Genomic DNA, 57,671 nt, shown 5'->3' with positions numbered 1-57,671 from the left:
TTTTCGCTCCCCTCTCCCGCAGCGGGGAGAGGAGAGGGATCGGCGCGGGGCGTCCGCGCCGGCGCTGCCTTACTGCACGTCCTTCAGCACCTGCCGCACCGTGTCGAACAGCTCGGCGATCTGCGCCTCGGTGACGATCAGCGGCGGCGAGAAGGCCAGGATGTCGCCGGTGTACCGCACCAGCACGCCGCGCTCCAGGCACTTGAGGAAGACCTCGTAGCCGCGCGCGCCCGGCTGTCCCGGCCGCGGCTCGAGCTCGATGCCGGCCACCAGGCCCAGGTTGCGGATGTCCTTGACGTGCGGAGCGCCGCGCACGCCGTGCGCGGCCTCCTCGAACAGCGGCGCCAGCTTCGCGGCGCGCCCGAACAGGTCCTCGCTGCGATACAGGTCCAGCGTGGCGATCGCCGCGGCGGCCGCCAGCGGGTGGCCCGAATAGGTATAGCCGTGCGGCAGCTCGATCGCGCCGGCGGCGGCGGCGTCGATCACCGTGTCGTGGACCTCGCGCCGGACCGCCACCGCGCCCATCGGCACGGCCGCGTTGTTGATCGCCTTGGCCATCGTGATCAGGTCCGGCGTGACCTTGAAGCGCTCGGCCGCGGTGGCCGCGCCCAGCCGGCCGAAGGCGGTGATCACCTCGTCGAAGATCAGCAGGATGCCGTGCTTGCTGGTGATCTCGCGCAGCCGCTCCAGGTAGCCGACCGGCGGCACCAGCACGCCGGCCGAGCCCGCCAGCGGCTCGACGATGACGGCGGCGACGTTGGACGGATCGTGCAGCGCGATGATCCGCTCGAGATCGTCGGCCAGATGCGCGCCCCAGGTCGGCTGGCCCTTGGAGAAGGCCGCCTCGGCGATATTGAGCGTGGCCGGCAGATGGTCGGTGCCCGGCATCAGGTTGGCCGAGAAGGCCTTGCGGTTCGGGCCGATGCCGCCGACCGCCATGCCGCCGAAGCCGACGCCGTGATAGCCGCGCTCGCGGCCGATGAAGCGGGTGCGCTGCCCCTCGCCGCGGGCGCGGTGATAGGCCAGCGCGATCTTCAGCGCGGTATCGACCGATTCGGAGCCGGAGTTGGTGAAGAAGATGCGGTCCAGGCCCGAGGGCATGATCGCCGCGACCTTGCTGGCCGCCTCGAACGACAGCGGATGGCCCATCTGGAACGGCGGCGCATAGTCCAGCGTCTGCACCTGGTGCGCGATCGCGTCGGCGATCTCCTTGCGGCAGTGCCCGGCCGCCACGCACCACAGGCCGGCGCAGCCGTCGAGGATCTTGCGGCCGTCGTGGGTCGTGTAATACATGCCGCTGGCCGAGGCCAGCAGCCGCGGCGCCGCCTTGTACTGGCGGTTCGCGGTGAACGGCATCCACAGCGCATCGAGATCGGGAATCACGGTCTTGGCGGCGTCCATTACTTCCTCCTTGGGTTCGTCCTGGCTTGGTCGGGCTGGGTCCGGGGCCTTGTGCAGGGCCTGGTCCGGTCGGTTCGGGATGTCGCGCCGCCGGGCAACAGCGGCCGATGGCGCGGGATAGCGATCCGGCCACTGTAGCGAGCCCGGCGCTCCCTAAAAATATACGGTTGCGAAATGCTCGCCTTACCGTACTGATTTTGCGGCTCGAACCGTACAGGTCAATCCCAGTCCCGGCGCCGCGGCATCATCGCGATGCGCCCGTATCCGCCGAGAGCATGCGGCATCGCGGCATGGCCGGGGTGGCCGGCAGCGCCCCTCGCCGCGCTTGAACTGTACAGGCATCCCCCGCACAATGCGGTCGCATGATCCAGCTCGAATTGACCCGCAGCCGCCGCGGCGGCGACACGCTGACCGAACAGATCGTCGCCGGCATCGCGGCGCTGGTCGACCGGCGCGCCCTGCGCCCCGGCATCGCGGTGCCCTCGGTGCGGCGTTTCGCCGCCCAGCATGGCGTCAGCACCTTTACGGTGGCCGAAGCCTACGGCCGGCTGACCGCTCTCGGCTACCTGGCCGCGCGCGCGGGCTCGGGCTATACGGTCGCGCATCGCCAGGCCAGCACCGAGCAGGCGCCGAGCCCACGCTGGGAGACCCCTGCCCTGAACGCCGCGTGGCTGCTGTCGGACGTGTTCGCCGACCATTCGGTGCCGATCAAGGCCGGCGCCGGCTGGCTGCCCGGCGACTGGCTCAACGAGGAAGGGCTGCACCAGGCCATCCGCGCCGCCGCCCGCGTGCCGGCCGGCCAGGTGTCGGGCTACGGCCATCCCTACGGCTTCGCCGCGCTGCGCGAGCACATCGCCACGCGGCTCGCGCAATACGGCATGCCGATGCAGGCGCAGCAGGTGGTGCTGACGCAGGGCGCGACCCAGGCGCTGGACCTGGTGGTGCGCACGCTGCTGCGCGCCGGCGATACGGTGCTGGTCGAGGACCCGTGCTACTGCAATCTGCTGCAGATCCTGCGGCTGGCCGGGCTGAAGGTGGTGGGCGTACCGCGTGGCGCGGCGGGGCTGGATACCGACGCGCTCGACGCGGCCATCCGCCGGCACGGGCCGCGCGCGCTGTTCGTCAACACGGTGCTGCAGAACCCGACCGGCGGCACGCTGACCAGCATGAACGCGCACCGCGTGCTGCAGCTGGCCGAGCAGCACCGGCTGCTGGTGGTCGAGGACGATATCTATCGCGAGCTGGCTCCCGCCGGCGCGCCGATGCTGGCGGCGATGGACGGGCTGTCGCATGTGGTCTACGTCAACGGCTTCTCGAAGACCATCACGCCGTCGCTGCGGGTCGGCTATCTGGCGGCCAGCCCGGAACTGGCCAAGGCCTTCGCCCGCACCAAGATGGCGGTGGGGCTCACTTCCTCGGAGGTCACCGAGCGGCTGGTCTATGCGGTGCTGACCGGCGGCCACTACGCGCGCCACGTCGACGCGCTGGCCGCGCGGCTGCGCGCGCAGCAGGACCGCGTCACCGAGAAGATGGAGGCGCACGGCCTCGAAGTGCTGCTGCGCCCGGAAGGCGGCATGTTCGCCTGGGCACGGGTACGTGGGGCGCCCGACGGCGCGGCCGCGGCCGCGCAGGGGCTGTCCGGCGGCCAGCTGGCGACGCGCGCGCTGTCGCACGGCGTATGGCTGGCGCCCGGCAGCTATTTCGCGCCGGACGAGACCGATTCGCCGTGGATCCGCTTCAATGTCGCGACCAGCGATGCGCCGGCGCTGTGGGAGTTCTTCGATGGCGTGCGCGGCGGCAGCTAGCCGCGCACGCTTTGGCGCCCGGCAGGCCCGGAGCGGCCCCGAAGCGGGTCTCCAAGCAAGCCCCAGGCAGTGGGCCCGGGAGAGGCCGGGACCGGCCGAGTCCGGCCGGGAATGGGCCCGCGGAGAGGTCGGGGCCCGGACGCGGGCGCCCGGAGGCAGCGCTCAGAAGCGGTAACGCACGTAACCGGTGTAGAAGTTGGTACCCGGATTCGGCCGCTTGATGCTGGCATTCGAGATGTGCTGGAAGCGGAAACCGGCCTCGGCACGCTTCTGCGGACCGAAGGCCACGCCCACGCCGACCATGTCCGAGAACTGGAAGGCGGTGCTGTAGTCGTGCGAGTCCGAGGTCGAGGTGGCGCTCATCAGGCGCAGGCCCACCGACAGCTCGGCGAACGGCACCACGCTCCAGCCGTGCTTCTCGACGCGCAGGATCGGCGAGAAGCCGAGTTCGGTCACGTCGCGGCGGTTGTTGCCGCTGCGCGCGTTCCAGCGCGCCAGTTCGACTTCCCATTGCAGCTTGGCCAGCCAGCCCTGCGGATTGCCGTAGGCGAAGCCCGAATCCCAGTTCAGGCCCACCTCGTACTTGTTCAGGCCGTGGCCGGGGTCGCGGCCGTAGGCCACATGGACGGCGGGGTCGGCCTGGGCGGGCGCCGCGGCGATCAGCGCTGCTGCGGCGCAGCAAAGGGCGGCCGAGCGGCGCAGCGAACGCGCCGTGCGTTCTTGTTGTTGTGTCATGGTCGAGGGGAGAGGAGGAGTTGAAAGATGCCGGCGAAGGCACTGGCACAGTCCGTGCCAGGCAGGAGACGCCACCCGCATCGGCGCCGCGCGAACGGGCTGGAGGTCAGGCCCAGAGCCGTTCGATCAGCCAACCGGCGGTGGCGCACAAGCCGAGCCACGCCGCCATGCAACCGGCAATGAATCGATAAGTCATCGTACTTTTGGCAAGCAAAGAGCGAAATTACGCAAAATCGTGATCGCGATGATACATGCATTCATGAATGTATGTTAAGCGGCGACAAATCCATTTTGCGTCTGGGGGTAAACGATCGGCCATCCGGGAAACTTGAGGGCGCCGGCTGCTGGCGGTTCCAACCGCGGGTGCCGCCCCAAGCCGCGGCGGCGAGGCCCGACTGCGAGTCCTGACCGGGTCCCGACTGCCACTGCCGACCGGGAGTCGGCGCACTTGCAGCAGGGATTTGCGCCTGCCCACGCATGCATGCTGCTACCCTTGCGGCCATCGAAAAGAGGCCAAGCCATGCATACCCACGATCTCTCCCCCTGGACCCACTCGCATGTCTTCGACCGCGGCAACGCCGCCGGCGAACGCGGTACGCGCCTGGTGCTGCTGCTGACGGCCGCGGCGATGGTGGCGGAGATCGCCGCCGGCTGGTGGTTCGGCTCGATGGCGCTGCTGGCCGACGGCTGGCACATGAGTTCGCACGCGCTGGCGATCGGCCTGTCGGTGTTCGCGTATGCGGCCGCCCGCCGCTTCGCCAACGACCGCCGCTTCGCCTTCGGCACCTGGAAGATCGAGGTGCTGGCCGGCTTCGCCAGCGCGGTCTTCCTGATGGGGGTGGCCGCGCTGATGGGCTTCGCCTCGATCGAGCGGCTGTTCGCCCCGGCGGCGATCCGCTATCCGGAAGCGATGGCGGTCACCTGCCTGGGCCTGCTGGTCAACCTGGCGAGCGCCTGGCTGCTGGGCGGCGCGCACCACCATCACCACGGGCACGGGCACGATCACCACCACCATCACCACGACGATCATCATCACGGCCACTACCACGGGCACGGCCATGACCACGCGCATGGCCACGCGCATGGCCACGACCTGAACCTGCGTTCGGCCTACCTGCACGTGCTGGCCGACGCCGCCACCTCGGTGCTGGCGCTGCTGGCGCTCGCGGGCGGCTGGTGGCTCGGCTGGAACTGGCTCGATCCGGTGATGGGCATCGTCGGCGCGGTGCTGGTCGGACACTGGGCGCTCGGCCTGATCCGCCAGACCTCCGCGGTGCTGCTCGATCGCGAGATGGACCATCCGGTGGTCGACGAGGTGCGCGAGGTGCTGGCCGGCTTCGACCAGGGCCGCGATGGCACCCGCGTGACCGACCTGCATGTCTGGCGGGTCGGCAAGGACAAGTTCGCCTGCATCGTCGCGCTGGTCACGCACGACCCGACGCTGACGCCGGCGCGCGTGCGTACCGCCCTCGGCGTGCACGAGGAACTGGCGCATGTGACGGTGGAAATCGCGCGCTGCGACGATGGCGCGATGAAGAAGGCCGGCTGAACCACGCCGCTCGCGCCGATTGCATTGGCGCGGGCAGGAAACCTGGAGGCGGGGGAACGGAATCGAACCGTCGTACACGGCTTTGCAGGCCGTGGCATGCCACTCTGCCACCCCGCCGCTGTCTTGAAGCGGTGCGCTGCGGACAGCGCGGGCCGAAGTGTAGCCCGATTCGCCCGATCGTGCAGAAGGCCGCCGCATCGCGGCCGAGCCCGGCCCGAGCCCGGCCCGAGCCCGCCCCGAGCCGATCGGAGCCTGAACCTGAGCCTGAGCCTGAGCCTGAGCCTGAGCCTGAGCCTGAGCCTGAGCCTGAGCCTGAGCCTGAGCCTGAGCCTGAGCCTGAGCCTGAGCCTGAGCCTGAGCCTGAGCCTGAGCCGAGCCCGAGCCCGAGCGTGAGCCCGGGCCCGAGCCCGAGCCAACGTGCGGCCGAGCCGGCCCCCCACCGATCTCTGCTATCGTCTCGGCCAACGTTGAAAGGCCCTCCCCCAGCATGCGACTGCTGCACACCTCGGACTGGCATCTCGGCCAGACCCTGCATCACTACGACCGTACCCACGAACATCAGCACTTCCTCGACTGGCTGCTCGATACGCTGGACGCCGAGGCCACCGACCTGCTGCTGGTCGCCGGCGACATCTTCGACACCGCCAACCCGTCGGCCGCGGCGCAGCGCCAGCTGTACCGCTTCCTGACCGAGGCACGGCGCCGGCGCCCCCATCTGGCGATCGTGATGATCGCCGGCAACCACGACTCGCCGGCGCGGCTGGAGGCCCCGGCGCCCTTCCTCGACTGGTTCGGCGCGGCCTGCGTCGGCCAGGTCCATCGCTTGCCCGACGGCACCATCGACGTGGAGAAGCTGGTGGTGCCCGTGCGCGATGCGGGCGGCCGGATCGCGGCGTGGTGCCTGGCCATCCCGTTCCTGCGCCCCAGCGACGTGCCGCGGGTCGAGGCCGCGCGGGACAACGCGGATACCGGCATCCATACCGGCATCGATACCGAGACCGGCACCGGCACCGACCCCTACCAGGCCGGCGTCGCCGCGCTCTATCGCAGCGCGCTCGAACTGGCGCTGTCCCGCCGGCAACCCGGCCAGCCCATCGTCGCGCTGGGCCACTGCCATATGCGCGACGGCGAGGTCTCGGAGGACTCGGAACGGCGCATCGTGATCGGCGGCGCCGAGGCGCTGCCGGCCGGCATCTTCGACCCGGCCATCGCCTATGTCGCGCTGGGGCATCTGCATCGGCCGCAGAAGGTCGGCCGCCACGAGCACATCCGCTACAGCGGCAGTCCGCTGCCGATGTCGTTCTCCGAGATCCACTATCCGCACCAGGTCGTCAGCGCGCGGCTCGAGGGCGAGGCCCTGGCCGAGTGGCGCGCGATTCCGGTGCCCAGACCCGTCGACCTGATGCGCGTGCCCCTGACGCCCCGGCCGCTCGAACAGGCGCTGGACGCGCTGCGCGCGCTCGAGCTGCCGCCGTTGCCCGACGCGCTGCAGCCGTATCTGCAGGTGCGCGTCGCGCTGGACGGCCCCGAGCCGACGCTGCGCGCCAAGGTGGAAGCCGCGCTCGACGGCAAGCCGGTGCGCCTCGCGCGCATCGAGGTCAGCACCGCCGCCGCGGCCGGCGAGGCGCCCGCGCCGATGCTGTCGCTCGACGACCTGAACCGGCTCGACCCGGCCGCGGTGTTCGCCTCGCTGTATCGCGAGCGGCATGGCGCCGAGGCGCCCGCCACGCTGGCGGCCGCGCTGGCCGAACTGCTGCACGCGCCGGACGAGGTGGCAGCGCCATGAAGATCCTCGCCATTCGCGGCCGCAACCTGGCCTCGCTGTCGGGCGAGTTCGCCATCGACTTCACCGCCGAACCGCTGGCCTCGGCCGGCCTGTTCGCGATCTGCGGCCCCACCGGCGCGGGCAAGAGCACGCTGCTCGATGCCCTGTGCCTCGCGCTGTACGACGAGACCCCGCGCGTCGCCCGCGTCGGTGGCCGCGCCACGGTGCTGCCCGATGTCGCGGGCGAGACCATCGGCGCGCACGACACGCGCACGCTGCTGCGCCGCGGCGCCGCCGAGGGCCACGCCGAGGTGGACTTCGTCGGCGGCGACGGGCAGGCCTACCGCGCCCGCTGGAGCGTGCGCCGCGCGCGCTCCAAGGCCGGCGGCAAGCTGCAGCAGACGCAGATGTCGCTGGCGCGGCTGCCCGGCGAGGAGCCGGTCGGCGGCGGGCTGAAGACCGAGGTCCAGGCCGCGATCGTCGAGCGCGTCGGGCTGACCTTCGAGCAGTTCACGCGCGCGGTGCTGCTGGCGCAGAACGAGTTCTTCGCCTTCCTGAAGGCCGGCGACGACGAACGCGCGGCGCTGCTGCAGGCGCTGACCGGCACCGGCCGCTTCGAGGCGATCTCGCGGCGCGCGTTCGAACGCAACAAGGCCGAGCAGGAAGCGCTGCGCCAGCTGCGCGAGCAGGCCGCGCAGCACCAGCCGCTGGACGCCGAGACGCGCGTGCAGTGCGAGCTGCAACGGCGCCAGCAGCAGGACGCGGTGACGGCGCTGGACGAACGGCTGCGGCAACACGAGGCCCAATTGCGCTGGCACGCCGACGCGGCGGAACTCGCCAAGCTCGAACAGCAGGCGATTGAGCAGCATCGGGCGGCCGTCGCCGCGCACGATGCCGCCGCACCGCGGCGCGCCCGGCTGGCGGACGCACACGCGGCCCAGGTCGCGCGGCCGCTGGTGGCCGAGATCGACCGCCTGGCCGCTCAGCGCGAGGCGCAGCGCCAGGAACTCGCGCGCGCCGCCGAGGCGCAGGCGGCGGCCGAACGCGCGGCACAGCACGCACAGGCCGAACGGCAGCGCGCTGCCACCGACCTGGAGGCGGCGCGCCACGCCGAGGCCGAGATGGCACCGCGCCTGGCGCAGGCGCGCGAGTTCGACGCCGTGATCGCAACGCTGACGCCGGACCGCGAGCGCGCGGCGCAGGCGCATCGGCAAGCCGCGCAGGCACTGGACGAGGCACGCCGCGAACAGGCCCGACTGCGGACGGAGCGCGACTCCGCGGGCGCGGCGCTGGCCGCCGCCGAAGACTGGCTCGCGCGGCATGCCGGCCGCGAGGCGCTCGGCGCGCAATGGCCGCGCTGGGAGGCGCTGTTCGCGCAGGCCGACGATTGGCACGGCCGGCACGTCGCCGCCACGCAGGAGGTCGCGCTATTGGCCGAGCGGCTGGCCACGGCCCGGCGCGACCAGTCCGAGGCACAGGCGCGGCTCGCCTCCGCCGCCGAGTCGCTGCAAGGCGCACAGCGGCAGGTCGCGACGGCGCAGCAGGCGCTGGCCGGCCATGATCGCGATGCCATCGCGGCGCGCGCCGTCGAATTGCAGCGGCATCGCGACGCGCTGCAGCAGGCCGCGGCGCGCTGGCGCGAACGGCTTGCGGCCGAAGCGCGGATGGCCGAGCTGATCCAGCAGCGCGACACGCTGCAGGCGCAACGGCAGCAGTGCCAGCAAGACATCGATGCGGCCCGCGCCGCGCGGCCTGCCGCGCAGCAGGCCGCCACGCAGGCGGAACGCTCCTGGCAACGCGCGCTCGCGGCGTGCCAGCAGAGCGTCGAGCAATTGCGCGAGACGCTGGAGCCGGGCGAACCCTGCCCGGTGTGCGGCGCCAGCGAACACCCGTACGCGCATGACGACTCGCCGCTGCGCGCGGCGCTGCAGGCCACGCTGGGCGCGCTGGAGGACGAGTACCGCCGTTGCCAGCAGGCGCTGGCCCGGATCGACGCCGACGAACGCAGCGCCGCCACGCTGGCGCACAGCCACGACGAAGCGCTGGCGCAGCTCGACACGCGCCTGGCCGCCGCACGGCAGCAGCGCGACCGCGCCGAACGCGAGTGGCAGGCCGATGCGCTGGCCGCGCAGCTCCCGCAGCGCGTGGACGTGGGGCAGGTGCCGCGGACCGGGCAAGCCGTGCAGGCCGGGCAAGTCGCGCAGGCCGTGCAGGCCGTGCAGGCCGTGCAGGCCGTGCAGGCCGTGCAGGCCGTGCAGGCCGTGCAGGCCGGGCAGGCCGGGCAGGCCGTGCAAGCCTGGCGGGCCCAGGCCGTGCAGGCCGGGCACACTGCGCAGGTCGAGACCGTCGATGCCGACCAGCGCGCCGACTGGTTCGCGCAGCAATTGGCCGACGCCGACGCGCAGCTGCGCAGCGCGGCCGAACTCGACGCCGACCTGCGCGCGCTCGACAAGCAGCTGCAGGCCGCGCGCGTCCGCCTGGACGCCGCGCAGGCCGAGCAGATGGCGGCCGACAGCGCGCTGCAACGCGCGCAGGCCGCGGCCGCCGAACTCGCGCTGCGTCACGGCGCGGCGGTCGAGTCGGCCGCGGCAACGGCGGCGCAGCGCGACCAGGCCCTGCGCGAACTGGACGCGGGCGCGCTGGAGCGCGCCGCGGGCCTCGACTGGCGCCGGCAGTGGCACGACGATCCGGCGGCATTCCGTGCGCGCTGCGAGGCTGACGCCGGCGCATGGACGCGGCATCGCGACCAACGCGACGCGCAGCGCCAGCGCATCGTGCAGCTCGATGGCGTACTGGCCGCCGCCACGCAGGCGCACGAGCATGCCGTCGAAGCGCATCGCAAGGCCGCCGAGTCGCTGGCGTTCGCCGACGCGCGCCTGTCCCAGCAAAGCGCCCGCCGCGATGCGCTGTTTGCCGGCACGCCCGATGCGGGCCTGGCGGTCGAGGCCATCGCCGCCCGTCTGGCGCAAGCCGGGGCGGAGGCCACGGCGCGCGTCGACGCGGCGCAGCGGGCGAGCCAGGCTGCCAGCGAGCAGCTGGCGCGGCAGACCGCGCGCGCCGAACAGGCGCAGGCCCAAGCCCAGGCGCTGGAGCAGCAGGCGCGCGACGCCGCGACGCGGCTCGATGCGTGGTTGCAGGCCTGGGGCGACGGGCACGTCGGACACGATGGGCACGTCGGACACGATGGGCACGACGGGCACGACTGCCGCGACAGGCGCGATGGACGCGACGGACACGACGGGCATGACGGCCTCGACGCAGACGTCCGACACATCGGCCCCGCCGCCACCGCGCCGTTCGACGAAGCCGCCCTGCGCGCGCTGCTGGCGCTCGATGCCGACTGGCTGGCGCGCGAGGAAGAGGCGCTGCACGCGCTGCAACGCGAGGTCGATGAAGCCCGCGCCGTGGTGCAGACGCGCCGCGCCGAACGCGAACGCCATCTGGCACGCCGGCTCGGCGAAGGCGACGCGGCCACCGTCCAGGCCGCGCTGACGGCGGCCCGCGCCGAACTCGAACGCGCCAAGCAGGCGCTGGCCGAGGCCGATTTCACGCTGCGCCGCGACGACGAGCGGCGCGCGCAGGCCAGCGACCTGATCGCGCGCATCGACCGGCAGCAGGCCGCCGCGCACACCTGGCAGGTGCTCAACGAACTGATCGGCTCGGCCGACGGCAAGAAATTCCGCAACCATGCCCAGCAAATGACGCTGGACATCCTGCTCGGCTACGCCAACCGGCACCTGGCCACGCTGTCGCGCCGCTACCGGCTCGAACGCGTGCGCCAGAGCCTGGCGCTGCTGGTGATCGACCAGGACATGGCCGACGAGGCCCGCTCGGTGCATTCGCTGTCCGGCGGCGAGTCGTTCCTGGTGTCGCTCGCGCTCGCGCTGGGGCTGGCATCGCTGTCCTCGCATCGCGTGCGGGTCGAATCGCTGTTCATCGACGAGGGCTTCGGCAGCCTCGACGCGGACACGCTGCGCGTCGCCATGGACGCGCTCGACAGCCTGCAGGCCCAGGGCCGCAAGGTCGGCGTGATCTCGCACGTGCACGAGATGACCGAGCGCATCGGCACGCGCATCGAGGTGCGCAGGCTCTCGGGCGGACAGAGCCGGGTCATGGTGGGCTCGTAGCGGTGTAGCGGGGCCCTGCCCTTTACCCTCTCCCCCGGCCCTCTCCCGCGCGCGGGAGAAGGCCGGGGGAGAGGGCCAGCGCCCGCCCTTGCGCAGACGCTCCACCAGACACTGTGTTCGCGATCCCGAACAATCGCGCGCCATCCCGCGCCATGCCTGGGCTCGCCATCGCCCCTTTCCGACGGCCGCACCGCCGTGCCGTGCAGGATCACGCCCTAGGGGTTACCCTTATACCGCCCTGCCGTCCGCCCGTCAGCTCCCTGGCCGCGGGCGGCCTCTGTTGCAGCGGCGGTGCCCCGCCGCGCGCTTCGCCCGACGCCGGCGCACGCGTGTCCACGCCTGAGCGCCGGCGTCCTACTCAGCGATCTCCCATGACAGAACTGACCAGCACCACCATTCCGGCCGGCAAGACGGACCATGACCGGGAACATGACAGCCGCCGCCGCGTGTTCGCGATCGTCGCCGCGTCGTCCGGCAATCTCGTCGAATGGTTCGACTTCTATATCTACGCGTTCTGCGCGATCTATTTCGCGCACTCCTTCTTCCCGCAGTCCGATCCCACCGTGCAGCTGCTCAATACCGCGGGCGTATTCGCCGCGGGCTTTCTGATGCGGCCGATCGGCGGCTGGGTGTTCGGCCGCATCGCCGACCGCCACGGGCGCAAGAGTTCGCTGCTGATCTCGGTGGTGATGATGTGCACCGGCTCGCTGATGATCGCCTGCCTGCCGACCTACGACAGCATCGGCATGTGGGCGCCCGCCCTGCTGCTGCTGGCGCGCCTGCTGCAGGGCCTGTCGGTCGGCGGGGAATACGGCACCACCGCCACCTACATGAGCGAGGTCGCGCTCAAGGGCCGGCGCGGCTTCTTCTCGTCGTTTCAGTACGTGACGCTGATCGGCGGCCAGTTGCTGGCGGTGCTGGTGGTCGTCGTGCTGCAGCAGCTGTACACCGAGCAGGAGCTCAGGACCTGGGCCTGGCGCATTCCCTTCGTGATCGGCGCGATCACCGCGGTGGTGGCGCTGCTGCTGCGCCGGACGCTGCATGAAACGTCCAGCGCCGACACGCGCAACACCCAGGACGCCGGCAGCGTGGTCGCGCTGCTGCGCGACCACAAGGCGGCCTTCTTCACGGTGCTTGGCTATACCGCCGGCGGCTCGCTGATCTTCTATACGTTCACCACCTACATGCAGAAGTACCTGGTGAACACCGCCGGCATGCCGATCAAGACCGCCAGCTACGTGATGACGGGCGCGCTGTTCGTCTACATGTGCATGCAGCCCGTGTTCGGCGCGCTGTCGGACCGCATCGGCCGGCGTACCAACATGATGCTGTTCGGCGCGCTCGGCGCGCTGATCACGGTGCCGGTGCTGACCGCTCTACATACCATCACCAATCCGGCGGTCGCCTTCGTGCTGATCACGCTGTCGATGGCGGTGGTCAGCCTCTATACGTCAATCAGCGGCATCGTCAAGGCCGAGATGTTCCCGCCCGAAGTGCGCGCGCTCGGCGTCGGCCTGGCCTATGCGATCGCCAACGCGATCTTCGGCGGCTCGGCGGAATACGTCGCGCTCGGCCTGAAGTCGGTCGGCCACGAGTCCGCCTTCTACTGGTACGTGACCGCGATGATGGTGGTGGCCTTCCTGGTCAGCCTGCGGCTGCCGCGCCAGGCCAAGTACCTGCATCACGAACACTGAGCAGGCCGTCGCCCCGGCGGCACGGCGGCGACCACGCGGCCTGCCGGGCCGCTGGGGTGCCCGCGCGGGAACGGCGTCGCGCTGCCTGCGCGCCGCCGCTTCAGAAGCGATATTGCAGCCCGGCGTAGATGGCCCGCCCGCTGCCCGGGTAGAACACCGCGGTGTTCGCGCTGCGCGCGTCGGCCACCGTGCCGAAGTCGCTGACATAGCGCTTGTCGCCCAGATTGCGGGCATCGACGAACAGCGTCACGCCGCCGCCGAAGCGGTAGGACGCCTGCAGGCCGAACAGCGCGTAGCCCGGCGCGCGCATCGTATTGGCATAGTCGACCCAGGCGCCGCTCGGCACCCAGTCGAGCGTGCCGGCAATGCGCCAGCGCTCGCCCACGCCGTACGTCAGCGTGGTACGCAGGACATGCTCCGGCACGCCGGCGATGCGGTTGTTGCCGTAGCGCCGGTCGTGGTCGAAGCGGAAATCGCTGTAGTTCCACAGCTGCGCCACGTTGAGGCGATCGCCCGGGGTCAGCACGCCGCGCAGCAGGTCGGCATCGACGCCCAGCTCCACGCCCTGCAGCGTGGTGCGGCCGGCGTTGAACGTCGAGGCCGGGATGTCCGGGCCGGTGGCGAACTGCAGCATCTGCTCGCGCACCAGCGCGCGGTAGGCGGCGACATCCCAGCCGAAGCGCTCGCGCCGCCCCCGCGTGCCGATCTCCAGCGTCCAGCCGCGCTGCACCGCCAGCGGCACGAAGCGCTGGGCGCTGCCGATGGTCTGCAGCAGATCCGAAAAGTCCGGCACGTCGGCGCTGCGCGTGATATCGACGAAGGCCTGCACCTCGGGGGCCGGTTCCCACAGCACGCCGATCTTGGGGTTGATGCCGCTGAAGGTATCGCGGTCGGACTTGGCCACCGGATTGGCCGCCAGGCCACCGTGGTCGGTATAGCGCCGCTCGGCGCGATAGGCCTTGGCCCCGGCCATCAGCGCCACCTTGGGCAGCAGATAGAGCCGGTTTTCCAGATACGCCTCGTAGTTGGCCGCCTGCTGGCGTGCGTTCAGCGTCTGCGCGCCCCGGCTTCCGCCCTGGTTCAGGTAGTGGCGGGAATCGCCGGTGCCGCCGAAGAAACGGCCGCCGACGATCAGCTCGTTGCGCATGCCGCCGACGCTGCCGCGCCCGGTATAGCGCGGCGCGAAGCCATAGGTCCAGCTGTCCTGGTCGATCACCTGGAAGATCGGGTGATGCAGGTCCTTGTGGATCACCCAGCTGCGCAGGTCCAGCTGCTGCCCTTCCCCCAGCCGGATGGTCGTCACGTTGGCCAGGCGCTCGGTGCGCGTGTCGCGGGCCTGATCGAGCGCCAGCGCGCCGGCCGAGGCGCGGCGAGGCTGGTTCAGGGCGTCGGCCAGCGACAGCGTGCCCGGCAGGTCCTGGTCGACCACATAGACGCCGAGATAGAAGCGCGTCTCGACATCCGGGCTGAGGCGATAGCCGAAGTTGGCATTGAACTGCTGGTACTGGCCGCGCTGGTGCTCGCGATAGCCGTCGGCGCGATTGACGCTCAGGTTGGCGAGGAAATCGAAGGCGCCGAACTGGCGCGACACCTGCGCGCTGGCGCGGGCGGTGCCGAAGCTGCCGCCCTCGAGCCGCAGCTGGTTCGGCGCCGGCGCGGTCAGCGCGGTGGGCGTGGTGAAATTGATCGCGCCGCCCAGCGTGGTGCTGCCATAGGCCAGGCCGTTGCCGCCCTTGTACACCTCGGTGGCCTGCAGCGCGAGCGGATCGATCTGATAGAAGTCGCCGCTGCCGTCGGCGAAGTTGGTCGGCACGCCGTCCTGCAGCACGTCGATGCCGCGGACGTGATAGCCACGCGCGATGCCCGAGCCGCGAATCGACAGCCGCAGCTCCTGGCCATAGCGCTCCTGCACGTAGACGCCCGGCGTGTCCTTCAGGACATCGCGCACATTGCTGGCATAGCTGTCCGCATGGGACTGCGCATCGACGAAGCCGACCGAGCCGACGGTGCCGAACAGCGTGGCGCGCTGCCGGACCACCGCCGGCACCGTCGGCGAGCCGGGAGCGGCCGCCGTGACGGTCGCGGTGGGCAGCGTGACGGTGCCGTCGGGCGCCCCCTCAGTGGCGCGGCCGGTGGCGCCGCCGGTGGCGCTGTCGGCGGCACCGTCAGTGGCCCGGTCGGCCGTCTGCGCCAGCAGCGGGAATGTCCACGCCAGCGACGCTGCCGTCAGCGCCGCGGAAACGGCATGGGATGCGCGGTAGCGCGAGGTCGGTCCAGGGCAAGGCGGAGCGGCGCGGGGCATGAGGTTCTGACGGAATGGCGAGTCGCGGACGCGAAACCGGTGCGCGACGATATACCGCCACGCGCCGGTGCACTATGTGACACAGTGCCGCATCATGGGTGACATCGGCCATCGCTCCACTCCCTGGCGGCAGGTTCCGCCGGCCCTGCAAGGTCCCGCAGCCCCGCAAACCGCAAACCGCAAACGGCAAGCCGCCGTCACGCCGCCATCTGCCGGCACGCCTGCGCGCAATCGCGGCAGGCCTGTGCGCATTGCTGGCAATGCTGGGCCTGATGGCGCGCGCACTCCTCGGCGCAGCGCTCGCAGATCTGCGCGCACAGCGTACATAGCTGGCGCGAATGCTCGCTGCCGCGCGACATATAGGCCACCGAAAGTTCGCAAATGCCGGCACAGTCCAGGTCCAGCCGGATGCACTCGGTCATCTTCTGCACATCGTGTTCCTGCAGGCAGGACGCCGCACAGTGACGGCAGGCCTGAGCGCAGCGCGTGCAGGCATCGATACAGGCTTGATATTGCTCGTGAGGCATGACATCCCTCCTCGGTCGGTCGACGCCGGATCGGCGCCAGCCGACATGCAGCAAGGCGCGGACCACGGCGGCGGGGCGTTGTCGACCCCGCCGGTCGCGATCCGTGCCTTGTCCCGGCCCGGAACGGTCTTACATGCCTTGCAACTTCTGCCTCCCTTCCAGCGGACGCTGCCCGCTAGCGGCACGTGAAATTGGCCGCATCGTCGGTGCTGCCGCTGCCCTGATAGACCGCCTTGCGCGGATACGGGCACAGGGGCCGGGTGCGCGTCACCGCGCCGCCGCTGACCGCGGAAGCGACGATGCGCTCCGGCGCCGTCCCGCGCGTGACCCAGGCATCGAGCGCCTCCAGGATGTCATGCTGCGCATCGACCACCGGCGCCGGCGTATCGCCGTTGCCGAACTGCGTGGTACCCGGCCCGCCCGAGCAGTGCCCCATGCCGGGCACCATGAAGAGCCGGAAGAACGCGTCGGTGGCGGCTTGCGAGCCTTGCGCCGCCTTGACGCGATCGTAGTAGGCGATGGTATCGACCGCGTTGACCACCGGGTCCTGCCAGCCGTTGTAGACCAGCAGCTTGCCGCCGCCGGCCTTGAAGGCCGACAGATCGGCGTTGGTCTGATCGACCATCGTGCCGACCTTGGCGTCGGCATAGGCCAGGTCGCGATCGAAATCGAAGGTCCACCAGTTCCATTGCGGATTGTCGAAGACCCAGTAGCGCCAGAAATCGGCGCGCGTGGGCTCGGTCGTGCCCCAGTAGGTGTTCCAGCCTACCGGTGCGCCGGCCACCGTGAACAGCGCCTCGCTGGTCTTTGGCCAGCCGGGATAGACCTGCTCCCCGGTGCGCGGATTGCGCGGCCCTGCGTACATGGCCTTCAGCGCCGACACCTGTTCGGCGGTCAGGCAATTGTCCGCATCGGCGCCGCTGCATTGCAGCGTTGCCGGATCGAAGCCGCATTGCCGCGGATCGTCGACCACGCCGTCGGTGACGCCATCGTCGGCATCGCAGGCCGCCACCGCGGCGCGCGTCACCATCGTCAGCTTGGCCGCCGGGATGATTGGCGACAGATTGTCGTTGGGACGGTGGTTGGCGAGGAATTGCCACAGGAAGCCGGCATTGAGCCGCACCCGGTTGTTGCCCGGCGCGCCGGCGATGATGCCGTCGAAATCGTCCGGATAGCGCTGCGCCTCGGCATAGCCCTGGTGGCCGCCGGTCGAGCAGCCGTAGAAGTACGCGCGCTCGATGCCGCGCGCGTGCATGTCGGCGACCAGCCGTTTGCTCGGCACCGTGATGGCATGGATCGAGCGCGTGCCCCAGTCGACGATCTTCTCCGGATGGTTGACGCCGAACAGCATGTCGTTCGGATTGGCCGACTGGTGGCCGGTATCGCCGCCGACGGTGGCGTAGCCGCGCGCGAGCCCCATCGCCATCGCACGGTAGCCCAGCGCCGGGCTGTAGCCGCCATTGCCGGTCACCAGCAGCTTGCCGTTCCATTGCGCGGCGGCCGGAATCCACACTTCGAAGCGGATCTCCGAATCGCTGCTGGGCCGCGCCACCGCCTGCACGCGGCAGAAGGCGGGCACGGTCAGCGTGGTGCCGGCATTGGGCGAGAAGCTGCCGGCGGCGACCTCGGTGGCCGACTGCACGGCGGCGCCGTCGAGCACCGCTGCCGCCATCTGCGCGCACGATCTGGGCTGCGGATTGCCGGCCAGCGGCGGCTCAGGCGGCTCAGGCGGCGGATCGTCGCCCCCGCCGCAGGCAGCCAGCGTCACGGCCGCCGCGGCTGCCGCGGCCAGCGCGGCCGCATGGACACGCCAGGGTCCTGGCTTGGTCATGATGTCTCTCCTTCCGTTGCGCCGGTGCCGCTTCACGGCAGCACCGGATTGGCCTGGGCGCGCGCGATCGCGCGCTGTGCGTCGGCGGGCAGCAGGAAGCGCTGCGACACCAGCGCGTCGGCGGCCGTGCGCAGCTTCGCCAGATAGCCGGCCTGGTCGCCATACAGCGCCTCCAGCGAGGGCCGCTGGTCGCCGGCCGCGGTGCGCGCGGCCTCGGTCTTGTGGAAGGGGATGTAGCTGCCGCCCAGATTGACGAGATCGACGATGCCGGGCGTGGCCACGTAGTTGAACTCGAGGCTGGTGCCGACCGGCACCTGCACGTCGAGCGCGCGGATGCCCGCCTTCGCCAGGCCGGTGGAGGGATCGAGTTGCGGCACCAGGATCGCGTAGTCGCGGCCCAGATAGGCGGGCGGCAGTACGGAAGCGATGCCGGACTCGTCCTGCGGCCGGTACTGCGGGCCGTAGTCGAGCAGCGGGAAGCCGTTGTAGCGGCCGAGGTACTGGAAGTCGGGGATCGGCACCGTTCCGCTCGGGCCGGCGAAACCGACGCCCTTGATCACCGGCACCTGCAACTGGTCGGGCCGCACCAGCGTGCCGTCGGCGATGCGCGGCACCTGGCTGTCCGGCGGCGCGATGTCGCGCGCGACCCAGTCCTCCAGCGCGATGAACAGCGCGCGGAAGGTATCGGCGAAGTCGATCATCGAGCCGGCGGGATAGACCGTCTGCGCGGGGTTGTAGTTGATCTGCGCGGAGCGGCCGCCGTGCTGCGTGCTGGCGTAGTAGTAGATGCGCGCATTGTCCGGCTGCTTCAGATCGGTGAAGCCGTAGGCGTCGGTCAGCACCGGCGAGCCCTGCAGTTGCCAGAACTCGGTGCCCGACAGGCCGAGGAAGAAGCGCGGGCAGGTCCGCGTCTCGCTGCAGCGCTTCATCACGCCGCCGGTGCGGCCCGCGACCGCGTCCACGTAGTCGGCCGCCAGCCCGCGCGGCGCGGTCTGGCCGAAGGCGCGATGGTCGGTGCGCAGGCCACCGCCGCCGCCCGGCACCGCGAAGCGCGTGTTGATATTGGTCTGGCGCGCGGCCACATGCGCGAAGATGCCGTCGAACACCTTGCCGCCGTCCAGCGCCGCGTTGAAGCCCAGATGCAGGAAGGTCTTCATCGCATTGCCCGACTGCGAGGTGCCCTGCCCGATCGCGTAGCGGATCGCGCCGGCGATCGGATTGGGCGTGCCGGCCGCGTCGGCGCTGCGATGGCGGAAGAAGGTCACGGTGTCGCGCAGCGCCGCCAGGCCCACGCCCATCACCTTCGGATCCTTGGCCACGTAGGTGATCTCGTACAGATAGCCCGGCTGGAAGCCGTCCTTCAGGCAGACCTTGCTGCCGTCGGGCTTGCCGGGAAACGGCGCGCCGCCGGGGCCGCAGTCGGCGAACTTCCATTCCGACGGCGCGATCGGCACGCGCGGATCGGTCTCGTTGACGCGGCGCGTCAGCGTGTAGCCGGGCTGGGTGTTGTCGAGGCTGGCCGGCGCGTAGGGAATCATCGAGCCGTTGAAGACGCCGCCGGGCAGGCTCATGGTCGAGGTCGCCACGCTGGGCACCAGCTCCGCGGCGTATGGGCCGGTGATGCTGCTGCCGTCCTTGTTGCGCGCCACCGGCACGCTAAGCGTCAGCCGCGCCGGCGAGCTCTTGGGCACGTCGCCCTGCCACGCGGCGTACAGGAACACATAGCCGCGCTCGAAATAGACCGCATCGCCCGGCACCGCGGCCGGGTTCGGCATGGTCAGGATATTGCCGCGATTGGGGGCGTCATAGCGCAGCACGCCGCCGGCCTTGCCGATGTCCTTCGGCTTGAGCATCACGAACTCGGTGGTGTACTCGACCATGCCGCGCGCATTGACCGGCGCGAGCTCGAGGTCCTGGATCACCGCGTTGCGCGGGTCCTTCGGATCGACCTCGCCGTGCAGCGAGCCGGTCAGCTTCTCGTAGGCGCCGACGCTGCCGAAGCTGCCGGGAAAGTCCTCGCGCGCGGAAATCGTCAGCGTGATCGCCGGGGTCGCCGCCTGCCCGCCGCCTCCGGGCGGGCCGCCGGTCGACGGACCATCATCGTCGTCGCCGCCGCAACCGGCCAGCAGCGTTGCCGCGGCGACCGCGGTCACCGCAGCCAATCGCCATCCCATCGCCCGCGCCGTGCCGACGCGGCGAGCGTGCCTGATCTCCATGTCTTCTCCTGCCCTGGTGGTTCTTCTTCGGGTCGCTTGTCTTCACGCCCACTGACGGAGCGTTGGCGCCAAGTCTAGGAAGCGAATTGATTCAGGAGAAATGGATAATCTCGATGGATTCAGCGGGGTTTTGGCTTAATGGGCTCCAGCAGCGCGGCGATCCGCTCCGGCGCGACGCCGGCCTCGCGCAACACCTCCTCGGTATGCTCGCCCAGCGATGGCGCGGGCCGGCGGATCGCGGTCGGCGTGCGGGCAAAGCGCGTGGTCGGGCGGACCTGGCGGATCGGCCCGACCGCCGGATGCACCGATTCCTCGAACAGTCCCACCGCCGACAGATGCGGATGGCCCGGCAGGTCCTCGAGCCGGTAGATCGGCGTGGCGGGAATATCGAGCCGCTCGCACAGCGCCATCCATTGCGCGGTGGTCCGCAGCGGCGCCAGCTCGGCCAGATGGCCGTACAGCGCCTTGATGTTCGCGTTGCGCTCGCGCCGGCTGGCGATCTGATAGCGCTCGCCCAGGTCGTCGCGTCCGAGGTCGTGGAAGAACGCCTTCCAGTGCCGTTCGGTATAGGGCAGCATGCTGATCCAGCCATCGGCGGTGCGCACCGGCTTGCGGCCGCCTTCGAGCAGGCGCGCATAGCCTGCCTTGGCGGTAGAAGACGGGAACATCATGCCGCCCATGTGCTCGGTCAGCACGAAGGCCGCCATCGTCTCCAGCATCGGCACCTCGACGTACTGGCCCTCGCCGTGCCGCTCGCGCCGGAACAGCGCGGCCAGCACCGCGTTGGCCACCGCGAGCCCGGTGGTCTTGTCGGCGATCAGGCTGGGCAGGTAGTCGGGCTCGGCACCGGCCGCGCTCGCCGCGCCGACGAAGCCGCAGGCCGCCTGGATGATGTCGTCGAACGCGGGCTTGTCGCGGTCCGGACCGTCCTGGCCGAAACCGGGCGCGGCGCAATAGACGATATCGGGCCGCAGGCGCGCGACCGCGTCGTAGCCGAAGCCCAGCCGTTCGATCGCGCCGATCCGCATGTTGTGGACCAGCACGTCGCAGGTCGGGATCAGCGCGCGCAGCGCGGCCGCGCCCTGCTCGTCCTTCAGGTCCAGCACCACCGAGCGCTTGTTGCGGTTCAGCGCGAGGAAGATCGAGCTCATGCCCGCGTGCTGGACCACGCCATTGGCGCGCATCAGGTCGCCCTCTGGCGCCTCGATCTTGATCACGTCGGCGCCCATGTCGGCCAGCACCTGCGTGCCCATCGGCCCAAGCACCACCGACGACAGGTCCAGTACCCGCACGCCGTCCAGCGGCCCCGCCACGGCGGTCCTGCCGCCGCTCTGCTTGTGTTCGTTCACTGACGCACTCCTGTGATGCCGCATCAGCGGCGCTGGAAATTGGGTAGGCGGCGCTCGGCCATCGCGGCCACGCCTTCGCGGAAATCCTCGGTCGGGAACTGCGTCAGCTGGACCTGCAGCTCGTGCCGGTTGATCTCGGCGACGCGGTCGGCAAGTCCGGCGCGCAGCGTGGCGCGCGTGCTTTCGACGGCCAGCGGCGCGGACAGCGCGATTTCGCAGGCGAGCGCGTGGGCGCGAGCCCGCACGTCGGCCTGTTCGACCAGCTCGTCGGCCAGCCCCATCTCGACCGCGGTCGCGCCGTCGATGCGGCGGCCGGTGTAGAACAGCAGCGCCGCACGCTGCTCGCCGATCAGCCGCGGCAACGTCAGGCTCAGGCCGAAGCCCGGATGGAAGCCCAGCCGGTTGAAATTGACGCTGAAGCGCGCCTCGCGGCAGGTCACGCGAAAGTCCGCGACCAGGGCCAGCCCCACGCCGGCACCGATCGCCGCGCCATGCACCGCCGCCACGATCGGCTTGCGCGTGCGGAACAGCCGCATCGCCTGCCGGTAGAAGGGGCTGGGATCGCGCCGGATCGACGGATCGCTGGCGCCGAAGTCGGCGCCGGCGCAGAACGACTTGCCGTCGGCCGCGAGCACGATGGCGCGGCATTCGTCGTCGCGATCGAGCTGTTCGAGGGCATCGGCGAGCGCCGCCATGCAATCGGCGTCGACATGATTATGGGGCGGGCGCTGCAGCACCACGTGCGCGACGTGGTCCTGCGGCATCCGGCGCAGCGAGACAGGGGATGAAGTATCCATGGCGGTAGAAGGTCGGTGGTGGTAGCGGTGACAGAAGCAGCGGCGCGAACAAGCGGCGTAAATGGGCGGCGTGGGAAATTGCCGATGGATCGCCGGGAGCCGCGCCCGGATAATGGAGCCCGTGTGTCCGGCACCTCGCCGGACGGATTCATCGGCCAATCGAAAGCGGGCGCCGGCATCTGGCCGGCAATACCCGCTCACCAGGAGCGCAACGCGAATCGACGATGCATAGCGGAGACCATCGAGAGGGCGAGCCGACGCCCGCCAACGACCGGCGGCGGCTGCCGCTGGCCGAACTGCGGCACAAGGACCTGAACCTGCTGGTCGTGCTGGCCGCGCTGCTGGAGAGCCGCAGCGTCAGCGAGGCGGCGCGGCGGCTCGACAGCAGCCAGCCGTCGACCAGCCGCATGCTGGAGCGGCTGCGCGAGGAGTTCGGCGATCCGCTGCTGATCAAGAGCGCGGCCAGGATGCTGCCGACGCGCCGCGCGCAGGAATTGCAGCAGGCGCTCGACGCCGCGCTGCGCACCATCGAGAGCATCTACACGCAGAGCGAGCGCTACGATCCCGCGCAGGAGACCGGCTCCTACGCGATCGGCATCAACGACTCGCTGCAGGCGCTGATCGCCCCGGCCTTCCTGGCCCGGCTGCGCGAGGTCGCGCCGCGCGCGCGGGTGCGCATGCATCCGGTGCCGATGCCCAGCGGACTGAGCGCGATGACCAGCGGCGCGATCGACGTGATGGTGGCCTTCTATCCGGTCGAATCCGAGGCGCTGCGTTCCGAACTGCTGTTCTCGGCGCCGTTCGGCTGCCTGTGCGATGCCGGCAATGCCCATCTCGGCAACACGCCGGGCGCGGCCGAACTGGCGCCGCTGCCCTGCCTGGACATCTCGCAGTTCGGCGTGGTCACGCGCATGGTCGACCGCTACTTCGCCAAGCACGGCGAGCAGCGCCATGTCGCCTGCACGATGACCAGCTATCTGGCCGTCGCCGACGCGATCACCGGTACCGACATGTATGCGATGGTGCCGCGCTATCTGGCGCCGGTACTGTGCCGGCATCCGGGCGTGCGCTTCATTCCGATCGACGACCCGGCGCTGGCCATTCCGGTCCATCTGTGCTGGCACAACAATGTCCATACCCATCCCTTCGTCTCCCTGCTGCGCGCGCTGCTGACCGAGGTCGCGCGCGGCCTGCCGGTGTAGCTTCACGCCATCATTCCGGCTGGATGCCGGCCGCCTGCGCCACGCGCCGGAAGCGCGCGATTTCGGCCTGGTGGAAGGAGCGCATGGTCTGCGGGGGATAGGGCATCGGGTCGCTGCCCTTGGTCGCCAGGAAGGCGGTCGACTCGGGCGTCTTCAGGATCGACTGCATCGCGGTCGCGAGCTTGCCGGCGATGTCGTCCGGCGTCTGCGCCCGCACGTAGAACGACACCCAGCTGTACTGCACGTAATCGGGATAGCCGAGCTCGCGCACGGACGGCACCTCGGGCAGTTCGTGATGGCGCTTCTCGCCGGACACCGCCAGCGCGCGCACCTTGCCCTGCCGGATCAGCGTCAGCGCGCCGCTGGTGTCGACCACCGCCAGATCGAGCTGCCTGCCGATGATGTCGGTCATGATCTGCGCCTGGCCCTTGTAGGGAATATTGACCACCTTGATGCCGGCCAGATTGCCGAACCAGGCGGCCGCGAGCCGGTAGCCCGCCGAATAGGTGCCCACGCTGAGCGGCTTGGCCTTGCCCGCGGCGACCACATCGGCCAGCGTCTTCCAGGGCGAATCGATCGGCACGAGGAAGACATTCATGTTCCGGCTCAGGCCCGCGATCGGACGCAGATCGGCCAGCGGATCGTAGGGCAGGTTCTTCAGCACGATCGGATTGACCGACAGCGGCGAATTGCTCGCCAGCAGGATCGTGTAGCCGTCGGCCGGCGCGTTCTTCAACGCCTGGATGCCGATCACGCCGTTGGCGCCGGGGCGGTTCTCGACCACCACCGGCTGGCCCAGCGCGCGGCCGAGCGCTTCGCCGTAGTAGCGGGCCGACGAATCGGAGCCGCTGCCCGCGGTGAACGGCACGATGATCCGCAGCGGCCGCGAAGGAAACTCGCTGGCCGATTCGGCGGCGGCAATGCCGCTCGCGACGGCGCTGGTGAAGGCGGCGCTGGCCAGCAGCAGCGCCCGAAACAAACCCGGTACTCGCATCGATGTCTCCTGTCGTGGGAGGGCTCGTTTGCCCTTGTTATCCCTGTGTTCCTGCGCGATACGCCGCGCACGTGGTGGTCACGTGGTGGTCGCGCACGTGGTGGTCGCGCACGTGGTGGTCGCGCGCGCGGTGGTCACGTGCACGGTGGCCGCGTGCGTGCTCGCCACGCGCCTCAGGCGGCCTGCGGCGCGGTGACCCGCGGCCAAAGCGCGGCGCCGCCCTCGCGGATCGCGCGCGTGCCGATCTCGCGCGCCCAGTGCGCCTCGCTGCCGTACTCGGCGCGCCAGCTCCATAGCCGACGGGTGGACCAGTGCAGCGAGTGCTCGTGCGTGAAACCGATCGCGCCATGGACCTGGTGCGCGATCGCGGCGGCGCGGCCGGCGGCATTGCCGCAGATCACCTTCGCCACCATCGCCTGGCTGTCCCAGCCGGGCGCGCGCATCGCCGCGCAGGCGCTGGCCACCGCCATGCGCGCCGCCACCACCTCGTTGGCCAGCATCGCCAGTTGCTGCTGGATCGCCTGGAACTTGGCAATCGGGCGGCCGAACTGGATGCGCTCGGTGGCGTATTGCACGGTCTGGTTCAGCACGCGCTCGAGCACGCCGGCGATCTGGATCGAACGCATCAGCGCGCCGAGCGGGGAAGGTGACGAGGGCTGCGACGTTGCCGCGCCGGCGCCAAGCATCGCCTCGTCGGCCGGGCTCTCGACCACCACCGCGGCGGCGGCCGGCGCGTCGTCGAAGCGCAGCCGGTCGCGCGGTTCGCCGGCCAGATTGGCGCCGGTCTCGATGCGGCAGCCGGCGGTCGGCACCAGCAGCCATACCGCACGTCCGAACGGCTGCCGGTCCACCGCACGCACCACCACATGGCGCACGTGCCGGCCCCAGGGCACGTCCACCGTGCCATCGAGACGCCAGCCTTCGGCGCTCGAGCGCGCCACCGCCCGCTCCGACTCGGTGCCGGCGTGCGCGGCCAGTGCCATCGGTCCGTCCGGCATCGCGATGCCCAGGCGCGCCAGCACCCATCCGCACGCGGCGGTATCGACGAAGGGAATCGGCGCCAGCGTGCGGCTGGCCGCCAGCAGCGCCGGCAGGCCCTGCTGCCAGTCGGCCGCGGCGCCGCCGTCGTCCTCGCCGGCGAACAGCCGCGTCAGGCCGCTGTCCTCGACGGTGCGCCACAGGTCTGCCTGCCATTCGCCGCGCTCGGCCGCTTCCAGCTGCGCGGTGGTCACTTCGTTGCCGAACAGCCGTTGTGCGCTGTCGGCCAGCATCTGCTCGAGTTCGAGCTCCAGTTCGCGTTCGTTCATCGGACCCCCAGGCCTCTCGCAATGATTCCCCGCAGGATTTCGCGCGTGCCGCCCCGCAGGGAGAACGAGGGCACGGTCTGGGTCAGATGGCAATGGGTCGCGACGAAGGGCGAGCCGTCCGGCCGCAGCTCGTGGCCGAACAGCTGGTGCGCGACCTCGGGAATGCGCTGCTCGAACAGCGCGCCGAGATCCTTGACGTTGGCCGCCGCCAGCTGCGGGTTCTCGCCGCGATGAAGCATCGCCGCGATGCCGCGCGACATCTGCCGCAGATTGCTCAGCTCGGCCACCAGGTAGCCGAGCTCGACCGCGTGCCGCGCGTCGTCGGCATCGGCGTGATCCACCATCTCGGCCAGCAGCGCATAGCTGCTCAGATAGCGCTCCGGGCCGCTGCGCTCGAAGGTCAGCTCGGCGGTGACCTGCGCCCAGCCCTGCCCCGGCTCGCCGATCACCATGCGGTCGGGCACGAAGACGTTGTCGAACACCACTTCGTTGAAATGCTCCTCGCCGGCCAGATTGCGGATCGGCCGCACCTGCAGCCCTTCGGAGCGCATGTCGATCAGCAGCTGCGACAGGCCCTTGTGCTTGTCGTCGGCGCTGCGGTCGGTGCGCACCAGCGCGATCATGTAGTGCGAGCGATGCGCGTTAGAGGTCCACAGCTTGGTGCCGTTGACGACCCAGCCGCCGTCGACGCGATCGCCGCGCGTGCGGATCGATGCCAGGTCCGAGCCCGAATCGGGTTCGCTCATGCCGATGCAGAAGCGCACCTCGCCGCGCGTGATGCGGGGCACGATCTCGTGCGCCACTTCCGGGTCCGCGTAGCGCATCAGCAGCGGACCGCTCTGCCGCTCGGCGACCCAGTGGCCGCCCACCGGCGCGCCCGCCGCCAGCAGTTCCTCCAGCACGACATAGCGCTCCAGCATCGAGCGCTCCTGACCGCCGAAGGCCTTCGGCCACGTCATGCCGATCCACCCCTTGGCGCCCAGCGCGAGGCTGAACGCGGGGTCATAGCCGGACCAGCTCTGCGCGCGCTTCTGCGGCGGCCGGTCGCCGACGGTCTCGGCGAGAAAGGCGCGCACCTGCGCCCGCAATGGCGCCAGGTCCCCATCGGGCTGCGCCGGTCGAATCACGATCTGGCTGGCCGTGTCCATTTCCCCTCCTGTCGATTGGTGTGCTGCGTTCGTCGATGCAGCGATGGGAGGCAGCTTAGCGACGCGGACACGGGCCGCCCATCGCGGCGGCGGCATAACAAAAATCCGGTGGGCCCTTGTGCACGCCCGCGCGTTCGCAAGCGGAGAAGCGTTCCATACGTCCCGCGCATAAGCGATATGTCCGCGGGACAGTTGCCCTCGCTGCCGCTCGGCGCTTAGGCTGTGGCCTGGTTGGACAGGGCGGGGTCACACCGTCCGCAAGGAGACAGAGCGATGCGTGATGATTCGATGAACAAATGGACCGTTGCGCGGCTGGTGTCGCTGGCCACGGGCTCGATGGCCGTGCTGGCGATGCTGTTGCCCTCGCCGGCGCGGGCCGCCGATGCGGCGACCGATGCCGCCGGCTATCCCGCCAAGCCGGTCAAGATCGTGGTGTCCTTCCCGCCGGGCACCGGTTCGGACAGCACCGCGCGCTTCCTCGCGCAGAAGCTCGAGGCGCGCTTCGGCCAGCCCTTCGTGGTCGAGAACCGGCCGGGCGCCAACAGCTTCATCGCGGCGCAGGCGGTGGCGCGCGCGGACCCGGACGGTTACACGCTGTTCGTCGCCAGCAACTCGCCGATGGCGACCAACGCGGTGCAGTTCAAATCGCTGCCCTACGATCCGGTCAAGGACTTCGCGCCGGTGGCGCGGCTCTATTACGGCGCGATGGTGCTGTCGGTGCCGGCCAGTTCGCCGTACCGCACGGTGCAGGACCTGATCCGCGACGGCAAGGCGCGGCCGGGGAAGCTGAGCTACGGCTCGGGCTCGGCCTCGTACCAGATCGCCACCGAGCTGTTCCTGAAGCAGGCCGGCGTCAAGGCGGTGGCGATTCCGTACAAGGGCGCGGCACCGGCGGTGGCGGACCTCGCCGGCGGCCAGGTCGACTTCGCGCTGTCGGACTACACCGCCGCGGCGGCGCTGGCGCAGACCGGCAAGACGCGCATCCTGGCGGTCACCGGCGACAAGCGGCTGGACGTGCAGCCCAATGTGCCGACGCTGCAGGAACTGGGCTTCAAGGACTACTACATGATCAACTGGGTCTCGCTGTTCGCGCCGGCCCATACGCCCAAGCCGATCGTCGACAAGCTCAGCCGCGCCGCGGTCGAGATCTTCAACAGCAAGGAGGCCGCGGAGTTCATCGGCCGCACCAACGGCCAGATCTTCGCCGGCGGCGCCGACGTGTTGCGCAAGTTCCAGCTCGACGAGATCAAGCGCTGGTCGGCGGCCGCCACGCTGGCGGGGATTCCGAAGCAGTGAGCCGATGCATTGAGCTGAGGCATTGAGCCGGTGCATTGGACCGGCGCATTGAACAAGGGCGTCGGCGGAGCGGTGAGCCGGAGCAGTGTGGCTGCTGCAACGGCCCGAGGCACAGGCCGAAGCGGTGAGACGCCTCACGGCGCCACCGCGTGCTCCATCTCGTAGGCCCGATGCAGCAGCGCGACGAATTCCGGCGCAGCGGCGAGCGGCACCTCGCCGATGCGCCGTACCGGCACGCCGGGCGTCCATGAGTTCATCACGACCGCGCCGCCGAGCGAAGGCAGGTCGGCGAGCCTGACCTCGCGCGTGCGCTGCGCGATGCCGAGGCGGTCCAGCTGACGCCGAAGAATGCCCATGGTGGTGCCGGTCAGCATCTGCGCTTCCGGCCACACCACCGCCTCGCCATCCCAGAACGCGAGGTTCCAGATGGTGCCCTCGCTGAGCCGCCCTTTGCGGTCGACGAAGGCCGCATCGTCGAAGCCCTGTTCGACGGCCTGCCGCAGGTAGTACGTCTTGGCGATTTCGCCGACGTGCTTGATGCCGGCAAGAACCCGCTCATGCTCGACCGTATCCAGCGCGAGCGGCCCTGTCGGTCCCGACGAAGGCGGACCGGTCCGGATCAGCAATCGGGGCGCGCCGATGCCGCGCGCCGTGAATTCCCCTTCCGGCGAATACACCGTCGCGGTCAACGACAGATCGGCGGGGCTCGCCTGCAGCGCCGCCCGCAAGCGGTCACGCACCGCTTCGTCGGACAGCGCCGTGCCGAACAGCGCCATCGATGCCGCTCGCAGGCGGGACAGATGCAGGTCCAGGCCGCGAATCCGGCCGCTTCGCACCTGCATGGCGGTGAAGTGGGCATAACCGGCGAAGGCAAGCGGCGCCAAGTCCGCCGCCGAGGCGGGCCGGCCGTCGAGGTGGGCAATGTGTGACTTCGATTCGGCTGACATGCCGCGCTCCTGTATGTGATCGTCAAGCAGCGCAAACTATCGCCCAGCGGCCGGGCCTTCCGGAAACGAAAAGTTCTGTACGAATCATCAAGCCTATCTTGAAGATTCAGATGAGCCCGATACTGCCCGTCAAGCGGGCAGCGGGAATCCGTGCTGCCGAACCAAGCCGCCGGGCGACGGTCTGACAGCCGTTAGCCGTTGAACACGCAATCAAGGAGAGCTGCGATGCAATGTCCCGTCTGTACCGAGACCACGCTGGTGATGGCCGAACGCCAGGGCGTCGAGATCGACTACTGCCCGAAATGCCGCGGCGTGTGGCTCGATCGCGGCGAGCTCGACAAGATCCTGGAGCGTGCCGCGGCCGAACAGGCGCCGGTCGCGCAGGCGCCCCAGGCCGCCGCGCCGCAACGGCCGGTCGATCCGCGCGGCTACGACCGCGGTTATGACCAGCGCGGCTACCGCGCCGACGACCGCTACCGCGAGCAGAAGCACTATCGCAAGAAGAGCATCTGGCACGAGATCTTCGATTGACCGGCTTCGATTGACCGGCTTCGAGTGACCGGCTTCGAGTGACCGGCTTCGAGTAACCGGCTTCGATCGCCCGCTTCGAATGACCGCGTAGATCGACCCGCTTCGATCGACCGCTTCGATAGACGATCCTCGACGCAGATGTGACCGCACGGCGCCCCTCGGGGCGCCGTATTCGTCAAGACGCGCGTCGGAATGCCCGTCAGAACGCCAGCGTGCGCGCCGCCACGTTGGCGGCGAGATCGGGATCGTGCGTGACCAGCATCAGCGCGCAGTCCGACTCCTGCGCCGCCTCGACGATCAGGTCGATGGTATTGCGCTGCGTGACCGGATCGAGCCGCGAGGTCGGCTCGTCGGCGAACAGGAAGGCGGGCCGCAGCAGCAGCGCGCGCAGCAAGGCGAAGCGCTGCAGTTCGCCGCCGGACACCGCGCCCGGCAACCGTTCCAGCAGATCGGGGGAAAGTCCGAGCCGCTCCATCCAGGGCCGCAGCGGCGCGCGTTCGAGCCGGTGCAGCGCGATCAGATCGTGCAGCGCGCGGCCCAGCGGTACGTGCGGCGCGAACGCGCCGGCCGGGTCCTGGTAGAGCTTCTGGTAGCGAACCCGCGCGATGCCGTCGGCCCGGCGCACGCTGCCGCGATCCGGCCGCGCAAGGCCGAGCAGCACATTGCCCAGCGTCGATTTGCCGCTGCCGCTCGGTCCGGTGACCGCCACGCGTTCGCTGGCGTGCAGCGTCAAGTCGAGTCCGTCGAACAGCAGATGGTCGCCGAAACGCTTGCTCAGGCCGCTGGCGCGCAGCACTTCACCACCCGTGGCAGGCATCGCCCGGCGCGGCCATGCCGCGGGCTCGGCGGCGATCAGCGCGCGCGTGTAGTCGTGCGACGGCGCGCCCAGCACCGCGTGGGTCTGGCCGCGCTCGACCACGCGGCCATCGAGCATCACCATCGTGTCGCCGCCCAGCGCCCGCGCCACGCCGATATCGTGCGTGATGGTCAGCACCGCGCAGCCCTGCTCCAGCGCCGCGCGCAGGCGCGCCACCAGGTCGTCGCGCCAGATCCGGTCCAGGCCCTTGGTCGGTTCGTCGACGATCAGGATCGGCGCATCGCCGGCCCGGGTGATCGCGAACGCCGCGCGCTGCGCCATGCCGCCGGACAAGGCGGTCGGCCAGGCACGCGCGGCGTGCCCCAGCCCGACCGCACGCAGCGCCTGCGCGGCGTGGTGCGCGGCGCGCTGCCGCGATTCGCCGGCGACCCAGCGATAGGTCTCCGCCAATTGCGCATCGACGCGCATCAGCGGGTCCAGCGCGAACCACGGCTCCTGCGGCAGCAGCGCCAGCTCGCGGCCCCATAGCGGCCGGCGCGCGCGCATGTCGTTGGCCTCGCAATCCCAGCCGTGCCCGGCAAGGCGGCCGCTCGCGCGCAGGCCCGGCGGCAGCGAACCCATCACCGCATGGGCCAGCAGGCTCTTGCCCGAACCGGTCTCGCCCAGCAGCGTCAGCGCGCGGCCGGCCTGCAGCTCGAACGACACCGGCTGCAGCAGCACGCCGTCGGCGCTGGCGACCGACAGGTCCCGCACGCCGAGCAGGCGGCCGACGCGCTCGCCATGCAGGTCCTCGATGACGAGGTCGTTGCGCGCGTTCATGGCGACACCCCCGCACGCGGGCGTTCGTTCAGCAGCGCCAGCGCGAGGATGGCGATCGCCAGCACCGCGATCGGGCTGGCGATCGCCCACGGCGCCTCCGCCGCATACGGCAGCAGCTCGGTCATCATCAGGCCGAGCTCGGCCATCGGCGGCTGCACGCCCATGCCGACGAAACCCATCGCGGCCAGCGCCAGCACCGCCGCGCCGAGGCCGAAGCTGCTCAGCGTGCCGAGCACCGGCGCCAGCTCCGGCAGCAGGTGCCGGCGCGCGATATGGAGCGGACCGAAGCCGAGCAGGCGCGCGGCCTCGACATGGTGGCTCTGCAGCACGATCTGCGCGCTCGCCCGCGCGACGCGGAAATACTCGACCCACAGCACCAGCGACAGCCCCAGATACAGCGGCCACATCGCGCCCGGCGCCAGCGCCGCCAGCAGCAGCACCAGCAGCAAACCCGGCAGCGCCAGCACCGCGTCGGCCAGTGCACCGGCCACGCGATCGGCCCAGCCGCCGCGCCACGCGGCAAACAGGCCCAGCAGCGTGCCGGGCAGCGCGGCCGACAGCACGCACAGCAGCGCGAGGCCAAGCGACAGCCGCGTGGCATGCGCGGTGCGGGCCAGCACGCTGCGGCCCAGATGGTCGGTGCCCAGCGGCTCGGCCATCGTCGGCGCCTGCAGCACGGCGTACAGGTCCTGCTCGAAGGGCTGGCGCGGCGCGGCCAACGGGCCGGCGATGGCGAACAGGGCCAGCAGCACGATCAGCAGCAAGGCGATGCGCCGGCGCGGCGTGGCGACCGTCAATGCGCCCTTCCAGGTCGGGCTTGCCATCTCGCTCATCGCCCGACCCTCGCGCGCAGGCGCGGATCGATCGCCATGCAGGCCAGGTCGACCGCGGCGTTCAAGGCGACGAACAGCAGGCCCATCGTCAGCGCGGTGCCCTGGATCATCGGCACATCGCGGCCGAAGATCGCGTGCACCAGCGCATGGCCGATGCCGGGCCAGGCGAACAGCGTCTCGACCACCACCACGCCCTCGAGCAGATAGACCAGCTGCACGCCCAGATAGGCGACCACCGGCACCGCGGCATTGCGCACCCCGTGCCGCGCCATCGCGACGCGGTCCGACAGGCCCTTGGTGCGGGCGAACAACCAGTACGGCGCGGCCACCACGCCGGCCATCGCATCGCGCGCGACGCGCATCGCGGTGGCGGCCAGGCCCAGTCCCAGCGTCAGCGCCGGCGCGACCCAGCTGCCGTGTTCGCCGTGGCCACCGGCGGGCAGCCAGTCGAGTTCGACCGCGAAGGCCAGCACCAACAGGATGCCCAGCACGAACGGCGGCAGCGCGCGCAGCAGCACCGACAGCGCCAGCGTGGCGCGATCGGTGTGGCCGCCGGCGTGCCTGCCGGCGGCAAAGCCCAGCGGCAGCGCGATCAGCGTCGACACGGCCAGCGCGGCGAGCGCCAGCCACAGCGTGTGGCCGAGCTGATGCGCGATCTCGGCGGCGACCGGCGCGCCGGTCACGGTCGAGGTGCCCAGGTCCAGATGCAGCAGCCGCGACCACCACGCCAGCAGGCCGTCGAGCCAGGGGCCGTCGAGCGCCAGTTCCGCGCGCACCGCATCGGCGGCCTGTGCGGTCACCATGTCGTAGCCATAGCGGCCGGCGGCGATGCGGAAGGCCATGTCGCCCGGCAGCAGCCGCATCATCAGGAAGCTGAGGCTGCCGACCAGCGCGGCGACGACCGCGGCCTGCAGGCCGCGTTGCAGCAGCACGCGGGCGATCAGCCGTGCGGCGGGGTTGGCCCGCGGTGGGCGCTGCGCATCGCGCGATGCCGATACGGATTCGCCGACGCTTGCCGCGGCGAGTCGGGTGGCCTGGGGGTTCGGTGGCGTCATCGGGTCCATTGCAAGTCGGTGAGCCGGTAGCTGCGTTCGAAGGGGTCGATCGACACGCCGGCCAGCTGCGGGCTGGCAGCCAGCGTCTGCTGGTACCAGAGCACCGGCACCAGCGGCAGGCCGTCATGCAGCGCGCCGGCGATCTGCTCGCGCAGCGCCTGCGCACGCGCGGCGTCGGCGGTCGACGACATCGCGGCCAGGGCTCGCGTCAGCGTCGGCGACGACCAGCCCATCGCGCCCCAATCGCCGCCGCGCTTGTCACCGCCCTCGCCGCCGCTCTTGCCGCCGCCCTTATCGCCGCCCTTATCGCCTTCCTCGCCGGCCTTCCCCTCCGCCGCGCCGAAGTCCTGCGCGATCGCGCCGAACGCGTCGGGCACCGCGCCATAGTTGCGCGCGATCAGGCCCATCTCCAGCGAGCCGTCGCGATGGCCAAGCGGAATCTCGCTGGAGTTGCCCACCGCTACGCGGATCTGCACGCCGACCAGGCGCAGCTGCTCCTGGATCGCGGCGGCGATCACCGGCAGTTCGGGACGATCGGGGAAGGTCTGCAGCGTCAGCGCGAAACGCTTGCCGTCGCGCGCGAGCACGCCGTCGGTGCCGCGCCGCCAGCCGAGTTCGGCGAGCAGCGCACGGGCGCGTACGGGATCGTGCGCGAGCGCGGGCAGATCGGCGCGATGCCAGCCGGCCAGCGCCGGCGGAAACAGTTGCGTGGCGGCGAGCGACGGCTCGCGCAGCACCGCCTGCGCGATGCCGCGCCGATCCAGCGCCAGCGACAGCGCCTGCCGCGCGCGCGGGTCGGCGAGCAGCGGATGGCTGGCGTTGAGCTTCAGGGCGGTGGTGCGCGGAATCGGCTGCTGGTGCACGCGCACCGCGTCGCCGCGCCGCAGCCGCGCCACGCTGCCCGGGTCGAGGCCGTAGGCCAGTTCGGCCTGGCCGGCCTCGGCCATCAGGGCCCGCATCTCCGCGCGGCCGACCGCCAGATAGCTGGCGCGGCGCACCGCCGGGGCCGGCCCCTGCCAGCCATCGAAGGCCGCCACCGAGAAGCGCTGCGGCGGCTCCAGCGTGACGATGCGGTACGGCCCCGAGCCGACGATCGCGCGCACCGCGCCATCGGCGCCAAAGGACGCGGGCGCGAGGATCTGCGTGCTGCTGTGCGACAGCAGGGCCGGCAGGGCCGGAAACGGCCGGCGCAGGCGGATCCGCACCACCGCGCCGGACTGGGCATCGATCGCGGCATTGGTCGCGGCATCGGACACTGCATCGATCGCGGCGATCGGCGCCTGGCCCAGTACGCCGGCCGGATGCAGGGCGCGTCGCAGCGCGTTCACGACGTCCGTGGCGCGCACCGGCGAGCCGTCATGAAAAAGCGCGCCCTCGCGCAGTGCAAAGCGCCATGCGAGCCCGTCGCCGGACACCTGCCAGCGCGATGCCAGCCCGGCAATGGGCCGCGCCTGCGCGTCATAGTCGACCAGCGTCTCGGCGACCTGCATGCGGGCGAACAGATAGCCGCCGCGCAGCGGGTCCAGGCTCGACAGCTCCCACGGGCCGATCACGCGCACGGTGCGGTCGGCTGCGGTCTTCGTGGCCGAGCCAGAGCCTGAGCCTGAGCCTGAGCCTGAGCCTGAGCGCGAGCCAGAGCCAGAGCCCGTGCCGGCGCCTTGCGCCAGCGCTGGCGACAGCAGCGCGGCCGCGCCGGCGCCCAGCAGCCGGCGGCGGCGTGGCGAACGCGGTGAACCGGGTGGCGTCGATTCGATCGGGAGCATCGCAGCAGGCCGTCGCATCGCGTCAATAGCTCAGCCGCAGCCCGAGCCGCACCGTGCGCCCTGCCCCGGGCGCGATCCACAGCGCGCTGTAGGAGCTGGCGTAGTAGTCGCGGTCGAACAGGTTGTGCACGTTCAGCGTCAGCCGGGCCTGCTTGCTGAGCTGCCAGTAGGCGAGCAGATCGACCAGCGTGTACGACGGCAGCGTGAAGCTGTCGGCGGCATCGCCCGAGCGTTTGCCGATGTAGCGCACGCCGGCGCCGACACCATAGCGTTGGCCCCACGGCGCCGCATCCTCGTAGACCGCGAGCGCGCTGGCGCTGGTGCGCGGGATATTGCGCAGCGGCGTGCCGGCCGGCAGCCGGGTATCGGCGGTGATCTCGGCATCGGTCAGCGCCACGCTGCCCGACACGCGCCAATGCTGGCCGACGCGGCCGGCCACATCGAGTTCGAGGCCGCGGCTGCGCGCTTCGCCGGCGGTGGTCGAGAACGAGGGATCGGCCGGATCGGCGGTCAGCACATTGCGCTTGTGGATCGAGAACGCACTCAGCGTCGCGCCGAGGCGGCGATCGTCGGTCTCGAACTTCAGGCCGGCCTCGACGGCGCGGCCGCGCTCGGGCGTAAAGGGCTCGCCGGCGGCGCTGCTGCCGGGATTGGGACGGAACGAGCGGCTGGCATTGGCGAACAGCGTCACGTTGTTGCTGGCCAGGTAGGCCAGGCCAAGGCGCGGCGACACCGCGGTCTGGTCCTGCTCGACGCGGGTGCCGCGCAGGCGGTTGTCCAGCGTCTGGCGATACGAGTCGACCCGCAGCCCGCCAAGCACGCGCCAGCGCTCGCCGATGGCGATCTGGTCCTGCGCGTACAGGCCGATATTGGTCTGCCGCTCGTGGGCATCGGTGTTCGGCAGCAGCGGCGGCGGCGCCGACCCGTAGACCGGCTCGTAGATGTCGATCGGGTACGGCGTCGCGGCGGTCGGGTTGCCGCGCAACTGCACCTGGCTGCTGCTGAAGCGATAGGCGTCGAAGCCCACCAGCAGCGTGTGCGACAGCGGCCCGGTGTCGATGCGGCCGGTCAGGTCGGCCTGCAGCGCGGTGTCGTCGGACTGGTAGTCGCGGTATCGGCGCTGGCGCCGCAGCGTGCGATCGTCGGCGGCCAGCGCGAACGGCTCGGTCGAATACCCTTCAAGCGAACCGCCGCGATAGGCCAGCGACAGCCGGCCCTTCCAGCCCGGCGAGAACTGGTGCTCGATGCCGAGCTGATGCGACTGGCTGTCCAGGCGAATGTCGCCATCGCTCGGTTCGCCGAGGAAGGTCTTGCGACCCACCGCATCGAGCCGGCCGTCGACCGCGACGATGCCGCGGTCCAGCGGCGTCGAGAAGCGCTGCCATTCGCCGGCGTACTGGATAACTGTATCGGCGCCCAGCGTCCACGTCAGCGAGGGCGCCAGCAGATCGCGCTGGCTGTCGACGAAGGCGCGCTGGCTGCCCTGATGGTCGCCCACCACAATCAGCCGGCCGGCGACGTTTTCGCCCAGCGGTCCGGTGATATCGGCCGCGGCACGGTAGCGGTCGCGGTTGCCGACCTCCAGCTCGTAGTTCTGCGCCGGCTTGAACTGCGGCTGCTTGGTGACCAGGTTCAGCGTGCCGCCTGGCTCGCCGCTGCCATACAGCGACGAGGTCGGACCCTTCAGCACTTCGACGCGCTCGATGGTGGCGACGTCGCGCGGCGCGGTGAAGCCGCGATTGGCGACGAAGCCGTTGACCAGATAGCCAGTGCCGGTGTTCTCGTTGCCGGCAAAGCCCCGCACCGCGAAGTTGTCCCACAGTCCGCCGAAGCTGTCCTGGCGCGCGATGCCGCTGACGTAGTCAAAGGTCTGTTCCAGCCGCGTCGCGCCGATATCGTCGATCATCGCGCGCGGCACCACGCGCACCGCCTGCGGCACCTCGCGCAGCGGCGTGTCGGTGCGGGTCGCGCCGCTGGCCTCGTCGGGGTTGTACGATGCGGCGCCGGAGGTGACCACCGCGACCTCGGGCAGCATGGCTTCCTCGCGCTCGGCGGCCTCTGCAGCGTCTGCGAGCGCCGCCACGGCGAACAGGGCGGCGGCGAGCGGCGGCAGGGGATGGACCCCGCGCAATGGCCGCATGGACAGGCGCGCAGGCAGGTTCGCGGGCAAACGCGCAGGCAAACGCACGGGCAGCCGCGCGGGCGATGAAGTCGGCGTGGACATGATTGGACGAAGGGTGAACAACGACGCGCGACCACCACGACCGCCATGCCCCGCTACGTGCGCGGCCGGCAAGGGAAGCCGCAAGCAAGACAAGAAGCGGCGACAATACGGTCTGCGGTGACGCTGCCGAGCGACGGCGCGCCTTATTGAGAACGAATTTTCATTATCATTCTAGCTATGGAACGCATGACCCGTCAACGCGAGGCCGTGCTGGGCGCGCTGCGCGAGGCCGCCCGGCCGCTAAGCCCTGCCGAGATCCTGGCCGCCGCGCAGCGCACGGTGCCGACGCTCGGACTCGCGACGGTCTACCGCAATATCCGCGCCATGCTGCAGGAAGGCGGCCTGGTGGCGGTGCCGCTGCCGGGCCAGGCCGACCGCTACGAGGTCGCGGCCGCGCCCGACGCGGTCGTGCACAAGCACTACTTCCAGTGCCTGACCTGCGACCGCGTGTTTCCGCTGGAAGGGTGCCCCGGGCACCTGGAAGAGATCACGCCGCCCGGCTTCGTGGTCGAGCAGCACGAGCTGACGCTGCGCGGCCGCTGCATCGAATGCGCGACGAAGAAGACGGGCAAGCGCCGGACGAACTGAGCGGCAGGAAAAGGCGTTGTCCCCGTGAAGGCGGGGACCCGGCGGCTTGCAGGGTCGGAGTCGCTGAATGCCCGCGGGCGCGGGAACGACGTGGTGGTGTGTTGACGCCTGCTGCGGCTGCTGCGGCCGCCGCGCCTGCTACGGCTGCGAGATCGCGAACTCGTGCGCGGTGGTGTCGAGCCGCGAGACGCGACGCTCGACGCGCCGGTCGTGATAGGACGAGGCGATCCGCGTGATCTGCAGCAGCGGGCCGCCCACCGGCACCTCCAGCAGCCGATGGTCGTCCTCGTCGGCCAGCACTGCGCGCAGGCGCTCCTCGGTGCGGATCACGTTGATGCCGAAGGCGTCCTGATAGAAGTTGTACAGCGTGTTGGGCCGCTCGCGCAGCATGGTCTCGGTCAGCCCTTCGAACAGCGCCTCGGGCACCGTGATCGCATCGGTCATCACCGGCCTGCCGTCCAGCGACAGCACGTTGGTGAAATGGAAGACCCGCTCGCCCGGCGCGATGCCCAGCGCCAGTGCCTCCTCCTTGCTGGCCTTGCCGCGCCGGAATTTGGCCAGCCGCACGCTGGGAAAGGCGCGATGCCCGTCCTCGCGCACCACGCGGAAGAAGCGGAAGAAATGGTCCTCCTGGCGGTGGGTCGCGACGAAGGTGCCGCGTCCCTGATGGCGGATCATGATGTTCTCCGCCACCAGTTCGTCGATCGCCTTGCGCAGCGTGCCGATCGACACGCCGAAGCGCTCCACCAGCCGGCGTTCGGCCGGAATCGCCTCGCCCGGCTTCCACTCGCCCGCGGCGAGCGCGGCCAGGATGGCCCGCTTGACGTCCTTGTACAGCACGCCGCCGATTGCCGCGCCTGCTTCGAATTCTGCGCCCACCTTCAACGATCTCCCTGGACGGATGGATTGGCACGATGCCGGTTCCGCAGCGCCGCCGGCCCGGCGGCGCTGGAACGGAACGTCTATATAACATGGATGACTGCCGTCACCCGCCCTCCGCCGTGTTGAAAATCGTTTCGAACGCCTGGGCCGGGCCCTTCGGTTCGGTGCCCGCGCTCGCACCCCCGCGCGTCGCCCCCTGCGATCAACGCCTGCGGTCGGCGCATACGGCCGGCGCAGGCGATCGACGCTCGAATCGACCTACTCGGCCCGGATGCCCTTCTGGTCGATCAGCTTGGCCCAGCGCGCGACCTCGCCCTGGAAGTAGTCGGTAAAGGGCGCGCTCGCCTGCGGCGCGGGCGAGAAACCGGCGGCCACGATACGGTCGCGCACCGACTTGATCTCGACCATCTTCGCCACCGCCGTGCCGACCTTGTCGATCACCGGCTTGGGCGTGCCGGCCGGCATCATCAGGCCGGTCCAGTTCTCGACCAGCAGGTCGGGAAAGCCGACCTCGCCGACCGTGGGCACATCCGGCAGCAGCGGATGGCGCTCGCGCGTGGTCACCGCCAGCGCGCGCAGCTTGCCGCCCTTGACGTAGGCCAGCGACTCGGGGAAGTTGGAGAACACCACGTCGATCTGCCCGCCGATCAGGTCGGTCATCGACGGTGCACCACCCTTGTACGGCACGTGCGTCAATTTGGTGCCGGTCAGGCTCTCGAACAGTGCAAGCGTCAGGTGCGGCGGCGTGCCGTTGCCGCTCGAGCCCGCATTGAGCTTGCCCTTGCGCGCGGCCTCGACCAGGTCCTTCATCGAATGGATCGGCGAATTGGCCGGCACCACCACGGTCATCGGCGACGAGGCGATGCGCGCCACCGGCACCAGGTCCTTCTGCATGTTGAACGGCAGCTTCGGAAACAGCGTGACGTTGGACGCGTGCGTCAGCGTGACGGCCAGCCAGGTATAGCCGTCCGCCGGGGCCTTGGCCACCTGGTCGGCGCCGATATTGGCATTGCCGCCCGGCTTGTTGTCGATGACGATCGGCTTGCCCCACTCCTCCGACAGCTGATGGCCGACCATGCGCGCCATGATGTCGGTCAGGCCGCCGGGCGCGAACGGCACCACATAGCGGATCGGCTTGCTCGGATAGTCGGCGGGACCCTGGGCCGCCGCGGGCGCGGTGACAGCAACGACGGCGGACAATGCAACGGACAACGCGGCCACATGCCGCAGCATGGAGCGAATCAACAGGCGATGCATGGTTTGTCTCCTTTGTTTGCCGCCATCCGTACTTTGCGGACCTCGGCTTGTGGGGCGGCCCCTGGGGGCATCGCCTGGACGACGCTGCCCCGGGGCCGGCATGAGCTGACGCTTGCTAGGCCGGACTACCCTCCCCGGCCAGCGCCTCCAGTTCGGCCAGCAGCGCGGCGGGCACGGCGATGCCCTCGCTGCTGGCGCGTCGTTGCGATGCCTGGCGGCGCGCGCCCGGCAGGCGCGTGCCCGGGTCGGCCAACATCGCCGCCAGCAGCGCCTCGACGCGATCGTGATAGACCTGCTCGCCGCTGAACGCGGCGGGGTCCAGCACCAGGAAGACCTGGCCGATGCGCGGCCGGCCGCCGGCATCCTCGAAGAAGGAATCGGCCTCGGCGCCGAACTGCGCCCCGGCCAGCGACACCACCAGCAGCTCGACCAGCAGCGCCAGCATCGCGCCCTTGACGCCGCCCGCGGGCAGCATCGAGCCGCGCAGCGCGGCCTTCGCGTCGGTGGTCGGCTCCCCGGCCTCGTCGAGCGCCCAGCCCAGCGGAATCGGCTGGCCGGCCTTGGCGGCGACCATGATCTTGCCGCGCGCGACCTCGGACAGCGACAGGTCGATCACCACCGGCGCGGCGCCGCGGCGCGGAAACACCGCGGCGATCGGATTGGTGCCGAACAGCGGCTTGCGCCCGCCCCACGCCGGCATCGCGGCCGGCGAGTTGCCCAGCGCGATGCCGATCATGCCGGCGGCGGCGACGGGCTCCAGATGGGAGGCCGCGGCGCCGAAGTGATGGCTGTTGGTGACCGCGGCCACGCAGACGCCGAGCTCGCGCGCGCGGGCGATCGCGTGCTCGATCGCCATCGCACAGGCCGGGAAGGCGAAGCCGCATTGGGCGTCGACCAGCAGCGCGGCACGCTGTTGTCGGCCGTGCCGGCCCTGTCCGCTCTGTCCGCCCTGTCCGCCCTGTCCGCCCTGACCGCTCTGACCGCTCTGTCTCTCCGGCTCGCCGGGCGTGCGCAGTACCGGCACCGCCGCGCCATCGACGCGATCGCGCCGCAGATGCGCGACATACATCGGCACCCGGGACACGCCGTGCGAGGCGAGGCCGACGGCATCGGCGCGCACCAGCGCGGCGGCAGTGGCTTCGGCCTGCAGCGCGCTCGCGCCGGCGCGGCGCAGCGCGGCTTCGGCCAAACGCGTCAGGCGTGCGGCATCGACCGTGCTGGCGTTGGCGCTTGCGTTGGCGCTTGCGTTGGCGTTGCCGCTTGCGTTGGCGTTTGCGGTGGCGCTTGCGTTGGCGTTTGCGGTGGCCCCGGAATTGGCGCCGGCATCGGCGCCCGGGTTGACGCGTGCGTTGCCGCTTGCGTTGGCGCTCGTATTGGCAGCGCTCATGCAGTTCCCTCCTCCAGCGCCTGCCGCACCTGCTGCGCGATCAGCATCGACACGCGCGCATTGGCTTCGCGCGTGACTCCGCCGATATGCGGCGTCAACACCAGATTGGGCACGCCCTCCAGCGGCGAGCCGGCCGGCAGCGGCTCGCGCTCGAACACGTCGAGCGCGGCGCCGGCCAGATGGCCCTCGCGCAGCGCCGCAGCCAACGCGCCCTCGTCGACCACGCCGCCGCGCGCGGTGTTGACCAGCACCGCGCCCGGCCGCATCGCGGCGAGCCGCCGCGCGTCGAGCAGATGCCGGGTCGCCGGCACCAGCGGCACGTGCAGGCTGACCGCATCGGCTTCCGCGAGCAGCGCATCGAGGCCGCGCGGCGCGACGCCGCTGCGTTGCCAGACGGGATCGTCATCGCGCAGCATCGGATCGTGCGCAACCACGCGCATGCCGAAGGCCTGGGCGAGCGCCGCGGTCTGCCGGCCGATATCGCCGAAGCCGATCAGGCCCAGCGTCTTGCCCAGCGCCTCGCGCCCCTCCGAAAGACGCGCGCGCGGCCATTTGCCCTGCATCACCTCGCCGCTGCCCTGATAGGCGCCGCGCAGCAGCATCGCCACCGTGGTGACCACGTACTCGGCGACCGAACGCGCATTGGCGCCGGTGGCCGGGATCACGCGGATGCCGCGCGCCTTGCACGATTCGACATCGATGTTGTCCAGGCCGACGCCGAGCCGCCCCACCACGCGCAGGCGCGGCGCGCTGTCGAGCAGCGCCACATCGACCTGCGTACGGTTGCGCACGATCAGCGCGTCCGCCGAAGGCAGCGCCGCCAGCAGCTCGGCGCGCCGATCGACCCAGTCGGGCTCGTAGCGCAGTTCGAACCCGGGCGTCAGCGCGGCCACCGCGTCCGGGTCCATGAACTCGCTGATGCAGATCCGCTTCATCAGGCCGACTCGTGGATGCGGGTCAGCACGAACTCGCGGTGGCCCAGCGCCTCGGCCGCGGTCCAGCGGCCGTTGGCGGTCGCCAGCATGCACTCGAGCAGCTTGTCGCCGGTCTGGTCCAGGTTCAGCTCGCGCTGCAGCAGGCCGGAGCAATCGACGTCCATGTGCTCGCTCATCAGGCGCACGGTGCGCGGGTTCGCGCACAGCTTGATCACCGGCACGATCGGGTTGCCGATCACGTTGCCCTGCCCGGTCGGGAAGAAATGCACGACGAAGCCGGATGCCGCGCACAGCGTCACCATCTCGGCCGCGGCCGACGACGAGTCCATGAACCACAGGCCGGGATGGGTCGGCTCCTCGGCCTTGTCGAGCACGCCGTCGACCGTGCATTTCTTGCCGATCTTCTGGATGTTGCCGAGCGCCTTCTCCTCGATGGTGGTCAGGCCGCCCGCGATATTGCCCTTGGTCGGCTGCGATTCCGACAGATCGGTGGTCTTCCAGCGGTCGATCATGGCCTGATAGCGCTCGAACATCGCCATGAACTGGTGGCGCACCTCGTCGTTGGCGCAGCGTGCGGCGACGATATGCTCGCCGCCGGTCAGCTCCGAGGTTTCGCCAAACACCAGCGTGGTGCCGAGCGGATGCAGCTTGTCGAAGGCATTGCCGACGGTCGGATTGGCGCCGCAGCCCGACGTCGTATCCGACTCGCCGCACTTGGTCGACACCCACAGGTCGGCGATCGGGCATTCGACGCGATGCAGCGCGGTGGCGTACTGCACGAATTCCTTGGCGGCCTTCGATGCGCGCTTGATGGTCTCGTGGTCGCCGTGGCCCTCGATGCCGAAGCCGACCACCGGCTTGCCGGTCTTCGCGATGCCGTCGACCACGCGCTTGGTCCAGCCGTCCTCGATGCCGATCACCACCACGGCGGCGACGTTCGGATTGCTGCCCGCGCCGATCAGCGTGCGGAAATGCAGATCCAGGTCCGGACCGAACTGCAGGCGGCCATAGGGATGGGGAATCGCCATCGTGCCCTTGATCGCATGCGCGACCGCCTCGGCGGCGGCGTTGGACAGGTCGTCCAGCGGCAGGATGATGACGTGGTTGCGGACGCCGACCCGGCCGTTGTCGCGGCGGTAGCCCCAGAAGGTGGTGTTTTGATCGATGATGGACATGGCGTGGTGTTCGGTTCTCGAATGACTGGAATCGCCTCGATGGGCTGCGATGGCTGCCAGAGCGGCGATGGCGGGGATGGCTGGACCGAAAGGCTTTTCCTCACGGACTGCCGGACGGCGCCGCTTACCAGCGCTTGGTCTTGATGTTGTGCACGTGAGCGTGCTCGCCGGCCTTGATCGGCGCGACCACCTTGCCGATGTCGACGCCGTACTTGTAGACCGTGTCGTTCGGCGCCATGTCGCGCAGCGCCACCTTGTGGCCGATCGGAATCGGCTGGCGCGCGGTCACCGTGATGGTGCGGTCCTCGTCCATGATCCAGGCGTTCAGCTCGGTGCCCGCCTCGATCCCTTCCACCACGGCCACGGCCACCGTGTCCTTGGCGTCGTGCAATACGACGTGAATCATCGTTGTGTCTCCTCTGTGGGTTGGTGCGTGCATCGGATCATAGGTGGTCAAATCATAAAGGTCAACCAACTCATCTATATGAATTAGATGTATATCGATGTGCACTTCAGGCGTCTTGGCGTGCCAACGTAACCCGCCTTTGAAATGAGATGCGTTTGCTGTCGCACGGACGAGAGCCCATGGGCCGTCCGAAGATCGGCTTTCGCGGAGCTTTCCATGGCCGCGGCCGCCCGGTGCCGAAGGGAGATCGGCCGCCCAGCCTCCGCTCATCGGGAGAGTCGGCCATGCGTCCGATCAGACTGCTGTTGGTGGCGTCGCTGCTGCTGAACCTGGCGTTCGTCAGCGCCACCGTGATGGCGATCCACCGCCTCGGCGGCATCGGCTATCTCGCCTTCAAGCTCAAGCACCGCGACGACGGCTCCGGCTACAGCGCCGGACGGCTGCAGCATCTGCGCTCGCTCGATGCCGCGCTGCCCGCCGGCAAGATCGTCTTCGTCGGCGACTCGATCACCGAAGCCGGGGAATGGGGCGAGTTTCTCGGCCACCACGATGTGGTCAATCGCGGCATCGGCGGCGATTCGACGGCACGCATCCTCGATCGCATCGAGTCGGTGGCAAAGACGCGGCCGTCCAAGCTGTTCCTGATGGCGGGCATCAACGATCTCGGCGCGTTCGACGAGCGCGAGGTGTTCGACCGCTATCGGCAGATCGTCGACACGGTCAGGCGCGTGTCGCCCGGCACGCGGATCTATCTGCAGAGCACGCTGCCGGTCAATCGCGAGGTACGCGACACCGGCCGCGACAATGGCCGCGTCGCGCAGTTCAATGCGCTGCTGGCCGGGCTGGCGGCCAGCGACGATCGGGTCGAATGGATCGATGTCGCCCGCGCGCTGGCGGACCGGGACGGCAACCTGGATCGCGCCTATACCTATGACGGCGTGCATCTGAACGGCGAGGGCTATGCGCGCTGGAAGGCCGTGATCCTGCCGTATTTGCACGGCACCAGCGTCGCGACGCGGTAGGGGCGTGGCGACGCGGTGGGGGCGTGATCACGCGATAGAGGCGTGACGACGCAGTCGGTACGTCGAGACGCGATAGGAGCGTGGCGCGCGATCGAGGCGTAACGACACGATGGCGTGCGACCACGCGTTTGGGCGCGACGACGCGATTGCGTGCGACCACGCGTTTGGGCGCGACGACGCGATCGGGTGTGACGACGTGATTGGGCGCGACGACGCGATTGGGTGTGACGACGTGATTGGGCGCGACGACGCGATTGGGTGTGACGACGTGATCGGGCGCGACGACGCGATTGGGTGTGACGACGCGAATGGGTCGTGCGGCTGCCGGAAGCAGTCCGTGGCCCTGTCGTGGGCAACGCCCCGAGCCCGGCTTCTGGTATGTTCGGCGTCATCGCTTGCGCGAGCCATCACTCGTCGCCTGTCCTCCGCCTGCGTACCGCCTTCCCGACCACGCCGCCATGTTCCAGGTGATCGCCCCTTGCCCCGCGTTGGCGCCCTACGTCAACGGCTACTGGTTCGTCCAGGACCTGGAGGGCGTGTACGAAGGGCAGCCGATCGAGACTTGCCCTTACCCGGGCGCGGTGCTGTCGGTCAACTTCGGCCGTCCCAATGCGATGGAGGGCGGCCCGACGGTCCCGAGGGTCTCGCTGCTGGGCTTCCAGTCGAGCAGCCGCCGCTGGCGCTCGTGGTCGGACACATATTTCGTCATGGCGATGCTCAGCGGCATCGGGCTGGCGCGGCTGTTCCCCGGCATTGGCGCGGACTGCAAGGATCGCCTGATGGACCTCGCCGCCTATCTGGGCGATGGAGCGGCCTGCTCGCTCGCGGCCGACCTGAGCGCCGCCTGGGCGCCGCGCCGGATCGCCGGCCAGCTGGACGCCTGGCTGCTGCGGCGCCTCGACGCCACCCGCGCGCCGATCGAGCTGCCGACGCTCGCCGCGGCCCACGCGCTGTTGCGCCAGGGCCAGCAGGTGCAGGACATCGCCCGGCTGACCGCCGTCAATCGGCGCCAACTGCATCGATGGTTCGAGCGGCATCTCGGCGTCAGCCCCAAGCAGCTGATGGACCTGGAACGGCTGCAGTCGAGTATCCAGGCGGTGCAACGCGGCGATGGGGACGCGCTGTCCGGCTACAGCGACCAGGCGCACCAGATCCGCAACTGGCGGCGGCGTCTGGCCCAGACGCCGGGCGGCTACGCCCGCGGCGGGCCTTCGCCACTGGCCGAATACTTCGGCCGGCAACCGGGACAGGGCCCGGCCTTCTATCTCTGACGGGGCGGGGTCGAAGCGTCGCGAACGGTCCCAAGCTGTCCCTAGCCGTCCCAAGCCGCCCCAAGCCGCCCCAAGCCGCCCCAAGCCGTCCCAATCCGTCCCAATCCGTCCCAATCCGTCCCAATCCGTCCCAATCCGTCCCCAGCCGTCCCAAGCCGTCCCAAGCCGTCTCCGGCCGTCCCAAGTCCCAAGTCCCAAGTCCCAAGTCCCAAGTCCCAAGTCCCGAGTCGTCCCAGGCGGTCCAGGCGGTTCAAAACGGTCCCAAACGTTCAATACGGCGCGTCCGCGCCGCGGCATCCTGCGGCACTCGACAGGAGGTACGTATGGACGTTGAAGAGATTGCGCTGGAACGAACGCTCGTCGACTACACCGACGGCGCGACAACCTTCGAGGGTTACGTCGCCCGGCCCGCCGGCCTCGGGCCATCCGCGCCATGCGTGCTGCTGGCCCACGAGTGGAGCGGCCTGAGCGAGCCCATCAAGCGCAGCGCCGACCGGCTCGCCGCATTGGGCTACGTCTGCTTCGCCGCCGACGTCTATGGCAAGGGCGTGCGCGGCGACCCGATGGGCGACAACTCGCATCTGATGAATCCGATGCTGGCCGACCGTGCCCTGTTGCAGCGGCGGCTGCTGGCGGGACTCGATGCCGCCACGGCGCTTCCCGGCGTCGACCCGCGCCGCATCGCCGCGGTCGGCTACTGCTTCGGCGGCTTGTGCGCGCTGGACCTGGCACGCGCGGCGCCGCCGAACCTGGTCGCCGCCATCAGCATCCACGGCGTTCTGCAGCCGCCACGGATCGGCGCGCAGCGGCCAATCTCCGCGAGCGTCCTGCTGCTGCACGGCTGGGAAGACCCGGTCGCGCCGCCGGCCGATGTGCTGGCCATTGCCAGGGAACTGACCGACGCGGGAGCGGACTGGCAGTTGCACGCCTACGGCCACGCCCGCCACGCCTTCACCTTCGCCGGCGCGAATTTCCCCGAGCGCGGCATCGTCCATGACCCGCGGGCCGACAGGCGCTCCTGGGCCGCGATGAAGGCGTTCCTGGCGGAGCAGCTGGGGGCGAAAGGCTAGCGGCGACGGCAGGTTTCTTCTTGCCGCCCGCAAAAAAAAGCAGGCGGCGAAGCCCCTCCGGGCATTCGCCGCCGCATCCTCCCGCACTGCCTTACTTCTGTTGCTGCTGCTTGCGCTCGCGCTGTTGGCCGCCTTGCTGCTGCTGGCCGCCCTTGCTTTGCTGCTGTTGTTGCTGCTGCTTGCTGCCGCTCTTCTGGCCTTGGCCTTGCTGTTGCTGAGTCATGATGGTCTCCGGATGTGCGGACAAGACGTCCGGACTCGAACCGATGCATCGAGCGTGCCAGCGCGCCGATCGGGCGTGATACCGGCGTGGGGAGACCTATCGTGCGCAGCGTAGGCGTCATCCGCTTCGGTAAGGCAGTCGATGTCGCAGAATCTGCACGAGGTATTGTCAATGCTGCAAACGGAACCTCTACCGGACCTGTTCGGCGGACCTCTGGGGGCCGCGCAGCAGGCCGCGGACCGTTGTCGGCGGGCGGCTCAGAACCAGACGCGCACGCCGGCGACAAAGCGCGTCTCGCCGCTGCGGCCGCCGGAGGCGCGCACCATGTCGGCGGTATTGCCGAACGTCTGGTAGCGCTCGACGCCGATGTACGGCGCGAACTGGCGGCTGAACTCGTAGCGTAGCCGCACGCCGACCGCGCCGTTGGACAGGCCGCTGCCGACACCGACCTCGCGGTCGTTCTTGCCGTAGAAATTGGCCTCGACGCGCGGCTGCAGGATCAGGCGCTGCGTGACCAGCAGCTCGTACTCGGCGGACAGCCGCAGCGCCGTCCGCCCTTCGGTGCCGAGGTAGCCGGTGGCGTCGAGCTCGAACCAGTAGGGCGCCAGCCCCTGCACGCCGAATGCGAGCCAGTTGCGTGCGGGGCGACCGTGGCCGGCGTCGTTGCGGATGCCGAGCTGCGTGTCCCAATAGCTGGCGATGGCGTGGCCCCACAGCAGTTCGGTGCGGGCCTCGTGGACCTTGCCGCGCTCGACCTCGCCCTCGGCCTTGATGACCAGCCGGTCATAGGTGCCGCCGAACCAGGCCTGCGCCTCGTAGGCGGCCGCGTTGGTGTCGCTGCCGCGCGCCCATTCGAGGCGGTCCACCAGCACCGAGCCGAACAGGTGCTCGTCGGCCATATGCAGCTGCCGATGGGGACCGAGCGCGTACTGCCCGACGCCGAGGCGATGGCCGCCGGAATAGGCGTGCGGATCGCGGGCATCGGGCGGCGCGCTGCCGCCCTGCATCTTCATGTCGCCGTGGTCCATTGCCGGCTTCGCGGCGCTGCCGTGCTGATGCTGCTGATGCTCCTGGTGTTGCTGATGCTCCCGGTGCTGCTGGTCTTGCTGATGCTCCTGGTGCTGCTGGTCCTGTCGGTGCTGCTGGTCTTGCTGATGCTCCTGGTGCTGCGGGTGCTGCGGGTGCTGCTGGTGCTGCGGGTGCTGCTGGTGCTGCGGGTGCTGCTGGTGCTGCTGATGCTGCTGGTGGTCACCGTGATCGTGCTGGTGCGGCTGCTGCCCCCAAGCAGCCCCGATGCCGGCGGCTGCCAGCAGGATGGCAAGAAGTATGTTCGATGGCATGGCTCGGGCCCCGTGCGTCTTGGAATTTGGATGGAACATCGGGCCAGTCAGGCCACCAGCACTTCGCGGAACATGCCTGCGTCCATATGCATCATCAGATGGCAATGCCAGGCCCAGCGGCCGAGCGCATCGGCCGTGACGAGGAAGCTGATGCGCTGGGCCGGCTGCACCGGAATCGTGTGCCGCCGCGCCTGGAAGGAGCCGTCCGGCGCCTCCAGCTCGCTCCACATGCCGTGCAGATGCATCGGGTGGGTCATCATCGTGTCGTTATGCAGGATCACGCGCAGCCGCTCGCCGTGGCGGAAATGGACCGGCGTGGACTTGCCGAACTCCAGGCCGTCGAAGGACCAGGTGTAGCGCTCCATATTGCCGGTCAGGTGCAGTTCCACTTCCCTGTTCGGCCCGCGCGGGTCCATCGGACCGCCGACCGTGCGCATGTCGGCCAGCGTCAGCACGCGGCGTCCGTTGTTGCGCAGCCCGATGCCGGGGTCGTCGAGGTTGGTCCGTGCCATGTCGACCCGCATATCGGTGCTCGGGCCGTATTCGGTGCGCGCGTGGCGGGCGGTCCTGCTGGGGATCTTCAGCGAGCCGTTTGCCGGCGCCGTCGGCATGGCGTGCTGGCCGTGGTCCATCGCCATGCCGCCGTGGTGCATGCCGTGCGCCCCGTGCGTGTCGTGCATGCTGTACATGCCATGCGTGCCGTGCGTACCATGCGCGCCATGCGTGCTGTGCATGCCGCGCTCGCTGTTCGTCCCGTGCGTGCCATGCATGGCGCCGTGGTTGTGCCCGCCGCCATGGCTCATCCCAGCCATCCCACCCATCGCCCCCATGTCGCCCATCATGTCCGTCATGGTCAGCCACTGGGCCTTGTCCAGCGCGGGCACGGCGGCCTGCAGCCCCTCGCGCGTCGCCAGCGTGCCGCGCGCGTAGCCGGTGCGGTCCATCGACTGCGAGAAGATCGTGTAGGCCTCGTCGCGCGGCTCGACCAGGACATCGCAGGTCTCGCCGGGACCGAAGCGGAATTCGTCGACCGTCACCGGCTCGATGTTCTGGCCGTCGACCTGCACGACCTTGAGCTTCAGCCCCGGAATGCGCACGTCATAGAAGGTATTGCCGCTGCCATTGATGAAGCGCAGCCGAACCTTGTCGCCCGGCTTGAACAGGCCCGTCCAGTTGCCGGCCGGCGTCACGCCATTGGTCAGATAGGTCAGCGTATGCGCGGACAGGTCGGCCAGATCGGTGGGGCTCATCCGCATCTGGTTCCACATGCGGCGCTTGTCGACGGCGGCCTTGATGCCGTCGTTGGCGACATCGCGGAAGAAGTCGACGACGGTGGGCTGGTTGTAGTTGTAGTAGTCGCTCTGGGTCTTGAGCTTGGACAGCACGCGCATGCCGTCCTCGTCGGTCCAGTCGGACAGCAGCACGGTATGGTCGCGGTCCGCGCGGATCGGATCGTCGTCGCCGTCGATGATCAGGCCGCCGTAGACGCCGGTCATCTCCTGGAAGCCCGAGTGCGAGTGGTACCAGTAGCTGCCGCTCTGCACGACCTTGAAGCGGTAGGTGAAGGTCTCGCCCGGCGCGATGCCGGGGAAGCTGATGCCGGGCACGCCGTCCATCTCGAACGGCAGGATGATGCCGTGCCAGTGAATCGAGGTCGGCTCGCGCAGGCGGTTGGTCACGCGGATGGTCACCGTATCGCCCTTGCGCCAGCGCAGCGTCGGGCCCGGCAGCATGCCGTTGATGGTGTGGGCGATGGCGGGCTTGCCGGTGAAGTTGACGACCGCCTCTTCGATGAACAGGTCGAACTCGGTGCCGGTCAGCACCGGCGCGCTGCCGCTGCCCGCCCGCCGCGGGCGGTCCGCGTGCTGCGCCCATGCCGCGCCGGGCACGCCGGACAGTGCGCCGAGCACGCCGCCCGCGACCAGCCCTTGCACGAAGCGCCGGCGGGACAGATGAGGCGGCAGGGCCAGGGTGGTTGGGGCAATGCGGGGCATGGAGACGGTCCTGTGGTCTGTCGACGATTGTCGATCGGCGCCCGAACTCGGCGTCTGTGATCGGCGTCGACCACCCGCGTCGCCGATCGTACGATCGGCGTCGGAGACGCTTCAATCGGTGATCGTCAATCGCAAATGGCCTCGGCAGGATAAGGACCGGGCAGTAACCAACCAATTACCCCGACATTACATTCCGGTAATGTTGGCGTCATGTTGGGCCGCCTCGCCCTACACTATCGCGACGGTTGCGCCAGGCGCCGATGGCCGGCGGCGCGCGCAGGGCACAGCCCACAGCGGGGCGCGGAAAACAGGAAGCCGAAGCCCGACGCGCGGCACAGGAAGCGGGAAGCGGGAAGCGGGAAGCGGGAAGCGGGAAGCGGGAAGCAGAGAGTAGCAAGCAGGAAGCGCCGATGAAATTGCTGGTAGTCGAAGACGAGGCCAAGACCGGGGAATACCTGCGGCAGGGGCTGACCGAGGCGGGGTTCGTGGTGGACCTCGCCGCCAACGGCCTGGATGGCCAGCATCTGGCCATGACCGAGCCGTACGACCTGATCGTGCTCGACGTGATGCTGCCCGACGTCGACGGCTGGCGCATCGTGCAGACGCTGCGGGCCGCCGACAACCGGGTCCCGGTGCTGTTCCTGACGGCGCGCGACAGCGTGGCCGATCGCGTCAAGGGCCTGGAGCTCGGCGCCGACGACTATCTGGTCAAACCCTTTGCCTTTGCCGAGCTGCTGGCGCGCGTCCGCACGCTGCTGCGCCGCGGCGCCACGCAGATGGCGCTGGACCGCATCCAGATCGCCGACCTGGTGCTCGACCTGGCCCGCCGCCGCGCCACCCGCGCCGGCCGCCGCATCGTGCTGACCAACAAGGAATTCTCGCTGCTCGAACTGCTGGCGCGCCGGCGGGGCGAGGTGCTGCCGCGCTCGCTGATCGCCTCGCAGGTCTGGGACATGAACTTCGACAGCGACAGCAATGTGATCGACGTCGCCATCCGCCGGCTGCGCGCCAAGATCGACGACGACTTCGACATCAAGCTGATCCAGACGGTGCGCGGCATGGGCTACGTGCTCGAGAACCCGGAGGACGGCGACTGATGCCGCGCCTCTCGCTGACGGCCCGGCTGACCGCGTTGTTCTCGCTGACCTCCGCCTGCGTGCTGCTGGGCCTGGGGTGGCTGATCTTCTGGGCGATGGACCGGCACTTCGCCGATCAGGACTACGCGCTGCTCGGAGACAATCTGCGGATGGTCGAACGGATCGTGGCGACGGGCCCGTCCGACGGCATCGCGGCGCGGCTGGCCGACGCGCAGAAGCACCACGGCGGCCTGCTGATCCATGTGCAAGGCAAGCGAGGCGAGCCGCTGTTTGCGAGCCCCGGCTTCGATTTCGGCGCGGCGCTCGAGGCGGCGGCGCGGACGGATGCGGGGGCGCGCCTCGATGCGGACGGCGCGGCCGGTGCGAACGCTGCGGACGGTGCCGATGGCGCGGACGGCTCGCAGGGCAATGGGCTCGAATGGCGGCAGAACGGCCAGCTGTATCGCGGCATGGTCCGCACGGTGCGCGATCCGGGCACGGGAGAGCCGCTGCGCATGCTGGTCGGCATGGACACAGAGATCCACGATCACTTCATTCACGCGTTCCGCCAGTCGCTGGTGTTCTATATCGCGCTGGCCGCGCTGGCCAGCGGCGTGCTCGGCTGGTGGGCGGCGCGCCGCGGGCTGTCGCCGCTGCGCACGATGGCCTCGCGCGCGCAGACCGTGACGGGCAGCAAGCTGTACGAGCGGATGCCCGTCGAAGCGGTGCCGGTCGAAATGGCGGACCTGGCGGCGAACCTGAACGCGATGCTGGCGCGGCTGCAGGACGATTTCCGCCGGCTGTCCGAATTCTCGTCCGACCTGGCGCACGAGCTGCGCACGCCGATCACCAACCTGATGACGCAGACCCAGGTCGCGCTGTCGCAGCCACGCGATGCCGGCAATTACCGCGACATCCTGGCGTCGAACGCCGAGGAACTGCAGCGCCTCGCCCGCATGGTGTCCGACATGCTGTACCTGGCCAAGATGGAACACGGGCTCGATCTGCCGAACACCGAGGCGATCCGCATCGCCGACGAGGTGCGCGCGCTGTTCGACTTCTACGAGGCGCTGGCCGAGGACAAGGCGGTGCGACTGGATCTGCGGGGCGACGGCCGCATCCAGGGCGACCGGCTGATGCTGCGGCGGGCGCTGAGCAATCTGATTTCGAATGCGCTGCGCTATACGCCGCCGGGCGGCACGATCGTCGTCGACGTGGCCAGTGTCGGCCAACACGTCGAGGTCGCGGTGGAGAACGACGGCGCCGGGATCGACCCGAGCCTGCTGCCCTCGATCTTCGACCGCTTCTCGCGTGGGGACAAGTCGCGCACGAGGCCGGAATCGGACAGCGTGGGATTGGGACTGTCGATCACCAAGGCCATCATGCTGGCGCACGGCGGGGATATCGCGGTGCGGTCCGAGCGGGGGAAGACGCGGTTTGCGTTGCGGTTTCCGAAGCGGATGGATGATGGGCCGAGGACTGACCGAGGACTGACCGAGGACTGACCGAGGACTGACCGAGGACTGACCGAGGACTGACCGAGGACTGACCGAGGACTGACCGAGTGCTGACCGCCGCGGACCAGCTGACGGGCAAATGAAAAAGGGCGCTGCGGCCGGTGCCGCAGCGCCCTTTTTGCTGAGGGCAACGCCTTGCCGATTTCCTTATTCCACCGTCACCGACTTCGCCAGATTGCGCGGCTTGTCGACGTCGGTACCGCGTGCACATGCGGTGTGATACGCCAGCAATTGCAGCGGCACCACATGCAGGATCGGCGACAGGTCGCCGTAGTGCTCGGGCAGGCGGATCACCTGGATGCCGTCGGTCGACGTGATGTGCGTGTCCGCGTCGGCGAACACATAAAGCCGGCCGCCGCGGGCACGCACTTCCTGGATGTTCGACTTCAGCTTTTCCAGCAGCGCGTCGTTCGGCGCCACCGTGACCACCGGCATCGCCTCGGTCACCAGCGCCAGCGGCCCGTGCTTGAGCTCGCCGGCCGGATAGGCCTCGGCGTGGATGTACGAGATTTCCTTCAGCTTCAGCGCGCCTTCCAGCGCGATCGGATAGTGCAGGCCGCGGCCGAGGAACAGCGCGTTCTCGCGGCGGGCGAAGTCCTCCGACCAGGCGATGATCTGCGGCTCCAGCGCCAGCACGCCGTGCAGCGCGGCCGGCAGGTGGCGCAGGTTCGCCAGCGCCCTGGCCTGGCTTTCCTCCGACAGCGTGCCGCGCAGCTTGGCCAGCGCCAGCGTCAGCATGTACAGCGCGGCCAGCTGCGTGGTGAAGGCCTTGGTCGAGGCGACGCCGATCTCGGTGCCCGCGCGCGTGATGAAGCGCAGCTCGGTTTCGCGGACCATCGCGCTGCTGGCGACGTTGCAGATGCACAGCGTGTGCTCGTGGCCCAGGCCCTTGGCATGGCGCAGCGCGGCCAGCGTGTCGGCGGTCTCGCCCGATTGCGAGATCACGACCACCAGCTGGCGCGGATTGGGTACCGTTTCGCGGTAGCGGTATTCGCTCGCGACCTCGACCTGGGTCGGGATGCGGGCGATCGCTTCGAGCCAGTACTTGGCGGTGCAGCCCGAGTAGTAGCTGGTGCCGCAGGCCAGGATCAGCACGCTGTCGATATTGGCGAACACCTGCGCGGCGCGTTCGCCGAACTGGCTCGGCTCGATGCTTTCGATGCCCTCGAGCGTGTCGGCCAGCGCGCGCGGCTGCTCGAAGATTTCCTTCTGCATGAAATGCCGGTACGGGCCGAGATCGACGGCCGCCGCATGGGCTTCGACCACGCGCACTTCGCGCTCGACCGGCTCGTCGTTGACGTCGTGGATCGTGATCGCGTCGCGGCGCACCTCGACCACGTCGCCCTCTTCCAGATAGATCACGCGGTTGGCGGTGCCGGCGACGGCCAGCGCGTCGGAGGCGAGGAAGGCCTCGCCTTCGCCGAGCGCCGCGACCAGCGGCGAGCCGGCGCGCGCGCCGACCACGCAGTCGGGCTGGTCCTTGGCGACCACGGCGATCGCATAGGCGCCGTGCAGGCGCTTGGTGATCGCCCGCACCGAGGCGAACAGGTCGCCGCGCGTGGCGCTGCTCGGATAGGTGTAGGCCTGGTGCACCAGATGGGCGACCACTTCGGTATCGGTCTGCGAATCGAAGCCGTAGCCGGCGGCGCGCAATTCGTCGCGCAGCGGCTCGTAGTTCTCGATGATGCCGTTGTGCACCAGCGCGATGGTTTCGCCCGAGAAGTGCGGGTGGGCGTTGATGGTGTCGGGCTTGCCGTGCGTGGCCCAGCGCGTGTGGGCCACGCCGATCGTGCCGGACAGGCCGGAGCCGCGCGTCTGCTCGTCCAGGTCCGCCACCCGCGACACGGTGCGGGCGCGCTCGAGCGTGTCCTCGCGGACCACTGCCACGCCGCACGAGTCATAGCCGCGGTATTCCAGGCGGCGCAGGCCTTCGATCAGAACCGGAACGATATTGCGCGTCGAAACCGCGCCGACGATGCCACACATGTTGCTCTCCCTGGGTGCCGCGGCTCGTGACCGCCTGCGTTGATGCTTTGTTCGATGTCCTGGCTGGCGGGCGCTTGTGCCGCCCGCCCCGGGCCTTGCGCGCCGGCCAGCGCGGTGCGCCTATCTTACTTCGTGCCCTGCCTGGGCTGCTTGACCGGCCGCTGCCAGCCGGGGATGGTCGTCTGCTTGGCGCGCGACAGCGTCAGCTGGTCGGCCGGCGCTTCCTTGGTCAGCGTGGTGCCAGCGCCCAGCGTCGCGCCGCGGCGTACCGTGACGGGCGCGACCAGCTGCGAGTCCGAGCCGATGAAGACGTCGTCCTCGATCACCGTGCGGTGCTTGTTGACGCCGTCGTAGTTGCAGGTGATGGTGCCGGCGCCGATGTTGACGCGCGAGCCGACCGTGGCGTCGCCGACGTAGGCAAGATGGTTGGCCTTGCTGTGCGCGGCGATCTGGCTGTTCTTGACCTCGACGAAGTTGCCGATATGGACGTCCTCGCCCAGTTCGGTGCCGGGACGCAGCCGGGCATAGGGCCCGATCCGGCCGTCCGCGCCGACCTGCGCCTGCTCCAGATGGCAGAAGGCCAGCACGCGTGCCCCGGAACCGATGCGGCTATCCCGGATCACACAGTGAGGACCGATCTGCACGCCGTCTTCCAGGTGAACCCGTCCCTCGAACACGCATCCCACGTCGATCGTGACGTCTCGGCCACATGTCAGTTCGCCCCGGATATCGATCCGGGCCGGGTCGAGCACGGTCACGCCGGCCTCCAGCAGGCGCATCGCCTGGTTGCGCTGGTGCAGGCGCTCGAGTTCGGCCAGTTGCACCTTGCTGTTGACGCCCAGCGTCTCCCACAGCGCGCCCGGCTGGGCGGACACGACCTCGACGCCATCGGCGACCGCGCGCTCGACGGTATCGGTGAGGTAGTACTCACCTTGCGCGTTATCGTTGCGCAGCGTGGACAGCCACTCGGTCAGCTTCGCGGTCGGGCAGACCACGATGCCGGTATTGATCTCGCGGATCGCGCGCTCGGCTTCGCTGGCGTCCTTCTGCTCGACGATGCGGGCGATGCTGCCGGCGGCGTCGCGCACGATACGGCCGTAGCCGGTCGGATCGTCCATCTCGACGGTCAGGATGCCGAAGCGGTCCTGCCCGGCGGCTTCCACCAGACGGGCCAGCGTGTCGGCCCGGGTCAGCGGCACGTCGCCGTACAGCACCAGCGTCGGCTGGGCCGGATCGAGCAGCGGCAGCGCCTGCATCACCGCATGGCCGGTTCCGAGCTGTTGGGCCTGCAGCGCGAAGGCGACATCGGGCGCGGCGACCGCGGCCTGTACCCGCTCGGCGCCATGGCCCACGACCACCACCAGCCGCGTCGGCGACAGCGTACGCGCGGTATCGATCACATGAGCAAGCAGCGGCCGGCCGGCCAGCGGATGCAGCACCTTCGGCAAATCGGAATGCATCCGTTTGCCCATGCCGGCGGCGAGAATGACGATGTTCACGAGGAGGTTCCTAAGTGAGTGCGCCCGAATTGACATCCGGATCGGAAAGACGCGCGACCAGCCCCGACGTGACAGCCGGGCGTTGGCGCAACTGGCGGACGGTGGGCCGTTCATCGGCCTCATCCCGCCATGGACGGAGCCATGCGGAAGCCGTCGCCGGCACCCCGCCATCGTCCGCAAACCGTTGCCAGACCTTGCCTGGCGGGCGGCGGAGAGCTGCCGTTGGCGCGTCCGGCGATTCTAGCATGGGGGGTATCCGCCGCTTGACGGCTGTTGCGCAAATTCACAATGTGCGGTGGCGCGAACTGATCGCGGCGGGGATGCTGGTATTGCTGACCGCCTGCAATGCGATGAAGCTCGGCTACCAGCAGGGCGACCACCTGGCCTACTGGTGGATCGACAACTATGTCGACGTCTCCGACGACCAGGAGCCGCAGACCCGGGATGCGATCGCCCGCTTCTTCGCCTGGCATCGGCGCGAGCAGCTGCCCGAGATCGCCGCCTTGCTGCAACGCGCCAAGAGCGAGGTGCAAGGGCCGGTGACCGAGGCCCAGCTGGAGCGCGTGCGCGACGATACGCAACGGATGGCCCGCGTCGCCTTCGACCATGCGATCCCGGATGTCGCCGATCTGCTGTTGACACTGACGCCGGACCAGATCAAGCGGATGGAGCGCAAGTTCGCCGACGGCAACGAGAAGTACCGCAGGAAATTCCTGCGCGGCAGCCCCGACGATCGCCTCGAGGCACGCTACGACAAGGTGATGGAGTGGGCCACGCTGATCTACGGGCGCTTCTCGCGCGAGCAGCAGGACGCGATCCGCGCCGCGCTCCGCCCGGTGGTCGACAACGCCGAGTCGCGCTTCGGCGAACGGGTGAAACGCCAGCAGGCCTGGATGGCGCTGGTCCGGCAGGTCCAGGCGGAACACCCGCCCAAGGCCCGCGTGATCGCGCTGCTGCAGCGCTTCGGCGACCAGTGGCAGGCGCCGCCGACGCGCGAGCGCCGCGTCAG

The 57,671-nt window shown here is 70.1% G+C and carries 43 protein-coding genes and 1 tRNA gene (1 of these 44 cut by a window edge); 15 read left to right on the top strand and 29 right to left on the bottom strand.

Annotation, left to right across the window (positions count from 1 at the left end):
* Positions 1-69 precede the first annotated feature (69 nt).
* Positions 70-1,401: an aspartate aminotransferase family protein gene (locus tag KZ686_RS05070; protein WP_149317180.1), complete on the bottom strand. Its 1,332-nt coding sequence runs from the start codon at positions 1,399-1,401 to the stop codon at positions 70-72.
* A gap of 362 nt (positions 1,402-1,763) precedes the next feature.
* Between KZ686_RS05070 and KZ686_RS05065 the strand changes: the two genes are divergently transcribed.
* Positions 1,764-3,206: an aminotransferase-like domain-containing protein gene (locus KZ686_RS05065; RefSeq protein ID WP_149317181.1), complete on the top strand. Its 1,443-nt coding sequence runs from the start codon at positions 1,764-1,766 to the stop codon at positions 3,204-3,206.
* Between the two features lie 162 nt (positions 3,207-3,368).
* Here KZ686_RS05065 and KZ686_RS05060 read toward each other — a convergent pair whose 3' ends face one another.
* Positions 3,369-3,941, bottom strand: coding sequence for an acyloxyacyl hydrolase (locus tag KZ686_RS05060; protein WP_149317182.1), 573 nt, complete (start codon positions 3,939-3,941; stop codon positions 3,369-3,371).
* Between the two features lie 520 nt (positions 3,942-4,461).
* Here KZ686_RS05060 and dmeF point away from each other — a divergent pair.
* Positions 4,462-5,490 carry a CDF family Co(II)/Ni(II) efflux transporter DmeF gene (gene dmeF, locus KZ686_RS05055; protein ID WP_265633157.1) on the top strand — a complete coding sequence of 343 codons (1,029 nt, stop codon included), beginning with the start codon at positions 4,462-4,464 and terminating at the stop codon, positions 5,488-5,490.
* A gap of 43 nt (positions 5,491-5,533) precedes the next feature.
* On the opposite strand, the gene KZ686_RS05050 is transcribed toward dmeF, so the two are convergent.
* A tRNA-Cys gene (locus KZ686_RS05050) sits at positions 5,534-5,607 on the bottom strand.
* A 370-nt stretch (positions 5,608-5,977) separates the two neighbouring features.
* Here KZ686_RS05050 and KZ686_RS05045 point away from each other — a divergent pair.
* From KZ686_RS05045 to KZ686_RS05035, 3 genes are all read left to right on the top strand, one after another.
* Positions 5,978-7,276: an exonuclease SbcCD subunit D C-terminal domain-containing protein gene (locus tag KZ686_RS05045; protein ID WP_265633155.1), complete on the top strand. Its 1,299-nt coding sequence runs from the start codon at positions 5,978-5,980 to the stop codon at positions 7,274-7,276.
* Complete coding sequence (locus KZ686_RS05040) at positions 7,273-11,382, top strand: AAA family ATPase (RefSeq protein ID WP_265633153.1); 4,110 nt, start codon at positions 7,273-7,275, stop codon at positions 11,380-11,382. Before KZ686_RS05045 ends, KZ686_RS05040 begins: the two co-directional genes overlap by 4 nt.
* Before the next feature lie 371 nt (positions 11,383-11,753).
* A complete protein-coding gene (locus tag KZ686_RS05035) occupies positions 11,754-13,076 on the top strand; it encodes an MFS family transporter (protein ID WP_265633152.1) in 1,323 nt (440 codons plus the stop codon).
* A gap of 100 nt (positions 13,077-13,176) precedes the next feature.
* On the opposite strand, the gene KZ686_RS05030 is transcribed toward KZ686_RS05035, so the two are convergent.
* From KZ686_RS05030 to KZ686_RS05005, 6 genes are all read right to left on the bottom strand, one after another.
* Positions 13,177-15,378: a TonB-dependent receptor family protein gene (locus KZ686_RS05030; RefSeq protein WP_265633150.1), complete on the bottom strand. Its 2,202-nt coding sequence runs from the start codon at positions 15,376-15,378 to the stop codon at positions 13,177-13,179.
* A 197-nt stretch (positions 15,379-15,575) separates the two neighbouring features.
* Positions 15,576-15,905, bottom strand: coding sequence for a four-helix bundle copper-binding protein (locus tag KZ686_RS05025; RefSeq protein ID WP_149317188.1), 330 nt, complete (start codon positions 15,903-15,905; stop codon positions 15,576-15,578).
* A gap of 175 nt (positions 15,906-16,080) precedes the next feature.
* Positions 16,081-17,736 carry a tannase/feruloyl esterase family alpha/beta hydrolase gene (locus tag KZ686_RS05020; RefSeq protein ID WP_265633149.1) on the bottom strand — a complete coding sequence of 552 codons (1,656 nt, stop codon included), beginning with the start codon at positions 17,734-17,736 and terminating at the stop codon, positions 16,081-16,083.
* A 32-nt stretch (positions 17,737-17,768) separates the two neighbouring features.
* Positions 17,769-19,910 (bottom strand): alpha/beta hydrolase domain-containing protein, encoded by a 2,142-nt coding sequence (locus tag KZ686_RS05015; RefSeq protein WP_265633409.1) that lies wholly within the window; start codon positions 19,908-19,910, stop codon positions 17,769-17,771.
* A 161-nt stretch (positions 19,911-20,071) separates the two neighbouring features.
* The gene (locus KZ686_RS05010; RefSeq protein ID WP_265633148.1) at positions 20,072-21,301 is read right to left on the bottom strand and encodes a CaiB/BaiF CoA transferase family protein; all 1,230 of its coding nucleotides are present in this window, start codon (positions 21,299-21,301) and stop codon (positions 20,072-20,074) included.
* A 23-nt stretch (positions 21,302-21,324) separates the two neighbouring features.
* On the bottom strand, positions 21,325-22,098 hold the full coding sequence (locus KZ686_RS05005) for an enoyl-CoA hydratase/isomerase family protein (RefSeq protein ID WP_265633147.1): 774 nt from the start codon (positions 22,096-22,098) through the stop codon (positions 21,325-21,327).
* Between the two features lie 224 nt (positions 22,099-22,322).
* Here KZ686_RS05005 and KZ686_RS05000 point away from each other — a divergent pair, with 224 nt between their 5' ends.
* Positions 22,323-23,300 (top strand): LysR family transcriptional regulator, encoded by a 978-nt coding sequence (locus KZ686_RS05000; protein WP_265633146.1) that lies wholly within the window; start codon positions 22,323-22,325, stop codon positions 23,298-23,300.
* Between the two features lie 10 nt (positions 23,301-23,310).
* Here KZ686_RS05000 and KZ686_RS04995 read toward each other — a convergent pair whose 3' ends face one another.
* The 3 genes from KZ686_RS04995 to KZ686_RS04985 form a co-directional block, all read right to left on the bottom strand.
* Positions 23,311-24,294, bottom strand: coding sequence for a Bug family tripartite tricarboxylate transporter substrate binding protein (locus KZ686_RS04995; protein ID WP_265633145.1), 984 nt, complete (start codon positions 24,292-24,294; stop codon positions 23,311-23,313).
* A gap of 173 nt (positions 24,295-24,467) precedes the next feature.
* Positions 24,468-25,601: an acyl-CoA dehydrogenase family protein gene (locus KZ686_RS04990; RefSeq protein ID WP_265633143.1), complete on the bottom strand. Its 1,134-nt coding sequence runs from the start codon at positions 25,599-25,601 to the stop codon at positions 24,468-24,470.
* A complete protein-coding gene (locus KZ686_RS04985; protein WP_149317194.1) occupies positions 25,598-26,749 on the bottom strand; it encodes an acyl-CoA dehydrogenase family protein in 1,152 nt (383 codons plus the stop codon). The genes KZ686_RS04990 and KZ686_RS04985 overlap by 4 nt, the downstream gene beginning before the upstream one ends.
* Before the next feature lie 336 nt (positions 26,750-27,085).
* Here KZ686_RS04985 and KZ686_RS04980 point away from each other — a divergent pair, with 336 nt between their 5' ends.
* The gene (locus KZ686_RS04980; protein WP_407648534.1) at positions 27,086-28,045 is read left to right on the top strand and encodes a Bug family tripartite tricarboxylate transporter substrate binding protein; all 960 of its coding nucleotides are present in this window, start codon (positions 27,086-27,088) and stop codon (positions 28,043-28,045) included.
* A gap of 134 nt (positions 28,046-28,179) precedes the next feature.
* On the opposite strand, the gene KZ686_RS04975 is transcribed toward KZ686_RS04980, so the two are convergent.
* Complete coding sequence (locus tag KZ686_RS04975; protein WP_265633141.1) at positions 28,180-28,992, bottom strand: aminotransferase class IV family protein; 813 nt, start codon at positions 28,990-28,992, stop codon at positions 28,180-28,182.
* A gap of 225 nt (positions 28,993-29,217) precedes the next feature.
* On the opposite strand from KZ686_RS04975, the gene KZ686_RS04970 reads away from it, so the two are divergent.
* Entirely contained in the window at positions 29,218-29,523 is a 306-nt protein-coding gene (locus tag KZ686_RS04970; protein WP_265633140.1) for a TFIIB-type zinc ribbon-containing protein, read from the top strand.
* A gap of 199 nt (positions 29,524-29,722) precedes the next feature.
* Here the strand turns inward: KZ686_RS04970 and KZ686_RS04965 are convergent, their stop codons facing one another.
* The 5 genes from KZ686_RS04965 to KZ686_RS04945 all read right to left on the bottom strand — a co-directional run bounded on the left by KZ686_RS04965 (position 29,723) and on the right by KZ686_RS04945 (position 36,950).
* Positions 29,723-31,159, bottom strand: a complete 1,437-nt coding sequence (locus tag KZ686_RS04965) for an ABC transporter ATP-binding protein (protein WP_265633139.1) — start codon at positions 31,157-31,159, stop codon at positions 29,723-29,725.
* Complete coding sequence (locus KZ686_RS04960; RefSeq protein WP_407648510.1) at positions 31,156-31,992, bottom strand: ABC transporter permease; 837 nt, start codon at positions 31,990-31,992, stop codon at positions 31,156-31,158. The genes KZ686_RS04965 and KZ686_RS04960 overlap by 4 nt, the downstream gene beginning before the upstream one ends.
* Positions 31,989-32,858, bottom strand: a complete 870-nt coding sequence (locus tag KZ686_RS04955; RefSeq protein WP_226108181.1) for an ABC transporter permease — start codon at positions 32,856-32,858, stop codon at positions 31,989-31,991. Before KZ686_RS04955 ends, KZ686_RS04960 begins: the two co-directional genes overlap by 4 nt.
* Before the next feature lie 185 nt (positions 32,859-33,043).
* Positions 33,044-34,606 (bottom strand): ABC transporter substrate-binding protein, encoded by a 1,563-nt coding sequence (locus KZ686_RS04950; protein WP_265633138.1) that lies wholly within the window; start codon positions 34,604-34,606, stop codon positions 33,044-33,046.
* A gap of 226 nt (positions 34,607-34,832) precedes the next feature.
* The gene (locus tag KZ686_RS04945; protein WP_265633137.1) at positions 34,833-36,950 is read right to left on the bottom strand and encodes a TonB-dependent siderophore receptor; all 2,118 of its coding nucleotides are present in this window, start codon (positions 36,948-36,950) and stop codon (positions 34,833-34,835) included.
* Between the two features lie 261 nt (positions 36,951-37,211).
* Between KZ686_RS04945 and KZ686_RS04940 the strand changes: the two genes are divergently transcribed.
* Positions 37,212-37,622, top strand: coding sequence for a Fur family transcriptional regulator (locus KZ686_RS04940; protein ID WP_149317200.1), 411 nt, complete (start codon positions 37,212-37,214; stop codon positions 37,620-37,622).
* Between the two features lie 138 nt (positions 37,623-37,760).
* On the opposite strand, the gene KZ686_RS04935 is transcribed toward KZ686_RS04940, so the two are convergent.
* The 6 genes from KZ686_RS04935 to KZ686_RS04910 form a co-directional block, all read right to left on the bottom strand.
* Complete coding sequence (locus tag KZ686_RS04935; protein WP_149317201.1) at positions 37,761-38,501, bottom strand: GntR family transcriptional regulator; 741 nt, start codon at positions 38,499-38,501, stop codon at positions 37,761-37,763.
* A gap of 261 nt (positions 38,502-38,762) precedes the next feature.
* Complete coding sequence (locus tag KZ686_RS04930; RefSeq protein WP_149317202.1) at positions 38,763-39,761, bottom strand: Bug family tripartite tricarboxylate transporter substrate binding protein; 999 nt, start codon at positions 39,759-39,761, stop codon at positions 38,763-38,765.
* A 115-nt stretch (positions 39,762-39,876) separates the two neighbouring features.
* Positions 39,877-41,148, bottom strand: a complete 1,272-nt coding sequence (locus KZ686_RS04925) for an Ldh family oxidoreductase (protein WP_265633136.1) — start codon at positions 41,146-41,148, stop codon at positions 39,877-39,879.
* Positions 41,145-42,083, bottom strand: coding sequence for a hydroxyacid dehydrogenase (locus tag KZ686_RS04920; protein WP_150082780.1), 939 nt, complete (start codon positions 42,081-42,083; stop codon positions 41,145-41,147). Before KZ686_RS04920 ends, KZ686_RS04925 begins: the two co-directional genes overlap by 4 nt.
* Positions 42,083-43,258, bottom strand: coding sequence for a UxaA family hydrolase (locus KZ686_RS04915; RefSeq protein WP_149317205.1), 1,176 nt, complete (start codon positions 43,256-43,258; stop codon positions 42,083-42,085). The genes KZ686_RS04920 and KZ686_RS04915 overlap by 1 nt, the downstream gene beginning before the upstream one ends.
* 124 nt (positions 43,259-43,382) lie before the next feature.
* Positions 43,383-43,664: a UxaA family hydrolase gene (locus KZ686_RS04910; protein ID WP_006575911.1), complete on the bottom strand. Its 282-nt coding sequence runs from the start codon at positions 43,662-43,664 to the stop codon at positions 43,383-43,385.
* A gap of 284 nt (positions 43,665-43,948) precedes the next feature.
* Here KZ686_RS04910 and KZ686_RS04905 point away from each other — a divergent pair, with 284 nt between their 5' ends.
* The 3 genes from KZ686_RS04905 to KZ686_RS04895 all read left to right on the top strand — a co-directional run bounded on the left by KZ686_RS04905 (position 43,949) and on the right by KZ686_RS04895 (position 47,027).
* The gene (locus KZ686_RS04905; protein WP_187829128.1) at positions 43,949-44,686 is read left to right on the top strand and encodes a GDSL-type esterase/lipase family protein; all 738 of its coding nucleotides are present in this window, start codon (positions 43,949-43,951) and stop codon (positions 44,684-44,686) included.
* Positions 44,687-45,144: 458 nt separating this feature from the next.
* Complete coding sequence (locus KZ686_RS04900) at positions 45,145-45,957, top strand: helix-turn-helix domain-containing protein (protein ID WP_265633135.1); 813 nt, start codon at positions 45,145-45,147, stop codon at positions 45,955-45,957.
* 323 nt (positions 45,958-46,280) lie between these two features.
* Positions 46,281-47,027: a dienelactone hydrolase family protein gene (locus tag KZ686_RS04895; RefSeq protein WP_265633134.1), complete on the top strand. Its 747-nt coding sequence runs from the start codon at positions 46,281-46,283 to the stop codon at positions 47,025-47,027.
* Between the two features lie 91 nt (positions 47,028-47,118).
* Here KZ686_RS04895 and KZ686_RS04890 read toward each other — a convergent pair whose 3' ends face one another.
* The 3 genes from KZ686_RS04890 to KZ686_RS04880 all read right to left on the bottom strand — a co-directional run bounded on the left by KZ686_RS04890 (position 47,119) and on the right by KZ686_RS04880 (position 50,584).
* The gene (locus tag KZ686_RS04890; RefSeq protein ID WP_255650794.1) at positions 47,119-47,250 is read right to left on the bottom strand and encodes a hypothetical protein; all 132 of its coding nucleotides are present in this window, start codon (positions 47,248-47,250) and stop codon (positions 47,119-47,121) included.
* A gap of 257 nt (positions 47,251-47,507) precedes the next feature.
* Complete coding sequence (locus KZ686_RS04885; protein ID WP_265633133.1) at positions 47,508-48,590, bottom strand: copper resistance protein B; 1,083 nt, start codon at positions 48,588-48,590, stop codon at positions 47,508-47,510.
* A gap of 47 nt (positions 48,591-48,637) precedes the next feature.
* Complete coding sequence (locus tag KZ686_RS04880; protein WP_265633132.1) at positions 48,638-50,584, bottom strand: copper resistance system multicopper oxidase; 1,947 nt, start codon at positions 50,582-50,584, stop codon at positions 48,638-48,640.
* Positions 50,585-50,994: 410 nt separating this feature from the next.
* Here KZ686_RS04880 and KZ686_RS04875 point away from each other — a divergent pair, with 410 nt between their 5' ends.
* Together KZ686_RS04875 and KZ686_RS04870 are read left to right on the top strand one after the other, a co-directional pair.
* Positions 50,995-51,681 carry a heavy metal response regulator transcription factor gene (locus tag KZ686_RS04875; RefSeq protein WP_265633131.1) on the top strand — a complete coding sequence of 229 codons (687 nt, stop codon included), beginning with the start codon at positions 50,995-50,997 and terminating at the stop codon, positions 51,679-51,681.
* On the top strand, positions 51,681-53,165 hold the full coding sequence (locus tag KZ686_RS04870; protein WP_265633130.1) for a heavy metal sensor histidine kinase: 1,485 nt from the start codon (positions 51,681-51,683) through the stop codon (positions 53,163-53,165). The genes KZ686_RS04875 and KZ686_RS04870 overlap by 1 nt, the downstream gene beginning before the upstream one ends.
* Before the next feature lie 159 nt (positions 53,166-53,324).
* On the opposite strand, the gene glmS is transcribed toward KZ686_RS04870, so the two are convergent.
* Both glmS and glmU read right to left on the bottom strand, forming a co-directional pair.
* Positions 53,325-55,163, bottom strand: coding sequence for a glutamine--fructose-6-phosphate transaminase (isomerizing) (gene glmS, locus KZ686_RS04865; RefSeq protein ID WP_149317213.1), 1,839 nt, complete (start codon positions 55,161-55,163; stop codon positions 53,325-53,327).
* A 125-nt stretch (positions 55,164-55,288) separates the two neighbouring features.
* Entirely contained in the window at positions 55,289-56,662 is a 1,374-nt protein-coding gene (gene glmU, locus KZ686_RS04860) for a bifunctional UDP-N-acetylglucosamine diphosphorylase/glucosamine-1-phosphate N-acetyltransferase GlmU (RefSeq protein ID WP_149317214.1), read from the bottom strand.
* A gap of 290 nt (positions 56,663-56,952) precedes the next feature.
* Between glmU and KZ686_RS04855 the strand changes: the two genes are divergently transcribed.
* Positions 56,953-57,671: the 5' portion of a DUF6279 family lipoprotein gene (locus KZ686_RS04855; protein ID WP_265633129.1), read on the top strand. It continues 178 nt past the right edge of the window; the window shows 719 of its 897 coding nt (coding positions 1-719); its start codon is at positions 56,953-56,955; the stop codon falls past the right edge of the window.

This window comes from Cupriavidus cauae (assembly GCF_026210475.1).
GTDB classification, from domain to species: Bacteria; Pseudomonadota; Gammaproteobacteria; order Burkholderiales; family Burkholderiaceae; genus Cupriavidus; species Cupriavidus cauae.
This window is presented reverse-complemented; position numbering and strand designations above follow the sequence as displayed.

Coding starts and splice junctions, on each gene's coding strand:
- KZ686_RS05070 (WP_149317180.1), bottom strand. CDS start 1,401: ATGGACGCCGCCAAGACCGTGATTCCCGATCTCGATGCGCTGTGGATG.
- KZ686_RS05065 (WP_149317181.1), top strand. CDS start 1,764: ATGATCCAGCTCGAATTGACCCGCAGCCGCCGCGGCGGCGACACGCTG.
- KZ686_RS05060 (WP_149317182.1), bottom strand. CDS start 3,941: ATGACACAACAACAAGAACGCACGGCGCGTTCGCTGCGCCGCTCGGCC.
- dmeF (WP_265633157.1), top strand. CDS start 4,462: ATGCATACCCACGATCTCTCCCCCTGGACCCACTCGCATGTCTTCGAC.
- KZ686_RS05045 (WP_265633155.1), top strand. CDS start 5,978: ATGCGACTGCTGCACACCTCGGACTGGCATCTCGGCCAGACCCTGCAT.
- KZ686_RS05040 (WP_265633153.1), top strand. CDS start 7,273: ATGAAGATCCTCGCCATTCGCGGCCGCAACCTGGCCTCGCTGTCGGGC.
- KZ686_RS05035 (WP_265633152.1), top strand. CDS start 11,754: ATGACAGAACTGACCAGCACCACCATTCCGGCCGGCAAGACGGACCAT.
- KZ686_RS05030 (WP_265633150.1), bottom strand. CDS start 15,378: ATGCCCCGCGCCGCTCCGCCTTGCCCTGGACCGACCTCGCGCTACCGC.
- KZ686_RS05025 (WP_149317188.1), bottom strand. CDS start 15,905: ATGCCTCACGAGCAATATCAAGCCTGTATCGATGCCTGCACGCGCTGC.
- KZ686_RS05020 (WP_265633149.1), bottom strand. CDS start 17,736: ATGACCAAGCCAGGACCCTGGCGTGTCCATGCGGCCGCGCTGGCCGCG.
- KZ686_RS05015 (WP_265633409.1), bottom strand. CDS start 19,910: ATGGGATGGCGATTGGCTGCGGTGACCGCGGTCGCCGCGGCAACGCTG.
- KZ686_RS05005 (WP_265633147.1), bottom strand. CDS start 22,098: ATGGATACTTCATCCCCTGTCTCGCTGCGCCGGATGCCGCAGGACCAC.
- KZ686_RS05000 (WP_265633146.1), top strand. CDS start 22,323: ATGCATAGCGGAGACCATCGAGAGGGCGAGCCGACGCCCGCCAACGAC.
- KZ686_RS04995 (WP_265633145.1), bottom strand. CDS start 24,294: ATGCGAGTACCGGGTTTGTTTCGGGCGCTGCTGCTGGCCAGCGCCGCC.
- KZ686_RS04990 (WP_265633143.1), bottom strand. CDS start 25,601: ATGAACGAACGCGAACTGGAGCTCGAACTCGAGCAGATGCTGGCCGAC.
- KZ686_RS04985 (WP_149317194.1), bottom strand. CDS start 26,749: ATGGACACGGCCAGCCAGATCGTGATTCGACCGGCGCAGCCCGATGGG.
- KZ686_RS04980 (WP_407648534.1), top strand. CDS start 27,086: ATGGCCGTGCTGGCGATGCTGTTGCCCTCGCCGGCGCGGGCCGCCGAT.
- KZ686_RS04975 (WP_265633141.1), bottom strand. CDS start 28,992: ATGTCAGCCGAATCGAAGTCACACATTGCCCACCTCGACGGCCGGCCC.
- KZ686_RS04970 (WP_265633140.1), top strand. CDS start 29,218: ATGCAATGTCCCGTCTGTACCGAGACCACGCTGGTGATGGCCGAACGC.
- KZ686_RS04965 (WP_265633139.1), bottom strand. CDS start 31,159: ATGAACGCGCGCAACGACCTCGTCATCGAGGACCTGCATGGCGAGCGC.
- KZ686_RS04960 (WP_407648510.1), bottom strand. CDS start 31,992: ATGAGCGAGATGGCAAGCCCGACCTGGAAGGGCGCATTGACGGTCGCC.
- KZ686_RS04955 (WP_226108181.1), bottom strand. CDS start 32,858: ATGATGCGGCTGCTGCCGGGCGACATGGCCTTCCGCATCGCCGCCGGC.
- KZ686_RS04945 (WP_265633137.1), bottom strand. CDS start 36,950: ATGCGGCCATTGCGCGGGGTCCATCCCCTGCCGCCGCTCGCCGCCGCC.
- KZ686_RS04940 (WP_149317200.1), top strand. CDS start 37,212: ATGGAACGCATGACCCGTCAACGCGAGGCCGTGCTGGGCGCGCTGCGC.
- KZ686_RS04930 (WP_149317202.1), bottom strand. CDS start 39,761: ATGCATCGCCTGTTGATTCGCTCCATGCTGCGGCATGTGGCCGCGTTG.
- KZ686_RS04925 (WP_265633136.1), bottom strand. CDS start 41,148: ATGAGCGCTGCCAATACGAGCGCCAACGCAAGCGGCAACGCACGCGTC.
- KZ686_RS04920 (WP_150082780.1), bottom strand. CDS start 42,083: ATGAAGCGGATCTGCATCAGCGAGTTCATGGACCCGGACGCGGTGGCC.
- KZ686_RS04915 (WP_149317205.1), bottom strand. CDS start 43,258: ATGTCCATCATCGATCAAAACACCACCTTCTGGGGCTACCGCCGCGAC.
- KZ686_RS04910 (WP_006575911.1), bottom strand. CDS start 43,664: ATGATTCACGTCGTATTGCACGACGCCAAGGACACGGTGGCCGTGGCC.
- KZ686_RS04905 (WP_187829128.1), top strand. CDS start 43,949: ATGCGTCCGATCAGACTGCTGTTGGTGGCGTCGCTGCTGCTGAACCTG.
- KZ686_RS04900 (WP_265633135.1), top strand. CDS start 45,145: ATGTTCCAGGTGATCGCCCCTTGCCCCGCGTTGGCGCCCTACGTCAAC.
- KZ686_RS04895 (WP_265633134.1), top strand. CDS start 46,281: ATGGACGTTGAAGAGATTGCGCTGGAACGAACGCTCGTCGACTACACC.
- KZ686_RS04890 (WP_255650794.1), bottom strand. CDS start 47,250: ATGACTCAGCAACAGCAAGGCCAAGGCCAGAAGAGCGGCAGCAAGCAG.
- KZ686_RS04885 (WP_265633133.1), bottom strand. CDS start 48,590: ATGCCATCGAACATACTTCTTGCCATCCTGCTGGCAGCCGCCGGCATC.
- KZ686_RS04880 (WP_265633132.1), bottom strand. CDS start 50,584: ATGCCCCGCATTGCCCCAACCACCCTGGCCCTGCCGCCTCATCTGTCC.
- KZ686_RS04875 (WP_265633131.1), top strand. CDS start 50,995: ATGAAATTGCTGGTAGTCGAAGACGAGGCCAAGACCGGGGAATACCTG.
- KZ686_RS04870 (WP_265633130.1), top strand. CDS start 51,681: ATGCCGCGCCTCTCGCTGACGGCCCGGCTGACCGCGTTGTTCTCGCTG.
- glmS (WP_149317213.1), bottom strand. CDS start 55,163: ATGTGTGGCATCGTCGGCGCGGTTTCGACGCGCAATATCGTTCCGGTT.